This is a genomic window from Duganella sp. SG902 (assembly GCF_013376005.1).
GTDB lineage: Bacteria > Pseudomonadota > Gammaproteobacteria > Burkholderiales > Burkholderiaceae_D > Rugamonas.
Genome location: NZ_JABMJK010000002.1, coordinates 397869 through 455367 on the forward strand (window position 1 = coordinate 397869; position 57499 = coordinate 455367).

General features: G+C 63.7%; 49 protein-coding genes and 1 other RNA gene (2 of these 50 only partly in view). 27 read left to right on the forward strand and 23 right to left on the reverse strand.

Annotation, left to right across the window (positions count from 1 at the left end; translation table 11 throughout):
- The 6 genes from FHW83_RS05260 to dgoD all read right to left on the reverse strand — a co-directional run.
- Positions 1 to 102 carry the beginning of a VOC family protein gene (locus FHW83_RS05260; protein ID WP_176645302.1) on the reverse strand. The gene continues 327 nt to the left of window position 1, outside the view, so only the first 102 of its 429 coding nucleotides appear in the window; the start codon lies at positions 100 to 102; its stop codon lies beyond the left edge, outside the window.
- A gap of 35 nt (positions 103 to 137) precedes the next feature.
- Positions 138 to 1295: an MFS transporter gene (locus tag FHW83_RS05265; RefSeq protein WP_176645303.1), complete on the reverse strand. Its 1158-nt coding sequence runs from the start codon at positions 1293 to 1295 to the stop codon at positions 138 to 140.
- A gap of 84 nt (positions 1296 to 1379) precedes the next feature.
- Positions 1380 to 3029, reverse strand: a complete 1650-nt coding sequence (gene groL, locus FHW83_RS05270) for a chaperonin GroEL (RefSeq protein WP_176645304.1) — start codon at positions 3027 to 3029, stop codon at positions 1380 to 1382.
- A gap of 44 nt (positions 3030 to 3073) precedes the next feature.
- Positions 3074 to 3364 (reverse strand): co-chaperone GroES, encoded by a 291-nt coding sequence (groES, locus tag FHW83_RS05275; RefSeq protein WP_176645305.1) that lies wholly within the window; start codon positions 3362 to 3364, stop codon positions 3074 to 3076.
- 350 nt (positions 3365 to 3714) lie between these two features.
- Entirely contained in the window at positions 3715 to 5790 is a 2076-nt protein-coding gene (locus FHW83_RS05280) for a beta-galactosidase (protein ID WP_176645306.1), read from the reverse strand.
- A gap of 4 nt (positions 5791 to 5794) precedes the next feature.
- On the reverse strand, positions 5795 to 6943 hold the full coding sequence (gene dgoD / locus FHW83_RS05285; protein WP_176645307.1) for a galactonate dehydratase: 1149 nt from the start codon (positions 6941 to 6943) through the stop codon (positions 5795 to 5797).
- Positions 6944 to 7205: 262 nt separating this feature from the next.
- Between dgoD and FHW83_RS05290 the strand changes: the two genes are divergently transcribed.
- From FHW83_RS05290 to FHW83_RS05325, 8 genes are all read left to right on the forward strand, one after another.
- On the forward strand, positions 7206 to 8081 hold the full coding sequence (locus FHW83_RS05290) for an SMP-30/gluconolactonase/LRE family protein (RefSeq protein ID WP_176645578.1): 876 nt from the start codon (positions 7206 to 7208) through the stop codon (positions 8079 to 8081).
- Positions 8082 to 8139: 58 nt separating this feature from the next.
- Entirely contained in the window at positions 8140 to 9102 is a 963-nt protein-coding gene (locus FHW83_RS05295; RefSeq protein ID WP_176645308.1) for a LysR substrate-binding domain-containing protein, read from the forward strand.
- Positions 9103 to 9245: 143 nt separating this feature from the next.
- Complete coding sequence (locus FHW83_RS05300; protein ID WP_176645309.1) at positions 9246 to 11855, forward strand: TonB-dependent receptor; 2610 nt, start codon at positions 9246 to 9248, stop codon at positions 11853 to 11855.
- Between the two features lie 83 nt (positions 11856 to 11938).
- Positions 11939 to 14758 (forward strand): beta-galactosidase GalA, encoded by a 2820-nt coding sequence (galA, locus tag FHW83_RS05305; RefSeq protein WP_229224029.1) that lies wholly within the window; start codon positions 11939 to 11941, stop codon positions 14756 to 14758.
- Between the two features lie 74 nt (positions 14759 to 14832).
- Positions 14833 to 15075 carry a hypothetical protein gene (locus tag FHW83_RS05310; protein WP_176645310.1) on the forward strand — a complete coding sequence of 81 codons (243 nt, stop codon included), beginning with the start codon at positions 14833 to 14835 and terminating at the stop codon, positions 15073 to 15075.
- Complete coding sequence (locus FHW83_RS05315) at positions 15072 to 15383, forward strand: cell division protein ZapA (RefSeq protein ID WP_176645311.1); 312 nt, start codon at positions 15072 to 15074, stop codon at positions 15381 to 15383. The genes FHW83_RS05310 and FHW83_RS05315 overlap by 4 nt, the downstream gene beginning before the upstream one ends.
- A gap of 56 nt (positions 15384 to 15439) precedes the next feature.
- Positions 15440 to 15620, forward strand: a non-coding RNA gene (gene ssrS / locus FHW83_RS05320) — 6S RNA.
- Between the two features lie 61 nt (positions 15621 to 15681).
- Positions 15682 to 16140 carry an EVE domain-containing protein gene (locus FHW83_RS05325; RefSeq protein WP_176645312.1) on the forward strand — a complete coding sequence of 153 codons (459 nt, stop codon included), beginning with the start codon at positions 15682 to 15684 and terminating at the stop codon, positions 16138 to 16140.
- Here FHW83_RS05325 and FHW83_RS05330 read toward each other — a convergent pair.
- Positions 16124 to 17086, reverse strand: a complete 963-nt coding sequence (locus tag FHW83_RS05330) for a LacI family DNA-binding transcriptional regulator (RefSeq protein WP_229224059.1) — start codon at positions 17084 to 17086, stop codon at positions 16124 to 16126. The genes FHW83_RS05325 and FHW83_RS05330 overlap by 17 nt on opposite strands.
- A gap of 236 nt (positions 17087 to 17322) precedes the next feature.
- Here FHW83_RS05330 and FHW83_RS05335 point away from each other — a divergent pair, with 236 nt between their 5' ends.
- From FHW83_RS05335 to FHW83_RS05365, 7 genes are read left to right on the forward strand one after another with little or no spacing between them, the layout of a single operon-like run.
- Positions 17323 to 19833, forward strand: a complete 2511-nt coding sequence (locus FHW83_RS05335; protein WP_176645314.1) for a TonB-dependent receptor — start codon at positions 17323 to 17325, stop codon at positions 19831 to 19833.
- A 59-nt stretch (positions 19834 to 19892) separates the two neighbouring features.
- Entirely contained in the window at positions 19893 to 21914 is a 2022-nt protein-coding gene (locus FHW83_RS05340; RefSeq protein WP_176645315.1) for a glycoside hydrolase family 65 protein, read from the forward strand.
- Positions 21915 to 21959: 45 nt separating this feature from the next.
- Positions 21960 to 23939, forward strand: coding sequence for a hypothetical protein (locus FHW83_RS05345; protein ID WP_176645316.1), 1980 nt, complete (start codon positions 21960 to 21962; stop codon positions 23937 to 23939).
- An 18-nt stretch (positions 23940 to 23957) separates the two neighbouring features.
- Positions 23958 to 25199 (forward strand): extracellular solute-binding protein, encoded by a 1242-nt coding sequence (locus FHW83_RS05350; RefSeq protein WP_176645317.1) that lies wholly within the window; start codon positions 23958 to 23960, stop codon positions 25197 to 25199.
- Entirely contained in the window at positions 25196 to 26089 is an 894-nt protein-coding gene (locus FHW83_RS05355; RefSeq protein ID WP_176645318.1) for a carbohydrate ABC transporter permease, read from the forward strand. The genes FHW83_RS05350 and FHW83_RS05355 overlap by 4 nt, the downstream gene beginning before the upstream one ends.
- Positions 26086 to 26910, forward strand: a complete 825-nt coding sequence (locus tag FHW83_RS05360; protein WP_176645319.1) for a carbohydrate ABC transporter permease — start codon at positions 26086 to 26088, stop codon at positions 26908 to 26910. The genes FHW83_RS05355 and FHW83_RS05360 overlap by 4 nt, the downstream gene beginning before the upstream one ends.
- A gap of 12 nt (positions 26911 to 26922) precedes the next feature.
- A complete protein-coding gene (locus tag FHW83_RS05365; protein ID WP_176645320.1) occupies positions 26923 to 28041 on the forward strand; it encodes an ABC transporter ATP-binding protein in 1119 nt (372 codons plus the stop codon).
- Here the strand turns inward: FHW83_RS05365 and lgt are convergent.
- Together lgt and FHW83_RS05375 are read right to left on the reverse strand one after the other, a co-directional pair.
- Positions 28025 to 28885 carry a prolipoprotein diacylglyceryl transferase gene (gene lgt, locus FHW83_RS05370; RefSeq protein ID WP_176645321.1) on the reverse strand — a complete coding sequence of 287 codons (861 nt, stop codon included), beginning with the start codon at positions 28883 to 28885 and terminating at the stop codon, positions 28025 to 28027. The two genes, FHW83_RS05365 and lgt, sit on opposite strands and share 17 nt — an antisense overlap.
- Positions 28879 to 29775, reverse strand: coding sequence for a LysR family transcriptional regulator (locus FHW83_RS05375; RefSeq protein ID WP_176645322.1), 897 nt, complete (start codon positions 29773 to 29775; stop codon positions 28879 to 28881). The genes lgt and FHW83_RS05375 overlap by 7 nt, the downstream gene beginning before the upstream one ends.
- Positions 29776 to 29901: 126 nt before the next feature.
- Here FHW83_RS05375 and ilvD point away from each other — a divergent pair, with 126 nt between their 5' ends.
- Positions 29902 to 31764: a dihydroxy-acid dehydratase gene (gene ilvD / locus FHW83_RS05380; RefSeq protein WP_176645323.1), complete on the forward strand. Its 1863-nt coding sequence runs from the start codon at positions 29902 to 29904 to the stop codon at positions 31762 to 31764.
- Positions 31765 to 31849: 85 nt separating this feature from the next.
- Here ilvD and FHW83_RS05385 read toward each other — a convergent pair whose 3' ends face one another.
- Positions 31850 to 32071 (reverse strand): TIGR04438 family Trp-rich protein, encoded by a 222-nt coding sequence (locus FHW83_RS05385; RefSeq protein ID WP_176645324.1) that lies wholly within the window; start codon positions 32069 to 32071, stop codon positions 31850 to 31852.
- Positions 32072 to 32210: 139 nt separating this feature from the next.
- Here FHW83_RS05385 and FHW83_RS05390 point away from each other — a divergent pair, with 139 nt between their 5' ends.
- Positions 32211 to 32531, forward strand: coding sequence for a c-type cytochrome (locus FHW83_RS05390; RefSeq protein WP_176645325.1), 321 nt, complete (start codon positions 32211 to 32213; stop codon positions 32529 to 32531).
- A gap of 81 nt (positions 32532 to 32612) precedes the next feature.
- Here the strand turns inward: FHW83_RS05390 and FHW83_RS05395 are convergent, their stop codons facing one another.
- The 5 genes from FHW83_RS05395 to folD all read right to left on the reverse strand — a co-directional run bounded on the left by FHW83_RS05395 (position 32613) and on the right by folD (position 37841).
- Complete coding sequence (locus tag FHW83_RS05395) at positions 32613 to 33746, reverse strand: branched-chain amino acid ABC transporter substrate-binding protein (RefSeq protein WP_176645326.1); 1134 nt, start codon at positions 33744 to 33746, stop codon at positions 32613 to 32615.
- A gap of 175 nt (positions 33747 to 33921) precedes the next feature.
- Positions 33922 to 34308 carry a hypothetical protein gene (locus FHW83_RS05400; protein WP_176645327.1) on the reverse strand — a complete coding sequence of 129 codons (387 nt, stop codon included), beginning with the start codon at positions 34306 to 34308 and terminating at the stop codon, positions 33922 to 33924.
- The gene (locus FHW83_RS05405; protein WP_176645328.1) at positions 34305 to 34736 is read right to left on the reverse strand and encodes a DNA polymerase III subunit chi; all 432 of its coding nucleotides are present in this window, start codon (positions 34734 to 34736) and stop codon (positions 34305 to 34307) included. Before FHW83_RS05405 ends, FHW83_RS05400 begins: the two co-directional genes overlap by 4 nt.
- An 89-nt stretch (positions 34737 to 34825) precedes the next feature.
- Positions 34826 to 36901: a M3 family metallopeptidase gene (locus FHW83_RS05410; RefSeq protein ID WP_176645329.1), complete on the reverse strand. Its 2076-nt coding sequence runs from the start codon at positions 36899 to 36901 to the stop codon at positions 34826 to 34828.
- Between the two features lie 94 nt (positions 36902 to 36995).
- Entirely contained in the window at positions 36996 to 37841 is an 846-nt protein-coding gene (folD, locus tag FHW83_RS05415; protein ID WP_176645330.1) for a bifunctional methylenetetrahydrofolate dehydrogenase/methenyltetrahydrofolate cyclohydrolase FolD, read from the reverse strand.
- Between the two features lie 232 nt (positions 37842 to 38073).
- On the opposite strand from folD, the gene aceE reads away from it, so the two are divergent.
- From aceE to lpdA, 3 genes are read left to right on the forward strand one after another with little or no spacing between them, the layout of a single operon-like run.
- Complete coding sequence (aceE, locus tag FHW83_RS05420) at positions 38074 to 40764, forward strand: pyruvate dehydrogenase (acetyl-transferring), homodimeric type (RefSeq protein ID WP_176645331.1); 2691 nt, start codon at positions 38074 to 38076, stop codon at positions 40762 to 40764.
- A gap of 19 nt (positions 40765 to 40783) precedes the next feature.
- Entirely contained in the window at positions 40784 to 42457 is a 1674-nt protein-coding gene (aceF, locus tag FHW83_RS05425) for a dihydrolipoyllysine-residue acetyltransferase (RefSeq protein WP_176645332.1), read from the forward strand.
- A 9-nt stretch (positions 42458 to 42466) separates the two neighbouring features.
- Positions 42467 to 44245 carry a dihydrolipoyl dehydrogenase gene (lpdA, locus tag FHW83_RS05430; protein ID WP_176645333.1) on the forward strand — a complete coding sequence of 593 codons (1779 nt, stop codon included), beginning with the start codon at positions 42467 to 42469 and terminating at the stop codon, positions 44243 to 44245.
- Between the two features lie 299 nt (positions 44246 to 44544).
- On the opposite strand, the gene FHW83_RS05435 is transcribed toward lpdA, so the two are convergent.
- Positions 44545 to 44916 (reverse strand): hypothetical protein, encoded by a 372-nt coding sequence (locus FHW83_RS05435; RefSeq protein WP_176645334.1) that lies wholly within the window; start codon positions 44914 to 44916, stop codon positions 44545 to 44547.
- 181 nt (positions 44917 to 45097) lie between these two features.
- Positions 45098 to 45385, reverse strand: coding sequence for a hypothetical protein (locus tag FHW83_RS05440; protein WP_176645335.1), 288 nt, complete (start codon positions 45383 to 45385; stop codon positions 45098 to 45100).
- Between the two features lie 147 nt (positions 45386 to 45532).
- On the opposite strand from FHW83_RS05440, the gene FHW83_RS05445 reads away from it, so the two are divergent.
- The gene (locus FHW83_RS05445) at positions 45533 to 45856 is read left to right on the forward strand and encodes a TfoX/Sxy family protein (protein WP_176645336.1); all 324 of its coding nucleotides are present in this window, start codon (positions 45533 to 45535) and stop codon (positions 45854 to 45856) included.
- Between the two features lie 171 nt (positions 45857 to 46027).
- Here the strand turns inward: FHW83_RS05445 and FHW83_RS05450 are convergent, their stop codons facing one another.
- Positions 46028 to 47326 (reverse strand): M20/M25/M40 family metallo-hydrolase, encoded by a 1299-nt coding sequence (locus FHW83_RS05450; RefSeq protein ID WP_176645337.1) that lies wholly within the window; start codon positions 47324 to 47326, stop codon positions 46028 to 46030.
- A 39-nt stretch (positions 47327 to 47365) separates the two neighbouring features.
- On the reverse strand, positions 47366 to 47788 hold the full coding sequence (locus tag FHW83_RS05455; RefSeq protein WP_176645338.1) for a PACE efflux transporter: 423 nt from the start codon (positions 47786 to 47788) through the stop codon (positions 47366 to 47368).
- Between the two features lie 99 nt (positions 47789 to 47887).
- Here FHW83_RS05455 and FHW83_RS05460 point away from each other — a divergent pair, with 99 nt between their 5' ends.
- On the forward strand, positions 47888 to 48799 hold the full coding sequence (locus FHW83_RS05460) for a LysR family transcriptional regulator (protein ID WP_176645339.1): 912 nt from the start codon (positions 47888 to 47890) through the stop codon (positions 48797 to 48799).
- Between the two features lie 35 nt (positions 48800 to 48834).
- A complete protein-coding gene (locus FHW83_RS05465; RefSeq protein WP_176645340.1) occupies positions 48835 to 49494 on the forward strand; it encodes a thiol:disulfide interchange protein DsbA/DsbL in 660 nt (219 codons plus the stop codon).
- Positions 49495 to 49500: 6 nt separating this feature from the next.
- Here FHW83_RS05465 and FHW83_RS05470 read toward each other — a convergent pair whose 3' ends face one another.
- From FHW83_RS05470 to FHW83_RS05485, 4 genes are read right to left on the reverse strand one after another with little or no spacing between them, the layout of a single operon-like run.
- On the reverse strand, positions 49501 to 50013 hold the full coding sequence (locus tag FHW83_RS05470; protein ID WP_176645341.1) for a GNAT family N-acetyltransferase: 513 nt from the start codon (positions 50011 to 50013) through the stop codon (positions 49501 to 49503).
- The gene (locus FHW83_RS05475; protein WP_176645342.1) at positions 50010 to 50948 is read right to left on the reverse strand and encodes an alpha/beta fold hydrolase; all 939 of its coding nucleotides are present in this window, start codon (positions 50946 to 50948) and stop codon (positions 50010 to 50012) included. The genes FHW83_RS05470 and FHW83_RS05475 overlap by 4 nt, the downstream gene beginning before the upstream one ends.
- A gap of 2 nt (positions 50949 to 50950) precedes the next feature.
- On the reverse strand, positions 50951 to 51133 hold the full coding sequence (locus FHW83_RS05480; RefSeq protein ID WP_176644982.1) for a hypothetical protein: 183 nt from the start codon (positions 51131 to 51133) through the stop codon (positions 50951 to 50953).
- Between the two features lie 57 nt (positions 51134 to 51190).
- Positions 51191 to 51898, reverse strand: a complete 708-nt coding sequence (locus FHW83_RS05485; RefSeq protein ID WP_176645343.1) for a TetR/AcrR family transcriptional regulator — start codon at positions 51896 to 51898, stop codon at positions 51191 to 51193.
- Between the two features lie 131 nt (positions 51899 to 52029).
- Between FHW83_RS05485 and FHW83_RS05490 the strand changes: the two genes are divergently transcribed.
- From FHW83_RS05490 to FHW83_RS05505, 4 genes are all read left to right on the forward strand, one after another.
- Entirely contained in the window at positions 52030 to 53154 is a 1125-nt protein-coding gene (locus tag FHW83_RS05490) for an HlyD family secretion protein (RefSeq protein WP_176645344.1), read from the forward strand.
- 14 nt (positions 53155 to 53168) lie between these two features.
- Complete coding sequence (locus tag FHW83_RS05495; protein WP_176645345.1) at positions 53169 to 54752, forward strand: DHA2 family efflux MFS transporter permease subunit; 1584 nt, start codon at positions 53169 to 53171, stop codon at positions 54750 to 54752.
- Positions 54753 to 54819: 67 nt separating this feature from the next.
- On the forward strand, positions 54820 to 56295 hold the full coding sequence (locus FHW83_RS05500; RefSeq protein ID WP_176645346.1) for an efflux transporter outer membrane subunit: 1476 nt from the start codon (positions 54820 to 54822) through the stop codon (positions 56293 to 56295).
- 138 nt (positions 56296 to 56433) lie between these two features.
- A protein-coding gene (locus FHW83_RS05505; protein ID WP_229224030.1) for a methyl-accepting chemotaxis protein crosses the window boundary here: on the forward strand, positions 56434 to 57499 show its 5' portion. 842 nt of this gene lie beyond the right edge of the window; 1066 of the gene's 1908 nt are visible here — the first part of the coding sequence; its start codon is at positions 56434 to 56436; its stop codon lies beyond the right edge, outside the window.

Here is a 57499-nt window from a genome sequence, read left to right on the forward strand (position 1 = left end):
TTCGAAAATCGCGCTATAGAATTTTTGCGAGGCGGGCAGGTCGCGCACGACCAGCTGGATGTGATCGATCAGGCGGCCACGGTGCAGTTCTTGAGTTTCCATGCTGTACTCCTCAGATAGGGAGCGCCCATTCTAGCTCAGAGAGATTTTTGGACGCGCCACGATAGGGGCAGCGTCAGCAACAGGAGCGCCGCCAGCGACAGCAAGGCCACCGGCACGCCCATCACGTCGCCGACGCGGCCGAACAGCACCGGCGACAAGGCGCCGGCGCCGATGGTGCCGGTGTAGAACAAGGCAAACGCCTGCTCGCGCTTGCCCGGCGCGGCCAGTTCGGGCACGGCGCCGTACAGCACCGAGGAGGTGCCGTTCAGGGCCAGCCCCAGCAGGGGCAGCATCACCATCACGCCGGCCAGCGGCAGAAACACCGCCGCCACGATGCACAGCGAGGTCGCGGACTCGGTCGCCCACACGGTCTTCATCATGCCGATGCGGGCGCCCAGGTAGCCGCACAGCAGCTTGCCGAACGCGCCGCCCACGAACAGCAGCGACATGGCCACGCCGATGCCGGCCGTGCCCGCGCCTTTGCTCTTCAGGAGAAATGGCAGGAAGGTCAGGAAGCCCATGCGCACCGTGCTGTCCAGCGTGCCGGTGGCGAGCAGCGCGCGCAGACCGCCCACCGAGCCGGCGCGGCCGGCGTGGGCCTTGGCGGCCTTGACCGCGCCGCCGGCATGGGCCGGCTGCGACGAGGGAATCAGCCACCACAGCAGCAAGGCCGCCGCCAGTCCGAGCAGGCCGATCAAGGTGACGCTGGTCTGCCAGCTGACTACCACCAGCAACAAGCCGACCGCGCCGGGTATCAGGGTCTTGCCGATGTCGCCGGCGAAGTTGTACTGCGACAGCGCCTCCTTGACGCCGCCGCCAGGCTCGTACGCATCGGTCACCAGCGACGACGCCAGCGGATGCTGGGTGCTGGCGCCCAGCCCGCCCAGCATCAGGGCGACCAGCAGCGTGGCGAGGCCGCCGGCCTGGCCGGCGATCAGGTAGGCCACGCCGGCCAGCGCGGTGCCGCCGATCAGCATACGCTCGCGGCCCCAGCGCTTCGCCAGGCGGCTGGCCAGCAATTGGAAGCTCGCCATCACGCCCGAATACGAGGCGCGCAGCAAGCCGATCATGGCGTAGCTGATGGCGAACTGGGCCTGCCAGATCGGCAGTAAAACGTAAATCAGATCGGTGAGGCCGTCGTGCACGGCGTGGGCGCCGCTGGCGGCGAGGAGGGAGCGTTTGCGGGAGGACATTCCATAAGTGTAACAAAAAAGCCCGCGCGGCCGAGGCCTGCGCGGGCTTTGCGATTGGCTGGCTGGAGAAGCCGGCCGGCAGAATTACATCATGCCGTCCATGCCGCCCATGCCACCCATACCGCCCATGCCACCCATACCGCCGGCTGGCTTGTCTTCCACCACTTCAGCGATCATGCAGTCGGTGGTCAGCATCAGGCCAGCGATCGAGGCGGCGTTTTGCAGCGCCGAACGGGTCACTTTGGCTGGGTCCAGCACGCCCATTTCCACCATGTCGCCGTAGGTGCCGTTCGACGCGTTGTAGCCGAAGTTGCCTTCGCCTGCCAGCACGGCGTTCACCACCACCGACGATTCTTCGCCGGCGTTCTGCACGATCATGCGCAGTGGCTCTTCCATGGCGCGCAGCACGATCTTGATGCCTGCGTCCTGGTCGGCGTTGTCGCCTTTCAGGTCCTTGATCTTGGCGCGGGCGCGCAGCAGGGCCACGCCGCCGCCTGGCACGATGCCTTCTTCCACAGCAGCGCGGGTAGCGTGCAGGGCGTCTTCAACGCGTGCTTTCTTCTCTTTCATTTCGACTTCGGTGGCAGCGCCAACCTTGATCACGGCAACGCCGCCGGCCAGCTTGGCCACGCGCTCTTGCAGTTTTTCACGGTCGTAGTCCGAGGTCGCTTCTTCGATCTGCACGCGGATTTGCTTGACGCGCGCTTCGATGGCGGCAGCCTGGCCGGCGCCGTCGATGACGATGGTGTTTTCCTTGCCGACTTCGATACGCTTGGCTTGGCCCAGTTCTTCCAGGGTCACTTTTTCCAGGGTCAGGCCGACTTCTTCAGCCACCACCTGACCGCCGGTCAGGATGGCGATGTCTTCCAGCATGGCTTTGCGACGGTCGCCGAAGCCTGGGGCTTTCACGGCAACGGTTTTCAGGATGCCGCGGATGTTGTTCACCACCAGGGTGGCCAGCGCTTCGCCTTCGATGTCTTCAGCGATGATCAGCAGTGGACGGCCCGACTTGGCGATCTGTTCCAGGATCGGCAGCAGGTCGCGGATGTTCGAGATTTTCTTGTCGCACAGCAGAACGAATGGGTTGTCCAGTGCGGCAACTTGCTTGTCCTGGTTGTTGATGAAGTATGGCGACAGGTAGCCGCGGTCGAACTGCATACCTTCAACGATGTCCAGCTCGTCGTTCAGCGACTTGCCGTCTTCGACGGTGATCACGCCTTCCTTGCCGACTTTTTCCATCGCTTCAGCGATGCGCTCGCCGATCGACGAATCCGAGTTGGCCGAGATCGCGCCAACTTGGGCGATTTCTTTCGAGGTGGTGGTTGGCTTGGCGATTTTCTTCAGCTCTTCCACCGAAGCGGCGACGGCCTTGTCGATGCCGCGCTTCAGGTCCATCGGGTTCATGCCGGCGGCAACGAACTTCATGCCTTCGCGTACCAGGGCTTGTGCCAGCACGGTCGCGGTGGTGGTGCCGTCACCGGCGTTGTCCGAGGTTTTGGAAGCGACTTCCTTGACCATCTGGGCGCCCATGTTCTGCAGCTTGTCTTTCAGCTCGACTTCTTTCGCGACCGACACGCCGTCCTTGGTCACGGTTGGGGCGCCGAACGAGCGCTCCAGCACCACGTTGCGGCCTTTCGGGCCCAGGGTGACTTTCACTGCGTTAGCCAGAATGTTAACGCCTTCAACCATTTTGGCGCGCGCTGCGTCGCCGAAGATTACTTCTTTAGCTGCCATGTTAATTTACTCCTGTGAGGTATTAGGTGGGACCGGCTGACCAATTACTTGGTGACGATCGCCATGATGTCTTCTTCGCGCATGACCAGCAGTTCCTGGCCGTCGATCTTGACGGTCTGGCCGGCGTATTTGCCGAACAGGACGCGGTCGCCTACTTTGACATCCAGCGGACGCACTTTGCCGTCGTCCAGGATCTTGCCATTGCCAACGGCCAGGACTTCGCCTTGGTCCGGTTTCTCAGCAGCCGCATCAGGGATGATCAGGCCGGACGCAGTTTTGGTCTCTTGGTCCAGACGTTTGACGATGACGCGATCGTTCAAAGGGCGAAGGTTCATACAAAACTCCTTAATTTTTTAGCAATGGTACAGAATGTTGGTAGTTGGGCGTGTTGTTAGCACTCTTCCCTAACGAGTGCCAATTATAGGGACGACCTCTGGCTATTTCAAGGCAAACACTTTGAGGAAAGGCAAAAAAGGCACGCGGGGAGGCGAAAAAGACAACTTCGGGGGCAGGTCCGCCATTTCCAATGCTTGACTAATGCCCCGTCATTCCCGCGAAAGCGGGAATCCATGCTGAACTTATGACCACGCGTCCTATGGATTCCCGCCTGCGCGGGAATGACGGCTCATCAGTTTGCGGTCGAAAAAGCCTTAACTTAGCGACATTAGGACCTGACCCCGGAGTTTTAAGGCGTGATGCGCAGGCGATAGACCGGGATGACGCTGACGCCGCGCACAGTGGCGATCTGCCTCTCGCCGCCGAAGTCGGGCCGCGCTTCCTTGGGCAGGTAGACCGGGGCGTCGGCGCGCAATGGCAGCACGGAGACGGTCAGCGGCTGGTCGAGCAAGGCGGCTTGCTGGCGCAGGCCGATCTGCCATTGGTAGCCGCTGTAGTACCAATCGTCCAGCAGGCGCGTGCCGGAGTACAGGCGGCCTATGTGGCGCTGGCCGGCCAGCTGCACCACGCTCAGTTGCTGCGATTGTTCCGGCGTCAGCACGACGATGGTCAGCTGGCGCTTGCCGTCGCGCCGCACGGTGACGGCGGCGCCGGCGCCTGGCTGCACGCCGGTGACCAGCGTGTGGCCAGCCGCTGTGGCGATCTGCGCGCCCGGCGCCACGATCTTCGCGCCGGCGTCGAACGACAGCTCGACCGGCACGGCGGCGCTGGCCGCGAACACCGCCACCACGCCGGCCTTGCCCTGATCGAGCAGCGTCAGCGGCTGCGCGGTGGCGTAGCGCAGGTTGGTGCCGTCGAGATCCAGGTTCAGCGGCCAGATGAAGTAGGCGCCATCGGCGATGTCCACCGGCTTGCTTGGCAGCGTCACGCTCTGGCCCGGCAGCTTGACCGCGAACTGGGTGGCCTTCTGCGCCGCCATCGGATATTGGCGCACGTGGTTGTTGACGAACAGGAAGCCGCGATCACCCTCGCTGCGCACCGCGAAGCGCGCGGTCGACAGGTCGTCCGGCTTGGCCGGCGAGACATCCGGCTTGCGCACCGTCATCGGGGCGAGGCGCGCGCCGAAATCGTGCAGGAACAGGTGGAATGGACGCAGCTTCTCCAGCACCTTGCGCTGCTGGCCGTCCGGCCCCAGCGGCGCCTGGAAGTCGTAGCTAATCATGGTGGTGTCGTTGTAGCCGCCGCTGAGCGTGCTTTCTTCCATGCCCGTCCCGCCCAGGCTGAGCGGATTGCGGCCGCCATGGAACATGTAGTAGCCCATCAGGTTCACGCCCGAGCCCAGCTTCACCGGCAGCATGGAGGCGATGTCGTCGGCCGACACCACGGTGCGGCGGCGGTACATGAACGGCAGGCCGGCGCCATATTCGGCGCCGAGGAAGGGCGTGACGTCCTTGTCGGTTTCGGCGGTGCCCGGCGCGTGGGCGGCGGTCTGCGCGCCGAGGTCGCCGCTGACGCGGGTGTCGAAGCGGAAGGCGTAGGTCTCCTTCGGCGGCAGCTCTTTGGTGCTCACGCCCCACGGCTCGTCGGGATAGCCGCCGAACACCGGCGTCACCTCGCCGCTCGGATAGATGGTGCCGTCCCAGCCGGTGACGGTGTAGTAGGGCACGTCCATGCCCGCCTTCAGCGCCAGCTTTTTCAGCGCGGCGATGTGGGCCACGCCCTTGCCGGGACCGTCGATGTTGTATTCATTTTCCAGCTGCACGCCGATCACGCGGCCGCCGTCCTTCCACAGCTGGCCCTTGATCTGCTGGCCGATCTGCTGGTACAGGCGCTCGACGAACACCATGTATTGCGGATCGTTGGCGCGGGTCGGCATGGCGTTGACCACCCAGTCCGGAATGCCGCCGTAGCGCACTTCCGCGTGCGCCCACGGGCCGACGCGCACCACCACGTCCAGCCCGGCCTTGGCGGCCAGCTGCACGAAGCGGCGCAGGTCGCGGTTGCCGGACCAGTCGAACTTGCCTTCCAGTTCCTCGTGGTGGTTCCACATGACGTAGCTGGCCACGATGTCGATGCCGGCCGCCTTCATCTTGCGCAGCTCGGCCTCCCATTGCGCGGCGGGCGTGCGGCTGTAGTGGAATTCGCCCATCACGGGCAGCCAGGGGGCGCCGTTGCGGGTCAGGTAGCGCGCGTTGGCGCCCAGGGTGTCGCCGTTGGGGGCGGTGGCGCTGCCGAGGCGCAGCGCAGCTTTCAGGGGAGGGGGATTGGGGGCGCTGGCATCGATGGCGAGCGTGTCGGCGCCAGCGACGCCAGCCGCCAGCACACCCGCAACCAAAACCGCGCAGGTGCGCAGGCGGAAGATCATCGATTTACCATTCCGCGACGCTGCCGTCCTCGTGGCGCCAAACCGGATTGCGCCAGTCGGGGGCGTTCTTGCTGGCCTCGATGACGCGTTCCTCGTCCACCTCCACGCCCAGGCCCGGCTTGGTCAGCGGATTGCAGTAGCCGTCGACGATCTTGAAGTCATCCTTGTTGATGACGTAGTCCAGCAGCTCGCCGCCCTTGTTGTAGTGGATGCCCATGCTTTGTTCCTGCAGCACGGCGTTGTACGACACGAAGTCCACGTGCAGGCAGGAGGCCAGCGCCACAGGGCCCAGCGGGCAGTGCGGCGCCAGCGTGATGTCGTAGGCCTCGGCCATGGCGGCGATCTTCACGCATTCGGTGATGCCGCCGGCGTGCGACAGGTCCGGCTGCACGATGGACAGGCCGCCGGCCGCGAACACGTGCTTGAATTCGAAGCGCGAGTACATGCGCTCGCCGGCCGCCAGCGGGATCGAGGTCTGCTCGGCCAGGCGCGGGTAGTACTCGGCCTGCTCGGCCAGCACCGGCTCCTCCACGAACAGCGGACGGTATGGTTCCAGTTCGCGCAGCAGCACCTTGGCCATCGGCGCGGCCACGCGGCCGTGGAAGTCCAGGCCGAACTCGATGGTGGTGCCGAACGCCTCGCGGATCTCGGCCACGCGGCGCACCGCCTCGTCGACCTTGGCCGAGGTGTCCAGCATGCCCAGCTCCTCGGTGGCGTTCATCTTGAAAGTGTTGAAGCCGCCTTTTTGCAGCGTGCGCATCTGCTCGATGATGTCGGACGGGCGGTCGCCGCCGACCCAGCTGTACATCTTCATGCGGTCGCGCACCAGGCCGCCCAGCAGCTCGTACACCGGCTTGCCCAGCACCTTGCCCTTGATGTCCCACAGCGCCTGGTCGATGCCGGCGATGGCGCTCATGAAGATGGCGCCGCCGCGGTAGAAGCCGGCGCGGTACATGGTTTGCCACAGGTCGTTGATGCGCGCCGGGTCCTGGCCGATCAAATACGGTTCCATTTCCTGGACCGCCGTCTCCACGGAGCGGGCGCGGCCTTCGATGACCGGTTCGCCCCAGCCAACCACGCCTTCATCGGTTTCGATTTTGAGCAGCATCCAGCGCGGAGGAACACGGTAGGTCGTCAGTTTGATGATTTTCATAGGATCAGGTCAGGGTGGTGGTTCAGGGAACAGCGCTCAGTCTAAAGCGGGTGGCTAGACTGGAAATATGATTAATTCGCAACGACCCATATCATTATCGGATAGCAGCCGCCTGCCGCCCAGCTATCCGATATCCGCATGGCTGGAAGCGGTTAATTCATAGCAGCGGTGGCGGGCGCTCGCTTAGACTGGACGCTGTCAAAATTTCATCAGGAGCCGTATGAATTCCGCCAGTGCGACCGTCACCGCCACGCCCGGTATCATGCTCGTCCGGGTGGGACAGGCCGGTTGCGCGCTGCGGTGGGACGTTCAGCGGCAATGCTGGCGGTGGCCGGACCCGGTAGGTAGCCAACTATACGCCTGGCCCGCGCCGCCGGCGATGCCCAGCGGCGTGCGTATGTTAGAAACCGCACGCGTGGTCGCATGTTGCAGTTCCGGCCGCGTGCTGCTGGGGCTGGGCAAGCGGCTGGGCTTGCTGGAATTGCCGCAGCCGGGCCAGCCCAGCCGTCCGCTGCCGGCCCAACTGCTGGTCACCGTCGACGCCGCCGAGCCGCGCACCAGCATCAGCGACGGCTGCACCGACCGCCACGGCAACTTCGTGTTCGGCACCGCCAACACCGCCCAGGACCGGCGCCCGATCGGCAGCTTCTACCAGTATTCCCAGCGCCACGGCCTGCGCCGGCTGGCCTTGCCGGCGGTGGTCAGCGCCACCGCCATCGCCTTCAGCGCCGACGGCCGCCGCATGGTGTTCGCCGACGCCGCGCGGGGCGACCTCATGCAATGCGACTACGATCCCGAGCGCGCCAAGGTGGGTGATGTGAAATCGTTTTCAGCATTGCTGGAGCCGGGCGCCGGCGCCGCCATCTTCGATAGCGAGGACCATCTCTGGAGCGTGCAAGGGGGGGCGCTGGTGCAGTACGACCGCGCGGGCGTGGTGCGGCGGCGGGTGGTGCTGGCGCGCGAGCCGGCCGCCAGCGTGGCGTTTGGCGGCGCGGCGCTGGACCAGTTGCTGGTGCTGGGCGCGCAGGGCGGTTTGTACGGCTTGCCGCCCGATTTGCTCAAGGGCCTGGCGCCCGGTGTGGCCGATAGCTTGTTTATTGATAGCGGGAGCGCTTCCAGCGCGGCTTCCGGCGTGTAACCACGATTGACGATGGTCGAGCCCGCATTTATGATGGGCAATCAACCCCGATGCTCATATGAATGATTCCCGTTCGGATCGCTTTGTTCGTTCCCACCTGAAAACCCGTCACCTCGTCTTGCTGGTTGAACTCGGCCGGCATGGCTCCATCGCCCACGCGGCGCAAGCCGCCAACCTGACGCAGCCGGGCGCCTCCAAGCTGTTGGGCGAGCTGGAGCATGCGCTCGGCGTGCAATTGTTCGAGCGCCTGTCGCGCGGCGTGTCGCCGACCTGGTACGGCAAGGTGCTGATCCGCCGCGCCGGCGCGGCGCTGGCCGAGATGGACGCGGCGCACCAGGAGGTGATGGAACTGCTGTCCGGCCTGCGCGGGCGGGTGGGCATCGGCACCGTGCTGGCGCCGGCCACCGGGCTGGTGCCGAAGGCCATCAACCTGCTCAAGGGGCGCCACGCGCGCGTGCACGTGGCGGTGACCATGTCGACCAGCAAGGTGCTGGTGGAGCGCCTGCGCAGCGGCGAGCTGGACCTGGTGGTCGGCCGCATCCTCGACACCGAGGCCGCCGACGAGCTGAACTTCGAACCGCTGACCGACGAGCCGCATTTGCTGATCGCGCGCGCCAGCCATCCGCTGATGGAGCGCAGCGCCCTGAAGCTGGAGGATCTGATGGCGCAGTGCTGGATCCTGCCGCCGGCCGGCTCCATCCTGCGCGACCGCCTGACCGCGCTGTTCCTGTCGCACGGCCTCGAGCAGCCATCGGAAACGGTGGAGACGCTGGACATGCCGGTGGTGGCCAGCCTGCTGCTGAACAACGACATGATCGTGGCGCTGCCGGCGGAGGCGGTGCAGCCGTATCTGGACGCCGGCCTGCTGAAGGTGCTGCCGTTCGAGCTCGGCGTCAGCATGGACTCGTTCGGCATTGTGACGCGCAAGCGACATCAGCTCTCGCCGGGCGCCGACGCCATGCTGATCGCGCTGCGCGACGCCGCGGCCGGCATCTATCCGCATTACCGCGCGCCTGTCTGAAGCGCAACCTTGTTTGATATACGAACTTGGTATGGCCGAAACTAAATTATCTATTGGTTAGTAATTTCGTGTTTCGTTAGCATCCCGTTATCCGTCCACATCTTCACCAGAGACGGAACACATACAAACACTGGAGATGCACAATGAAGCACAAGAAGTTGAGCTGGCTGATCGCCACGCTCTTTACCGCCCCGCTGCTGGTCCAAGAAGCCTTCGCCCAGGAGGCTGCCGCGGCAGGCGATATTCAACAAGTGAACGTGACCGGCATCCGCGCCTCGGTACGCAATGCGCTGGCGGCCAAGGACGCCTCCAACAGCATCGTCGAGGTGATCGCGTCGGAAGACATCGGCAAGCTGCCGGATACCACCATCGCTGAATCGCTGGCGCGCCTGCCGGGCCTGTCGTCCGGCCTCGATCGCGGCAACGCTTCGCAGATCGTGGCGCGCGGCATGGGCCCGCGCTTCATCGGCGCCACCCTCAACGGCCGCGAGCTGGCCTCGTCGGAGCCCAACCGCGCCGTGCGTTTCGAGCAGTTCCCGTCGGAGTCGCTGAGCGGCGCCACCGTGTACAAAACGCAGGCGGCGGAGGTGGTGGAAGGCGGCATCGCCACCACGATCGATTTGCAAACGGTTTCGCCGCTGAAGACCAACGGCCGCCAGGTGGTGCTGCGCGCCGACGCGCTGTACTACCCGCTGGCCAGGGACATCCAGGGCGCCGACAAGACCGCGCCGCGCGTGGGTGGCGTCTTCATCGACCAGTTCGCCAACAAGACGCTGGGCGCGGCGCTGGCGTTCAGCTACCAGGACCAGCCTTCGGTGCAGAAGAACAAGCGCCACTGGGGCTTCAACGAGACCAACTCGGTCGACGTCACCGGCGACGGCAAGGTCGACAAGCTGCCATGGGGCTTCCAGGACGAGGCGCGCCAGGGCAAGGACAAGCGCGGCAGTGTGCTGGGCAAGGTCGAGTGGAAACCGAACAACGACGTGCAGATCACCGCCGACACCTATTATGCGGAAGCGAAGATCAAGGAACGCGGCCTGCAGCACTGGGTGGACGGCGTCGGCAACTGGGACGGCTACAACTCGGCCAACTACAGCAAGCTCGATGTGCGCGACGGCTACGTGGTCGGCGGCACCATCAGCAACGCCACCCTGCTCAACAACGACTTCATCTATGTGCAGGACACCAGCGTGGCCGCCAGCGGCCTGAACGGCAAGTTCAACGCCGGCGAGTGGAAGATCGACGCCGACCTGTCGACCTCGCACGCGCGCCGCGCCAGCGCCTGGCGCGACCTGCGCCAGAGCGCCTTCAACGTGCCGGTCACCTGGTCGTTCCCGGGCGACGAGGTGCAGAACTACAGCTTCGGCATCGACAGCGCCAACGTCGCCAACTTCGGCGCGCCGTCGCTGTACATCGATACCGACGGCCATGTGAAGGACAAGCTGAACGCCGCGGCCCTGAGCGCCTCGCGCGCCATCGACAGCAGCGTCATCAGCCGCATCAAGGTGGGCGTGCGCGCCACCGACCGCGAGAAGAGCTACCACCAGACCACCTGGACCCTGCAGCCAAAATCGGCGATTCCGGCATCCGCGTACGAGACCATCAACGTCGACGGCTATCCGGCCTTCTTCGGCCTGAAGGACTGGGACGGCACCATCGCCTCGGCCTTCGGCCCGAACGCGTTCAACCCGAATGGCCAGACGCAGGAAGGCTGGCAGACCCAGAACGACGCGCTGGCCGGCTGGAAGGTCAAGGAGCGCAGCACCTCGGCCTTCGTGCAGGGCGAGCTGGATGGCGAAGCGCTGGGCAAGACCTACCGCGGCAACGTCGGCGTGCGCCTGGTGCACACCAAGCAGACCGGCTATGGCATGCAGTCGGTCAACGGCGCGGCGCCAACGCCGACCGAGGGCGGCACCTCGTACACCGAGATCCTGCCTAGCCTGAACCTGGTGTTCAACCTGGACCAGGCGCAGGAGCGCCAGCTGCGTTTCAGCGTGGCCCGGGCCATGTCGCGCGCGCCGCTGGATGAAATGCGCGCCTCGCGCAACCTGAGTCTGAGCACCACCGACACCAGCCAGCCGGTCACCGGCAGCGCCGGCAATCCGGAACTGAAGCCGATGATGGCCAATCAGGTCGACCTGTCCTACCAGTGGTACTTCGGCAAAGGTTCGCTGCTGTCGGCCGGTGGCTTCTACAAGAAGGTGCAGCGCTACATCGCCATCGAAAGCGACACCACCACCATCAATGGCCGCCCCGCGACCATCACCCGTTCGGTGAACGGCGAGGGTGGCGACATCCGCGGTCTGGAGCTGGTGTACCAGCAGGCCTTCACGTCGCTGCCGGCGCCGTGGGATGGCCTGGGTATCTTCAGCAGCTACTCCTACACCACCAGCAACATCAAGGAGCAGACCCCGGCGGTGAATCCGTATCCGATCGAAGGCCTGATGAAGTCCAACGGCGGCGTGACCCTGTGGTACGAGAAGGCGGGCTACGAAGCGCGCCTGTCGGCCAACTACCACAGCAAGTTCGCCCGCAACCCGACCTGGGGCGCCGGCCAGCTGATCATGAACGAAGCCGAGACTTACCTGACGCTGAACCTGTCGAAGCAACTGACGCCTAACCTGCAACTGCGCTTCGGCATCGACAACCTGACCAACCAGAAAGCGGTGTACACCAGCGCCAACAATCCTGGACAGCAGGAAGTCACGGAGTTCGGCCGCCGCTTCAACCTGGGTCTGACCTACAAGCTGTAAGCACACGTTCATCCTTTTTATCGTGGTTTTGCGGAGCGGTGCGTGATGGCGCTGCTCCGTTTTTTTTCATAGGGAGCCCGATTTTGAAAACAAGACTGATAGCAGCCATGCTGCTGATGCTGGCCTGCGCGGCCGTCAATGCCGCGCCGCGCGAGCGCCTGTCGCTGGACCGCGGCTGGCTGTTCCACCAGGGCGACCTGGTCGAGCCGCCCATCGTCGGCCACGAAGAATCCTATAGCAACGCCAAAGCCGGCAACGCCGCCGGCGCCGCCGGCAACGAGTACGACGACTCCGACTGGCGCCGCCTCAACCTGCCGCACGACTGGGCGGTGGAAGGGCCGTTCGATCCGAAGGCCAATGTCTCGCAGGGCTACCGCCCGCGCGGCATCGGCTGGTACCGGCGCTACTTGAAAGTCGATCCGTCGGATCGCGGCAAGCATTTTGAGTTGCAGTTCGACGCCATCGCCACCCACGCCACGGTGTGGGTGAACGGTAATGTGGTCAACCGCAACTGGTCCGGCTACAACGCCAGCTACATCGACATCACGCCGTTCCTGCGTTATGGGGATGTGATGAACACCATCGCCATCCGCGTCGACGCGGAAGCGATGGAGGGCTGGTGGTATGAGGGTGCGGGCATGTACCGCCACAGCTGGCTGGTCAAGCGCAATCCGGTGCACGTGGTGACGGACGGCGTGCACGCCACGCCGCGCCTGGTCAAGGACAAGCAGTGGAGCATTCCGGTCGAGGTCACGCTGAACAACAGCGGCAAGGCAGCCAGCGACGTGATCGTGGAAGTGACGGTGTACGACCCGTCCGGCAAGCAGGTGGCGCAGCGCACCGCGCCGGCCCGCGTGGGCGTGCTGGCCACCAGCGCCGTGCAACTGCCGCTCACCATCAACAACCCGGCCCTGTGGTCGATCGAGAAAACCAATCTGTATCGCGTGACCACGCGCGTGCTGCAAGCTGGTAAAACGGTGGATGAAACCTCGCTCAACACCGGCTTCCGCACCATCCGCTTCGACGCCGCGCAAGGCTTCTTCCTGAACGGCGTGCACGTCAAGCTGCAGGGCGTGTGCATCCACCAGGACCACGCCGGCGTTGGTGTGGCGGTGCCGGACTCGGTGTGGGAATATCGCCTGCGCCGCTTGAAGGAGATGGGCGTGAACGCGATCCGTTTCTCGCACAACGCGCCGGCGGCCGAAGTGCTGGACATGGTGGACCGCATGGGCTTCGTGGTAATGGACGAGAACCGCAACTTCAATCCATCGCCGGACTACATGAAGCAGCTGGAATGGATGGTCAAGCGCGACCGTCATCACCCGGGCATCATCCTGTGGTCGGTGTTTAACGAGGAGCCGGTGCAGGCCACCGAAGTCGGTTACGAAATGGTGCGCCGCATGTCGGCCGCAGTGAAGGCGCTGGACGATACGCGTCCTGTCACCGCCGCCATGAACGGCGGCTTCCTGACCGAGCTGAATGTGTCGCATGCCGTGGACGTGGTGGGCTCCAACTACCAGGTGCCGGACTACGACCGATTCCACAAGGCGCGTCCTGACAAGCCGTTCACCAGTTCCGAAGACACCTCGGCCTTCATGACGCGCGGCGAATACAAAACGGTGAAAGAGAAGAACCTGATCGCCAGCTATGACGACGACGCTGCGCCATGGGGCAACACCCACCGCGACGCATGGCAGGCTATCGACACGCGTCCTTACGTGGCGGGCGGTTTCGTGTGGACCGGCTTCGACTACCGCGGCGAACCGACGCCGAACGAGTGGCCGTCGGTCAGCTCGGTGTTCGGCATCATGGACCTGAACGGCTTCCCCAAGACGGCCTACTACATCCACCAGGTGCAGTGGATCAAGGACAAGCCGCTGATCCACATCGCGCCGCACTGGAACTGGAAGCAGGGCGAGAACGTGCGCGTGATGGTGATGGCCAACGTCGAGCGCGTCAAGCTGCTGCTGAATGGCCGCGAACTGGGCGAGCAGAAGGCCGACCCTTACCGCATGAATTACTTCAACGTCGCCTATGAACCGGGCAAGCTTGAAGCCATCGGCTACAAGGGCGGCAAGGAAGTGGTGCGCACCGCCGTGGAAACCACCGGCACGCCGGTCAAGCTGGAACTGATCCCCGACCGCGCTGGCCTGAACGGCGATGGCTACGACGCCATGCCGCTCACCGTGCGCGCGCTGGACGCGCAAGGCCGCGCGGTGCCGCTGGCGGATAATGAGGTGACCTTCGCCGTCACCGGCGGCGGCCGCTCCATCGGCCACGGCAACGGCGATCCGAACTCGCACGAGGATGAGAAGGGCCCGACCCGCCGCCTGTTCAACGGCCTGGCGCAGTTGATCGTGCAGACCAACTACAACAGCAAGGACGCCATCACCGTGACCGCCACCGCGCAAGGCCTGCAAGCCGCGAGCGTGACGATACCGGTGAAGCAGGTCGCCACCGTGCCGTATGTCGAGCTGGCCGACGCGCCGCTGAGCTTCGTGCGCAGCTGGCGCATCGCGCCGGACGGCGATGCGCGCCCGGACCCGAACCAGCAGCTGGCCGGCTTCGACATGAACACCTGGGGCTGGGGTTCGCCGCCGATGCGCGCCGCCGCTGGCAAGAAGTATCACCTGTACCGCGCCAGCTTCACCCCGCGCAAGAACCTGGCTGACGGCACCGGCCGCCTGCGTTTTGCCGCCCTGGTCGGCAAGGCGGAGATCTGGCTGGACGGCAAACTGATCGGCAAGAAGGATAGCTACGCCAGCGCGCCGCTGGACGTCACCCTGCCGGCCGGTTCCGGCAAGCGCGAGCTCAATGTGCTGATCGAGGCGGAGCCGGGACAGGGCAGCGGCATCGAAGGCCATGTCACCATCGAGCCGGGATTGATTGTTGGTAAGCAGTAAATAAATCGCGTGCTTGTTGGTTGCAAATACGCGATTCGGTTGACGGCATCCCGCGCGCTGCCTATAGTGGCGGGATGATTTCAGAATTCCAAGAACTCTCCGATAAAATCGACCAACTGGCCGAGATGACGCAAACGCTGCGCCGGGAAAACGCCCAGCTGCGCCAAGCCAATGCTGCCCTCGTGGCGGAGAACATCGGCTATCAGCGCCGCCTGGGCGAAGCCTCCGGCCGCCTCGAAGCTTTGCTGGGTAAAATTCCAGGGCTGGACAGCGCCGACACCGACGACACGCTGCCTGAAAACGAGGAAGCACGATGATCCAACTGGATGTGACCATCATGGGCCAGGTCTACAAGCTGGCTTGCAAGGAAGACGAAGAGGCGGCGCTGCGCAAGGCGGCCGCTTTCGTCGACCGTAAAATGAGCGCGATCCGCGACGCCGGCAAGGTCAAGGGCACCGACCGTATCGCCGTCATGGCGGCACTGAGCATGGCCGGCGAATTCCTGTCGGTGAAGGCGCCGCAGGGACCGTTGTCTGACATGTCCATGCTGGAGGTGCAGACCAAGATCGCGGCCATGAACAAGGTGCTGGACGCCGCGTTGACGCCGCAGGAAGCGCTGTTTTAATCGATTTTTAATTTGTGCAGCCCTTCCTTTGCGGCGCACAAGAGAGTAAACTCCGTTTCACCCTGCAGTGTTCGAGACTTGCCATATATTCCTTGAACCATTCTTTTGCACCGGTTACGGAAATTTGTTCGATGGGCGAGAGCGTCGCTAGTCCGATGAACCCGAAATTGAACTAACTGTGACCACCTGAGCCATTTTGGTTCGGGATGCCGGCAAGACGGCACAGGCGGGGCCTTATATCCAAAAGCGGTTGTTAGCATGTGAATGCGCAGCCGCTTTTTTTCGTCTGGAGAATCCGATGCAATACTGGTTGATGAAGTCCGAGCCGGATGAAGTGAGCATTGATGACGTGATGGCGTCGCCCGGGCAGACCACCGCGTGGTTCGGCGTGCGCAACTACCAGGCGCGTAATTTCATGCGCGATCAGATGCAGGTGGGGGATGGGGTGCTGTTCTACCACTCCAGCTGCCCGGAGCCCGGCGTGGCGGGGCTGGCGGAGATAGTGAGCACTCCTTACCCGGACGAATCGCAGTTCGACAGCGAGAGCAAGTACTACGATCCGAAAGCGACGCGGGAAACGCCGCGCTGGGTTTCGATTGATGTCAAGGGCACGCGGAAAACGCGCCTGCTGTCGCTGGCCGAGATGCGTGCCATTCCCGCGCTGGAGGATATGGTGGTGCTGCAGAAGGGCAGCCGCCTGTCCATCACGCCGGTGACGGCGGCGCAGTGGAAGGCCATCGTCAAGTTACTGACGTAGCTCCGCAAGGCGCCGTGGTGGCGCCGGCACGCAGCGTCACCGGCACCACGATCGCGCGCAGTGGCCCGCCATCGATCAACGCTTCCGCAAGTGTGATGGCTTCTACCGCGATGCGTTCGATATCCTGCACGATGGTGGTCAACTCGTATGGCATGCCCGGCAGGCCGTCGAAGCCGACCACCGAAACCTGTTGCGGCACTTGCAGTCCCAAATCCTCCAGCGCGCCGATGGCGCCAATGGCCATTTCATCGCTGGCGCAAAACAGTGCCGTGAAACGCAAACCGTTTTCCCACGCGCGGCGCACGGCGCGATAGCCGCCCAGGACCGAGAACTGGCCGTCCAGTTCAAGCTCTGGGCGCAAACCGATGCCCGCCTCGGTGAGGGCGTCGCGATAGCCGTGGCGGCGGTCGATGTCAGACTGCTGCGCGGTGGGCATGCCGACGAAGCCGATGACACGATGTCCCAGATCCAGCAGATAGCGCGTGGCCGCCGCGGCGCCGCCGGCGTCGTCCGGCACGACAAAAGCCGCATCCGGCTGGTGTCCCAGCACCACGGCGGGCACCTGGCGCTGCTTGAGCAGCGCCAGGCGCTCGTGCACTTCATCGGTGTTATGCAGCAGCACCGCGTCCGGCAGACGGGCGTAACTGTCGAGCGGCGCGCTCATTTCGACAAAGCGTGTGCCGCGCTCGCCGGTCACCTGGACCAGCGCGCGCCAGAACAAGGTGAAGTAGGGGCCGAATCCACCCTTGCTCAGCGAGATGCCGACGCTGTGGCGCGAGCGCAGGCTCAGTTCGCGCGCGGTGCGGTCGGGCGTGTAGCCGGACGCGTTCATCGCCGCCAGTATCCGCTGGCGGGTCTCCTCCGCCATGCGGCCCTTGCCATTTAACGCACGGCTGACCGTGCCTTTCGACAGGCCGAGATTCAGCGCAAGTTGGTCCAGCGTCATCTTCACTAAGGCTCTCCCGACCCCGGCGGGCCATCCAAAAACGGCATGATACCGTCATTGCACCGGATGCGACAGTTCCGCGTCGTGTTGCATCGCCACGCAAGAATAAATTGCAAATAAATTTTTAACGCTGCATAATTCAATCGTTGCGCAACCGGTTGCGCAACAAAGAGAAACCGGTTGTTCAGCGCGAAGCTCGCGCGCCACGCATAAAAAGACAATAATTGGAGACTAGAATGAAGACTCGCAAACGCTTTTTGCTGTCCACCATCGCCCTGGCGGTGTGGACGCTCACGCAGCAGGTGCAGGCGCAGCAGGCGCCGGCCCCTGGCGCTGCCGCCGATACCAGTGACGCCGCCGCCGACCCGGCGTCGGCCGACGACAAACTCAACCAGGTGGTGGTCACCGGCAGCACCTCGCTCAAGCGCACCGTGCGCGAGAGCTCGGTGGCGGTCACCAGCGCCGACCGCGCTGAGCTTGACCGCAAGGCGCCGCGCAGCACCGCCAGCGCGCTGGAGCTGATTCCCGGCATGATGGTGGAGGATTCGGGCGGCGAGGTGTCCAACAACTACACGGTGCGCGGCCTGGCCGGCGGCGGCCAGAATTTTGTCCAGCTGTCCGAGGACGGACTGCCGGTGTTCTACCATCCCGGTCTGGCCGACACCATCCTCAAGCAGGAGTTGTCGATCGACCGCATGGAGGCGGTGCGCGGCGGCACCTCGGGCATCCTGACCGTCAACGGCGCCGGCGCCACGGTCAACTTCATCACGGTGCGTTCGAAGGATGAGCCGGAAGGGGCGTTGCGCCTGACCGGCTCCGACTACGGCACCCGGCGCATCGACCTGCGCTACGGCGGCGCGATCGGCAATGGCTGGTATGCCGGCTTCGGCGGCTTTTACCGCAGTTCCGATTCGGTGCGCGACGTCGGCTTCACCGCCGACCACGGCGGCCTGATGCGCGCCTACCTGGGCCGCAAATGGAGCGACGGGGAATTCAGCGTCAACGTCAAACTGGTCAACGACCACAACACCTTCCTGCTGCCGACGCCGTTCCAGAATCCGTCCCACCCGGAACCGGTGCCCGGCTTCGACGGCAACTACGGCACCTTGCTGAGCCCGGACAACGCGGTGCAGGCAGGCCGCAATTCCAATGGTGTGCAGACCAACGACCTGACCGATGGCGTCGCCACCAAGTCCACCTCGATCGGCTATACCTTTGAAAAGCGCCTGAATGACGCGTTCACGCTGCGCTCCAAAGGCCGCTACACCGACTTCAAGAACGACTTCAACGCCGTCTTCACCTTCGACAACAACAGCCTGCGCAGCGCCGCCGACCGCCTGGATCCGGCCGCCAACAGCGACATCCGCGCCATGCTGGCGCGCTTTCCCGGCACCACCCCGGCCATCCGCGGCGTCGCCAGCGGCACCATCTATTCCGGCGCCGGCCTGGCCAATGTCAGCGGCAATGGTCTGCTGACGGACAATATCTCGGCCAAGAACCGCGCCTACCGGCAGAACTTCGTCAACGACGTGAGCCTGACCTGGACCACGCCCGGCAACAGCCTGACGGCCGGCCTGTTGACCATCGATCAGGACGAGCAGGGCAGCAACGATGGCAACACGCGTTTCCTGGGCGAGGTCAGGAACAATCCCGCCCGCCTCGACATTGTCGCCATCGATGGGGCCGGCAAGGTGGTCGGCCAGCTGACCGACAAGGGCGTGCTGGAATACAATCCATGGGGCGTGGGCGTCGGCCGCTCGTCGCTGACGTCGCAGAACCTTTACCTGAACGACGAATACCAGTTCAATGACCGTCTGCGGCTGGATGCCGGCGTGCGGCTGGAACACTTCCGCTACCGCGCGTGGCGTCCGCAGGGTTCTACGGTGACCATCCCCGGCTCGACCAAGCCGGACGGCAGCGACGCCGACAACATCATGGTCAACAACACCATGCCGGCCTTTAACGGCCAGTACGACTACGTGGACAACGGCTCGACCAACAACAGCTCGCTGACGGCCGGCGGCAATTATCTGATCAACGACAATCTGGCCGCCTACGCACGCTATTCGAAAAGCTACCAGGCCAACAACGAGAACCCTGTGACGCGCCTGAGCTTTGGCGAACTGGGCATGCGCTATCAGCGGCGCGGCTTCTCCGCCTCGCTGACGGCGTTCCGCACCAACTTCAAGGACTATCAGTTCAGCCGCCTGCTGGAGGGGGATTCGCTGGAGACCCGTATCGGTGGCGACATCGTCGTCAACGGCCTGGAATACGATCTGCAATGGCGGCCGGTGCGCTATGCCCGCATCAACCTGACCGGCGTGGTGCAGCACTCGTCGATGAGCATCAAGAGCGTCAGCGGACCGTCGGCGGCCACCGTCAACACCGCCAACCTAGGCTCGCATCCGGAGCGCTCGCCCGACCAGAACTACACCATCACGCCGACGCTGCTGCTGCCGGATAACAAGGGCGAGGTTTACCTGTCCTACCACCAGGTCGGCAAGCGCTACGCCGACGCCGCCAATTCCTTCGTGCTGCCGGCATACCACACGGTGAACGTGGGCGCCAACTACCAGCTGTCGCCGACGCTGGCGCTGAATTTCAGCGTGCAGAACCTGACCAACGCCATTGGCCTGACCGAGGGTAATCCGCGCGCAGGCTTCACCGAAGTCGCCAGCGGCAATTACTTCTTCGCGCGCTCCATTCTTGGCCGCAATATGCAGCTGAGCCTGACGGCGTCGTTCTGATTGTCGTGTCCTTTCGCCGGTTGGCGCGCGCGTCGACCGGCATTTTTTTAAGACTCTCCATGAAAAAATACCTTTGCATCACGCTGCTTCTGGCCTGCGCCGCGCTCAGGGCCGGCGCCCAGGACGACTGGCGCATCGTGGCCACCGGCATCGATCCGGCGCGCTACCAAGGGGTCACGCTGGCCAATGGCATGATCGGCCTGGTGTCCTCGCCGGAGCCGATGAAGATCGGCGAGGTGGTCCTGAACGGCGCCTTCGACAATTACGGCCGCGGTCGGGTCGACAATATCCTCAAGGGCTTCAGTTTCATGAACCTCAGCCTGGATGTGGACGGCCAGCGCGTCGACGCCGCCCACGCCGCCAATTTGCGGCAGACGCTGGACATGCGGCGCGCCTTGCTGATCACCGAGTTCGACGTCGGCGACAAGCTGCACGTGCGGCACAGCATCGCGGCGCTGCGCCAGCTGCCCTACACGGCGCTGGCCACGGTGGAGATCACGGCGCGGCGCGACATCGCCGTCACGCCATCGGCCGCCATCGTCTCGCCCGATATCCTGCGTGAGGTCAGGAACCTGTACGCCCAGATAGACCGCCCGCACGCGCGCATTCCGCTGATGACCTCGGTGGGTAAGAGTCCGACCGGACGCCACAGCGTCGCCGCCGCCGTCAGCTTCATCTTTGAGCCGGGCGCCCAGCCCGAGCTGGTGCATGAGGATGTCGACTACAACAGCCACTTGACCAAGTTCAGCCAGAAGCTCAAGGCCGGCGCCAGCTTGCGCTTCTCGGTGGTCGGTTCGATGCTCAGCTCGGCCCACCTGGCGGACCCGCACAACGAGGCCGAACGCCTGACCATCTACGCCGCGCTGGAAGGGCGCGAGCGCCTGATGGCGGCCCACCTCAAGGCCTGGGAGGCGCTCTGGAGCGGCGACGTGATCATCGACGGCGACCCGCAAACCCAGCGCGACATGCGGCTGGCGCTGTACCACTTGTATTCGTTCGCGCGCGAGGGCACGGCGTTCAGCCTGTCGCCAATGGGCTTGTCGGGACTGGGCTATAACGGTCACGTGTTCTGGGACGCCGAACTGTGGATGCTGCCGCCGCTGCTGGCGCTGCATCCCGAAATGGCCAAATCGATGCTGGAGTACCGTTTTCAGCGCCTCGGCGCGGCGCGGGAGAACGCCCGCAACCACGGCTACAAGGGCGCCATGTTCCCGTGGGAGTCCGCCAGCGAGGGGCATGAGGTGACGCCGGTGTGGGCGCTGACCGGGCCGTTCCAGCAGCACGTCACCGGTTGCGTCGGCTGGGCTTTCTGGAAATACTACCAGGTCACGCATGATCAGCAATGGCTGCGCGAGCGCGGCTATCCGATGTTGAAGGAAGTGGCCGACTTCTGGGTCAGCCGGGTTGAGCGCAAGGGACCGGGCCGCTACGAAATCAACAATGTGATCGGCGCCAACGAATGGCAGGAGAACATCGACAACAACGCCTTCACCAACGGCATGGCCATCACCGTGCTGCGCTACGCCAGCCAGGCGGCGCGCGAACTCGGCATGACGCCGGACCCGGATTGGGAGCACGTCGCCGCCAACATCCCCATCCTGCAGTTCGCTGATGGCACCACGCGCGAGAACGCCAGCTATGACGGCGTGCCGATCAAACAGGCCGATGTGAACCTGCTGGCCTATCCGCTCGACATCGTCAGCGATCCGGCGCGCGTCGCCCGGGACCTGGCCTATTACGCGCCGCGCCTGGCGCCGGAGGGCCCGGCCATGGGGCAGTCCATCGTCGCCACCTTGCATGCGCGCGCCGGCCAGGCCGAGCAGGCATACGCCAGTTTCCAGCACAGCTACCAGGGATTGCGGGTGGCGCCATTTGGCGTGCTGGAGGAAGCGCCCGGCAGCCGCAACCCGTACTTCGCGACCGGCGCGGGCGGCACCTTGCAGGCTTTGCTGTTCGGGTTTGGCGGCTTGTATATTGACGACAGCGGCATCCATCAGCGCAAGACGCCATTGCCCAAGCGTTGGAGGAAGCTGGAAATCCGTGGCGTCGGCATCCGGCGCGCCACCCTGACGCTGCCTTAGGCCTCGCGCCGGACTGTTTTTATCACCCGACTTTGGAACCCATCAATGGAACAGATTCACCCGCTGCCCAGCACCGACGAACCAGTCCTGCGCTTTTCCCTGCCGGAAGGCCAGGTCGCCAATGAATTCTTGCGGGAAGGGCCGGTGGCGGCGCACTTGCTGCTGACCTCGGGTATGGAGCCGCGTTTGCTGGCCGCCTTCCCGGCCGGGAACAGCGCCACCGGACTGTGGTTCAAGCCGGATGCGGCGCCGCTGTCGTGGAGTGGCGCCGGGCAGCTGCAGGCGGTGCAAAGCCGCGACGGTCAGGGCCGGCCTTTGTACGGCGTCGGCGCCGACCTCGGCGCCGACCGCAACCGCCTGACGGTCAGCGCGGCGGTGCTGAGTTCCGCGCGCGTGCTGCGCGACTATCAGCACGATGGGCGGCTGCCGCTCGGCATGCACAACGCGGTGCACTTCAGCGCCGACAGCGTGCGCTGGTCGCGCGACCGGATCGATGGCTCGGTCGGCTACGCGATCGTGCTGCAAGTGCTGAACGGCAGCGTCAGCACCGACGCCCACGGCTGCATCATGCTGTGCGCGGCACCCGGTCAAACCCTGCGGCTGCGCCTGACCGCGCTGACCGGCGAGACGGCGTTGCGGCCGTTGCCGGCCGACCAACTGCTGCGCGCGCCCGAGGCCGGCGCCTGGCGGGCGCGCCAGAGCCTGGCCTTCCTCAGCTATCGCGACAAGCTGTTGGCGGGGTCTTGGCGCTTCAACACCTACTTCGGGCGCGATACGCTGATGTCGCTGTTGCTGCTGATGCCGGCGCTGACGCCGCAGGCCATCGAGGCCGGGCTGTTGTCGGTGCTGGGACGGCTCGATCCACAAGGCGCGGTGGCGCACGAGGAGGACATTGGCGAGTGGGCGCTCTTGCACGGTAGCGGCGGCGCGCCGGTGTACGACTACAAGATGGTCGACGACGATTTCATGCTGGCGCCGGCCGCCATGGCCTACCTGCTCGAGCACGCAGGCGCGCCGGAGGCCGCGCGGTGGCTGGCCGAACCCGGCGCGCTTGGCGAGCCGCACGGCGCCGCGCTGGCGCGCAACTTCCGCCGCGTGCGGCGGCTGGCCAGCGCCTATGCGCGGCAACCCGATGTGGCCAACCTGATTCACCTGAGGCCCGGCCAGCTGACCGGCGACTGGCGCGACAGCGCCGACGGTCTCGGCGGCGGTGTGGTGTCCTACAACGTCAACGCCATCCTGGTGCCGGCCGCGTTGCGTGCCATCGCCGCGCTGCAGGCCAGCGGCTTGTTGGCGCCGTATCTGGAGCCGGATGCGGCCGTGGGCACTCTGGCGCAACTGTGGGAGACCCGGGTGCCGGCGTATTTCGCGGTCCGGCGCGACGCCGCGGCGGTGCGCGACAACGTGCGCCGTTGCGCCGGGGAGCTGGGTGTCGATCCGGCGCCGGCGCTGGCCAGCCTGGACGACGAGGAACTGTGCTTCAGCGCCATCGCGCTGGACGCGCAACACCTGCCGGTGCCGGTGTTGCATTCCGACCTGGGCTTCGCCTTGCTGTTGCAGCAGCCGCCGGCGGATCTGATCGAGCGCGAACTGCGCGCCATCATGCGGCCGTTCCCGGCCGGCTTGATGACCGGGGTCGGCCTGGTGGTGGCCAATGGCGCCCACGCCGACGCGGCGCTGCGCGCCTTGTTCGGGCCGGACCGCTACCATGGCGCGGTGGTGTGGTCGTGGCAGCAGGCGCTGCTGGCGGCCGGGCTGGCGCGGCAACTGGCGCGCACCGATCTGCCGGCCGCCACCCGCGCTTTGCTGGCGGCCGCGCAGGACACCTTGTGGGCGGCGATCCAGGCGACGCAGGCGCAAAGCAACTCGGAACTGTGGTCGTGGACCTGGGAGGATGGCGAATACCGCATGCGGCCGTTCGGCCCCGGCGCCGCCACCGCCGACGAGGCCAACGCGGTGCAGTTGTGGAGCACCGTCTATCTGGCGGTTCAGCCGCCCGCGGCCGCTAGTACAATGTCCGCGTGATCCATCGGGAGACGAACCATGAACCAACCAGGCCAGCGCCCGCGCAACGCCGCGCGGCGCATCCTGCTGTGCGCCGCGCTGGCGGCGGCCTTGCCGACCTGGGCCGCCGAGCCGGTCACGGTGGCGGTGTGGGGCTCCTCGCCAGCCGAGGTCGCCGCTTTCGATCAAGCCGCCGCCGCCTTCACCGCCAGCACCGGCATCGCGGTACGCAAGCAGGTCATCGAAGACAAATACCAGGATGTGCTGAAATCGCGCTTCGCTGCCAGCAATCCGCCCGACGTGTTTTATCTGGACGCGTCCGAGGCGCCGGTGCTAATTGAAAGCGGCGTGCTGGAGCCGCTGGAACTGAGCGCGCCGGACCAGGCGGATTTCTATCCGCAGTTCCTGCAGGCCTTCCGCGGGCGCGACGGCAAGCTGTACGGCCTGCCCAAGGATTATTCGACCCTCGCGCTGTACCTGAACCCGCGCCTGCTCAAGCAGGCCGGCTATCGCCCCGACGACGTGCCACGCGACTTCAATGGCCTGATGCGCTTCGCCCAGGCCCTGCAGACCCGGCTGCCGCGCGGGGTGGCGGCGATGATTATCGACAAGGACTTGGCGCGCCATCTGGCGGCGCTGGAAACCTCGGGCCAGCCGCTGATCGGCGCCGATGGGCGCGCGCGCTTTACCGGCAATCCCGCGGCCTACGCCTACCTGAACCAACTGGTCAGCGGCCATGCGCTGAAATACCTCTTCTCGCCCAAGGATGACCTGGGCGCCGACTGGCCGGGGGCGGCTTTCGGCACCCAGCGCACCGTCATGATGATGGAGGGGAACTGGGTACAGCCCTCACTCAAGCATGACTATGGTGACGTGCCGTTCATCACGCGCGAGATGCCGACCGTGAACCAGCGTAAGCAAACCATGGCCTTCGTGGTCGGCTATGCGGTGCCGCGCGGCGCCAAGAACAAAGCCGCCGGACTGCGCTTCGCGCGCTACATGACCGGCCCTGGCATGCGGCTGTGGGCCAGCGCCTCCGGCACGCTGCCGACACGCCATAGCGTGGAGGCGGCGATGCGGATGCGCAGCGAGGCCGGACTGGCGGCCCACGTGAGTGGCGCCGTCTACGCCACGGTATGGTCGCGCGGCATCGAGCTGCCGATACTGAACACCAATTTCGGCAACCAGTTTCTGGCCGCGTTCAACGGCAGCAAATCGCTGCGGCAGGCGCTGGAAAAAGCCGAAGCCGTGTCCAACCGCGAAATCGAGCGTCAGCGATGAAGCGCGTCCGCTTGCCGCGCGGCGCGGCCATCAGCGCGTACGCCTTCCTGCTGCCGGCGCTGCTGGTGGTCGGCCTGTTCACGCTGGCGCCGATCGCGTATGCGTTGTTCGTCTCGGTGCAGAAGATGGATCTGGTGTCGGGCCGGCACACCTTTGTCGGCTTGCGCAATCTGGCGTATCTGGTCGAGGACGACAAGTTCTGGGCCGCCTGCCACAACACACTGGTCTACGTGGCGGTGGTGGTGCCGCTGCAAACGGTGCTGGCCATGGCGTTGGCTTGCGCCATCAACGGCAGGATCCGTTTCAAACGCAGCTACGTCACGCTGCTGTTCCTGCCGACGCTGACCTCATCGGCGGCGATGACCATGATCTTCATGTGGCTGTTCAATAACAACGGGGTGGTGGTGCTGTTCCTGCGGGAGCACTTTGGCATTGGCATCAATTTCCTTGGCGATCCGCATTGGGCCTTGGGCATCATCATGTTGATGAACGTGTTCTCGACGATTCCGCATTTCATGGTGGTGTTCCTGGCCGGCCTGCAGGAAATTCCAGGATCGCTCTACGAGGCCGCGTTGCTGGATGGCGCCGGCCCGTTCAGCCGGCACTGGGAAATCAGCGTGCCGCAGCTAATGCCGATCACCTGCTACGTGCTGACCATGGGGCTGATAGGCTGCTTTCAGGTGTTTGACCAAGCCTTCATTCTGTCCGGCGGCGAGGGCGGGCCGGAGAACGCCACGTTGACCTTCACTCTGCTGATTTACCACTTCGCCTTCAAGAACTACAACACCATGGGCCTGGCCTGCGCGCTGGCGATGGTGCTGACCATTATCATTTTCTGCGCGACGCTGATCCTGAACCGCTTTGTGCGCCCGGATGGGGTGAACCGATGAGGCGGCGTTCCTACGCCAACGGCGCGCTGTATCTTGTGTTGAGCGCCTATAGCCTGCTGACGCTGGCGCCGTTCATCTGGGCCGTCCTGACCTCGCTCAAGAGCGCGCGCGAGATCGCCGACGCCGACAGCATCTGGCCACAGGCGCCAACGCTGGCCGCCTACGAGACGATCCTGCATGGGCCGTTTTATCAATGGTTGTGGAATTCGTTCATGGTGGCGACGGCGGTGACGCTGCTCAACGTCCTGTTCAATACCATGGCGGGCTATGCGCTGGCGCGCTTCCGTTTTCGCGGACGCGGCCTGCTGTTCCAGACCCTGATGCTGCTGGTCATGGTGCCCAGCCAGGTGACCATGATCCCGGCGTACATGATCGTCGCGCGCATGGGGCTGGTCGACACCCATTTGTCGGTGATCCTGACCTCGGCGGTGTCGATCGCCTACATTTTCATGATGCGGCAGTTCTTCATCAACTTCCCGGTGGAGATCGAGGAGGCGGCGACGCTGGACGGCTCCGGGCCGCTGCATCGGTTCTTCCGCATCGTGCTGCCGATGGCCAAGCCGGCGCTGGCCACGCAGGCCATCTTTGTCTTCATGGGCATCTGGAACGAGTTCATGAAGCCCTTGCTGTTCATTTCCAGTGTCGACAATTATCTGCTGACGCAGGGGCTGAACGCGGTGGCCAAGCAGTATGCCAAGTCCTCGTCGTGGCACCTGATCATGGCCGGCTCGGTCATCTCGATCCTGCCGATCCTGATCATGTACGTTGCACTGAACCGGCGCTTCCTCAACATCAACGACCAGTCCAGCGGCATCAAGTAAAACGGAAACCCCATGACGCAAGTGAGCCTCCACCATATCGCGCTGGCCTACAACGGCCAGCACGTCCTGAACGACGTCAACCTGGACATCGCGCCGGGCGAGTTCTGCGTCTTCATCGGACCGTCCGGCTGCGGAAAGTCCAGCCTGCTGCGATTGATCGCGGGACTGGAGCCGGTCAGCGCCGGCACGCTGGCCATCGATGGCCAGACCATCAACGAGGTGCCGCCCGCCGAGCGCAACATCGCCATGGTGTTCCAGAGTTATGCGCTCTATCCGCACATGACGGTGTACGACAACATGGCGTTTGGCCTGACCCGGCAAAAGCTGCCGCGCGCGGAGATCGAACGCCGCGTGATGGATGCGGCGAGCATCCTGCAACTGGAACCGTTGTTGGCGCGCAAACCGGGCGCCTTGTCGGGCGGCCAGCGTCAGCGGGTTGCGATCGGCCGCGCCATCGTCAAAAAGCCCAAGGTATTCCTGTTTGACGAGCCGCTCTCCAATCTGGACGCGTCGCTGCGGGCACAGACGCGGCTGGAAATCGCCCGCCTGCACCGCGAACTCAATTCGGCCAGCATGATCTACGTCACGCACGACCAGGTGGAGGCGATGACACTGGCGGACAAGATCGTGCTGTTGCGTCCCGCCGCCGAGGCGCCGGGACAGTCCAACGTGGCGCAGATCGGCACGCCGCTGGCGCTGTATCACCAGCCGGCCAATCTGTTCGCGGCACGCTTTATCGGTACGCCGGCGATGAACTTTCTGGACGCCCGGCTGGCGGCGATCACCCCCGATGGCATCGACGTCATGTTGCAAGGGCGGGTCTGTGCGGTGGCTGTGGATGGCGACCAGTTGGCGCCCGATGCCGCGTTGACATTAGGCATCCGTCCCGAGCATATGGTGCTGGGGCAGGATGGGTGGCAAGGCCGGATTGTGCACATCGAGGCCCTGGGTGAGCATAGCTATGTGCATCTGGCGTGGGCCGACGGACAGCCCACCTTGATCGCCAAGACGCAGGAAGAGGGATTGCGGGTGGGCGATACGCTGGCGTTCTCGCTACCGGCCGCCGCGCTGCACGCGTTCCGCAGCGACGGCGTGGCCTTGCGGCGCTTGCAGTTCAGACCTTCGGCTTGAGGATGGGCGCGCGGCCTTTTTGCCGGGCTTGATAGGCCCATCCCAGCATGATGATGGCGCCAACGATCATCGGCAGCGACAAGACCTGGCCGGAGGTGATCGGCAAGCCCAGCACGGTGGTCTCCCAGTCCGGGGTCCGGAAGTATTCGGTGAAGAATCGCGCGCAGCCGTACAGCAAGGTGTAGAAGGCGCCCACCGCCAGCCGTGGCCGTTCCTTGCGAGCATACAGCCACAAAATCACGAACACGATCAGGCCATCCACAATCAGCTGGTACAGCGGCGACGGATGGCGCAGGCCTTGCAGGAACACCGGGTCTGGATGCAGCGGGTAGCGGATATCCGGCCACAGCATCGCCCACGGCAGCGATTGATCGCTGGCCACGCGTCCCGGCAGCTCGGCGTTGATGAAGTTACCCAGGCGGCCGGCCGCATAACCCAGCGGCACCAGCGGCGCGATGAAGTCGTACACGTCCAGCAGGTTGCGGCCCGCCTTGCGCGCCCAGATCGACATCGCCACCAGCACGCCGATAAAGCCGCCGTGGAAGGACATGCCGCCGTGCCAGACCTTGAAGATCTCGATCGGGTCGCTAAAGTATTTCGCCGGCTCGTAGAACAGCACTTCGCCCAGGCGGCCGCCGATGATCACGCCCATCATGCCGTAGAACAGCATGTCGTCCAGATCCTCCTTCTTCCACTGCTGCGCGGCGATGTGCGGCTGCTTGATGCGCACGCGGCCCAGCGCGATGAACATGGCAAACGCCAGCACGTACATCAGACCATACCAATGAATCGCGACTGGCCCCAGTTGCAGGGCGATGGGATCGGGCATCGGGTGTATCAGCATAGGGTGTTCTTTCGTAGGAGTTCCAAAAAGCCGTGCAGCACCGGCGAGCTGTTATCGCGCCGCCATGCGAGGCCGGTTTCGACCAGCGGCGTGGCGTTGCAAGGCGCCCGGTATTCTACCCCGGTCCGCATCAGGTTGGAGACGGACTGCGGCACCAGCGCCATGCCGATGCCGGCCGAGACCAGGCTGACGATGGTTTGCATCTGGATCGCCTCCTGCCCGATCTGCGGCGTGATGCCGGCCTCGCGGAATACGGACAGTATGGCGTCATGCAGCGCCGGCGCAATCGCACGCGGGAAGATGATCAGCGGCAGCGGCGGCAGGGCTGAGAGTTTCAGCTTGCCTTTCTTCTTTAGCGCCGGCAGGCCGGAGGGCAGGGCCAGCACCAGCGGCTCGTTCAGCACCGGCAGATAGTCGAGTTCCTGCCTGGCCTTGTCGGGCAGGGGCGGGATCAGCAGGCCGGCATCGATTCGGTTGTGCAGCAGGTCGTCCAGTTGCAGATCGGAGGTGGCTTCTTGCAGCGTGATCTGGACCTGCGGATAGGCGGCGCGGTAGGCGCGCAGGAAGGGCGGCAGCACGCTGTAATCGGCCGAGGAGACGAAGGCCAGCGTCAGCCGGCCCACTTCGCCGGCGGCGGCGCGCTGCACCAGTTGCGGCAGTTCCTGCGCCTGCGCCAGCAGCCGGCGCGCTTCCGGCAGCAGGGCCAGGCCAGCGGGCGTCAGGGCGACGCCGCGCCGGTTGCGCTCGAACAGGGCGGCGCCCAGTTCCTCTTCCAGCGCCTGGATGGTCTGCGACAGGGGGGGCTGAGTCATGTGCAGGCGCAGCGCGGCCTTGCCGAAGTGGAGTTCTTCGGCCACGGTGACGAAGTAGCGGAGCTGGCGCAGTTCCATATGGCTAACTATGTAATTTGAGTGCTGTGATATTTTATACGACTCACAGCAGCGGAAATCATATATTTGACACGCTGGCAGGGTAGTCGCACACTCTTAGGCTAGCCTTACCATTGGAGAAACATCATGCCGCAATACCGTTCCCGTACCACCACCCATGGCCGCAACATGGCCGGCGCCCGCGCCCTCTGGCGCGCCACCGGCATGAAGGATGGCGACTTCGATAAACCGATCGTCGCCGTGGTCAACTCGTTCACCCAGTTCGTGCCGGGCCACGTGCACCTGAAGGACCTGGGCCAGCTGGTGGCGCGCGAGATTGAAAAAGCGGGCGGCGTGGCGAAAGAATTCAACACCATCGCGGTCGATGACGGCATCGCCATGGGCCACGGCGGCATGCTGTACTCGCTGCCGTCGCGCGACCTGATCGCCGACTCGGTCGAGTACATGGTCAACGCGCACTGCGCCGACGCCATGGTGTGCATCTCCAACTGCGACAAGATCACGCCGGGCATGCTGATGGCTGCCATGCGCCTGAACATCCCGGTGGTGTTCGTGTCGGGCGGCCCGATGGAGGCGGGCAAGGTGGTCAAGGTGGTCAACGGCGGCCAGAAAGTCATCAAGCTGGATCTGGTGGACGCCATGATCAAGGCCGGCGACACCACCGTCAGCGACGCCGACGTGGCCGAGATCGAGCGCTCCGCCTGCCCGACCTGCGGTTCGTGCTCCGGCATGTTCACCGCCAACTCGATGAACTGCCTGACCGAGGCGCTGGGCCTGTCGCTGCCGGGTAACGGCACCATCGTGGCGACGCATTCGGACCGCGAACAGCTGTTCCTGCGCGCCGGCCGCCTGATCGTGGAACTGGCCAAGCGCCACTACGAGCAGGACGACTACACCATCCTGCCGCGCTCCATCGCCACCAAGGCCACCTGGGAAAACGCCATGGCGCTGGACGTGTCCATGGGCGGCTCGACCAACACCGTGCTGCACTTGCTGGCCGCGGCGCAGGAAGCAGGCGTGGACTTCACCATGGCCGATATCGACCGCATCTCGCGCAAGGTGCCATGCCTGTGCAAGGTGGCGCCGATGACGGACAAGTTCCACATCGAGGACGTGCACCGCGCCGGCGGCATCATCGCGATTCTGGGCGAACTGGCGCGCGCCGGTCTGCTGGATACGTCGCGCCCAACCATTCATGCGCCGACCCTGGCTGAAGCCATTGAGCGCAACGACATCAAGCGCAGCGACGATCCCGCTGTGCACCAGCTGTTCCGCGCGGCGCCGGGTGGCGTGCCGACGCAGGTGGCGTTCTCGCAATCGGAGCGCTACGAGGCGCTGGATCTGGACCGCAGCGCCGGCTGCATCCGCGACCTGGAGCACGCGTATTCCAAGGACGGAGGCCTGGCGGTCTTGTACGGCAACCTGGCGGAGAAGGGCTGCATTGTTAAAACCGCCGGCGTGGATGAGAGCATCCTGAAGTTCAGCGGCAAGGCGCGTGTGTTTGAGTCGCAGGACGCGGCGGTTGAAGCCATCCTTGGCGATACCGTGCATGCTGGCGATGTGGTCATCATTCGCTACGAAGGTCCGAAAGGCGGTCCGGGCATGCAGGAGATGCTGTATCCAACTTCGTACATCAAATCCAAGGGCCTGGGCAAGGCGTGCGCGCTGTTCACGGATGGCCGTTTCTCGGGCGGTTCGTCAGGCCTGGTGATTGGTCATGCTTCGCCGGAAGCGGCGGAAGGCGGCGCCATCGGCCTGGTGGAAGAGGGCGATATGATCGATATCGATATTCCGAACCGTACCATCGGCCTGCGCATCAGCGACGAGGAACTGGCGGCGCGTCGCGCGGCCATGGAAGCCAAGGGCGCCGATGCATGGAAGCCGGTGAACCGTGATCGTTATGTGTCGCAGGCGCTGCAGGCTTATGCGGCGCTGACCACCTCCGCCGACCGCGGCGCGGTGCGCGACCTGTCGCAGCTGCGGAAGTAACCCGCGTCGTCCCGGCGAAAGCCGGGACCCATACTGAGCATGCGCGCATACGTTCTATGGATTCCGGCTTTCGCCGGAATGACAATCATTTTTTGTCGAAGGTCTTGTTGACGCGTTCCTTGCGGCGCTTCTCGTCTTCATTGTGGGCTTTGCGCTTGTCAAAGCCCAGCATCGGCTCCAGGAACTCAAACCACAGGAATGCAATCACCATCAGGGCGCCAATGGCCCACCAGGATAGTTCGGCAAACTTCCACACTTCAAAGTAGCGCAACGCAACCAGAGCGACGATCAATAGGATCAGTGGCATGATTTCCTCCTCTACCCTCCATCTTACAAGCAATAATCCAGTTTAAGTCAACGTTTACTTGCCTTAAGCGTTAAATGCATCAAGGCAAAACGCGGTAGAATGGCCAGCGGAATTTAGTAGCAATCACCTGGAGAACACAATGAAACGACATTTGATGATGGTTGGAGTAGTACTGGCGTCGGCCTTCGCTTCGCAGGCCGCCATGGCGGATGCTGGCCTGGACCTGGCCAAGGCCAAGAATTGCATGGCCTGCCACGCGGTTGCCACCAAGCTGGTCGGCCCTGCTTACAAGGACGTTGCCGCTAAATACGCCGGCCAGAAGGACGCGGAAGCCAAACTGGTCACCAAAGTGATCAAGGGCGGTTCCGGCACCTGGGGCGCGATCCCGATGCCGGCCAATCCGCAGGTGAACGAGGCGGAAGCCAAGACCCTGGTGAAATGGGTCCTGTCCCAGAAATGATGATGTAAAAAAGCCCATCCGCACTGAGCGCGATCTTGAGCGCGTTCAGGCTGATGGGCGCTTCCCCGTAGGGGAATCTTCTTAGTGAATCACTTCGATCTTGGTTTTCTTGCCATCAGTGTAAGTGAACAAGGTCAGCGCGCCATCCTTGATGTCGCCCTTGTCATCGAACGTAATCAGGCCGGTCACGCCCTGATATTTGATCTTCTGCAGGAACGGCAGGTACTTGGCCGGCTGCGCCGAGTTGGCTTGCTGCATGGCGGTGGCCATGGTCATGACCGCGTCGTACACATACGGCGAATAGATCTGCACGTCGGCGTTGTACTTCTTCTTGTAGCGCGCCACGAAATCATCCATGCCTTTTTGCTGCTCGGCCGTGACGCCGCCGGCTTCCGCGCAGGTGACCACGCCATTGGCCGCCGCAGCGCCAGCCAGCTTCGGCAGCGATTCGGTGCAGATGCCGTCACCGCCCATGTACTTGGCGTTGATGCCCAGCGCCTTCATCTGGCGCAGCAGCGGGCCGCCAACCGAGTCCATGCCGCCGAAGAACACCAGGTCAGGATTCTTGGCCTTGATCTTGGTCAGGATGGCGTTGAAGTCGGTGGCCTTGTCGTTGGTGAATTCCTTGGTGAACTCGACGTTGGGACCGGCTTTCTTGGCGGCCTTGATGAACTCATCGGCCACGCCCTGGCCGTAGGCGGTGCGGTCGTCGATCACGGCGATCTTTTTCGCGCCCAGCTTGGTGATGGCGTAGTTGCCCAGCGAGCCGCCCAGCTTGGCGTCATTGGCCACTACGCGGAAGGCCGACTTGAAGCCTTGCTGGGTGTATTTGGTCTGGGTGGTGGCCGGCGAGATTTGCGGGATGCCGGCGTCGTGGTAAATCTTGGAGGCGGGGATGGAAGTGCCGGAGTTCAGGTGGCCGATCACGCCGTTGACCTTGGCGTCGACCAGCTTCTGCGCGACCGCCGTGCCCTGTTTGGGATCGCTGCCGTCGTCTTCCAGCTGCAGCACGAACTTGACGGGTTTGCCGTCGATCTTGATGCCTTTGGCGTTCAAGTCCTCGACCGCCATCTTGGCGCCGTTTTCATTGTCCTTGCCGAGGTGGGCGGATGGACCGGAGACTGGACCGACGTGACCGATCTTGATCACTTCTTGCGCGCCCGCGCTGCCGGCGAAAGCCAGGGCGATGGCGAGAGGAATGAATTTGAACTGCATGTGCAATCTCCAAAGTTGTATGCAAGGCCACAAGGTACAACAAATTTTTCGCGGCGCAAAGCGTTCAACGGGAGGTTTTGACCTTTTTTGGAGCGCTTCCCTGATTTGATGCAAGGATGCTTCGGGGAGGTGCGGTCCGTGCACCACAGTGGATGCGCGGACCGGTGGGACGGGCTTACTTTTTCTGCGCTTGCAGATGGGTCAGTTCCTGCGCGACGGCGCGCGAGACGATCTTCTCGATGGTGTCGTGCAGGCCGATGCGGATCTCGTTGGTCAGGTCATGCAAGGCGTGGCTGAGCACCTCGGCCATGCTGTCCTTGATGCGCTGCTCCAGCACGAAATCCACGCGCGACTGCAGCTGGTGCATGATGCGCACCGACAGGCGATGTTCCATCATCGCCCATTCGGCCTCGGTCCAGCCGTCAATCGCGGCGGCTTCCAGTTGCGCGGCGGCCGAGGGCGGCTGCGGCGCGGCGGGGGCTGCCGAATCGTCGCTCAGCGGCTCCGCTTTCAGTACTTCCGTCAATACAGGGATACTTGCGTCAAACGATGCTTGGCTCATGATTTTCCTGCGACAAAGTGGGTAAGTGGATAGTCTTGCTGCTTGTATGCGACATAACGCTTGCGGCCGGCGGCCGCATCCTCCTCTTGCGAGGAAATCACTTCGATCATGCGCGCGAACCGCGTCACATTGCGTGGCGCGCGGCGCGACAAATTGACCAATAATTCTTTGTGCGTGTGTGGTAATTCCGCCTCATCGTTGTCCGTCAACAGGATCGGCGTGTGCGCGGCCAGCGCATCGTCCGCCAATACGTGCGGCAGGAAGTCGGTGGCGGAAAATGTCCACATCGCCGCGTTAAGTTCCGCCAGCTGCACCGCATCGTCGGTCATCAGCACCACGCGGTTGTTGGCGGCCCAGGCCTTGCGCACGAGGCGGCAGGCGTAGGCTACTTTGTCCGGCACATTGGTGTGGAAGTCGATGCGTGTCATGGTAAATCCAGTGTATGCGAAATCGCCGCAAGCCGCTGGCACCGAGTTTGCTACCGTGCGGCTTGCGTGATGGGGAAGATTGTTAATCGTTACGCGGCCATGCCGCTGTGACGTAACAGTGCGTCGATGCTCGGCTCGCGGCCGCGGAAGGCGGTGAACGATTCCAGCGCCGGGCGCGAACCGCCGACCGACAGGATTTCGGCCAGATAGCGCTTGCCGGTCTCCGACACGGCGGCCGGGCCCAGCTTCTGCGCTTCCTCGAACGCGGCGTAGGCGTCGGCGGACAAGACTTCCGCCCACTTGTAGCTGTAGTAGCCGGCCGCGTAGCCGCCGGCGAAGATGTGGCCGAAGGAGTTCTGGAAGCGGTTGAACGCCGGCGGTATCACCAGAGCGAACTTGCTGCGCACCTCGTCGATCACCTGCTGCACGGTCTTGCCGGTGCTGGCGTCGTAGTCGTAGTGCAGGTGCATGTCCAACAGCGAGAACTCGACCTGGCGCAGCGTTTGCAGGCCGGACTGGAAGTTCTTGGCGGCCAGCATCTTGTCGTACAGCGCGCGCGGCAGCGGCTCGCCGGTGACGGCGTGCGCGGTCATGTGTTCCAGCACTTCCCATTCCCAGCAGAAGTTTTCCATGAACTGCGATGGCAGTTCCACCGCATCCCACTCTACGCCGGAGATGCCGGACACGCCCAGCTCGTCCACCTGCGTCAGCATGTGGTGCAGGCCGTGGCCGAATTCGTGGAACAGCGTGATCACCTCATCGTGGGTGAACAGCGATGGCTTGGTGACGCCGTCTTCCACCGCCGGCTCGGTGAAGTTGCAGGTGAGGTAGGCGACCGGCGTTTGCACCTTGGTGGCGTCGGCGCGGCGGCCGCGGGCATCGTCCATCCAGGCGCCGCCGGACTTGCCGGCGCGCGCGTACAGGTCGAGGTAGAACTGGCCGATCAGCTTGCCGTCGCGTTCGATGCGGAAGAAGCGCACGTCCTTGTGCCACACCGGCGCCTGGTCCGGCTTGATCTCGACATTGAACAGGTTCTGGATCTGGCGGAACAGGCCGTCGATCACTTTGTGTTCAGGGAAGTACTGCTTCACTTCCTGCGCCGAGAAGGCGTAGCGCGCTTCCTGCAGCTTCTCGGAAGCGTAGGGGATGTCCCAGGCCTTGAGGTCGTCGATGCCGAGCTCTTCCTTGGCGAACTGCTTCAGTTCGGCCAGGTCTTTTTCCGCGAACGGACGGGCGCGCTTGGCGAGGTCCTCCAGGAAGGCGATCACCTCGTCCGGCGACTTGGCCATCTTCGGCACCAGCGAGACTTCGGCGAAGTTCTTGTAGCCCAGCAGGTGCGCCTCTTCCTCGCGCAGCTTCAGCAGGGTGACGATGTTCTGGGTGTTGTCCCACTCATCCTTCTTGCTGAAGACCTCGCCTTGCTCGGACGCCTTGGTGGCGTTGGCGCGGTAGATCGTCTCGCGCAGTTCGCGTTTGTCGGCAAATTGCAGGATGGGGTAGTAGGACGGGAAATGCAGCGAGAATTCCCAGCCTTGTTTCCCGGATTTCTCGGCGGCGGCGCGGGCGGCGGCCTTGACGTCCTCCGGCAGGCCGGCCAGGTCGGCTTCGTCGGTCACCAGCAGCTTGTAGTCGTTGGTGGCGTCCAGCACGTTTTCGGAGAAGCGGGTCGAGGTTTTGGTGTGCTCTTCCTGGATCTCGGCGAAGCGGGCCTTTTTATCTTCCGGCAGTTCGGCGCCGCCCATGCGGAAATCGCGGATGGCGTTTTCAATGATGCGCTTGCGGGCTGGGCTCAGCGTGGCGAACTCGGGCGAGGCGCGCAGCGCTTTGTATTTTGCGAACAGGGCTTCGTTCTGGCCCAGCTCGGTCCAGAATTCGGTCACTTTCGGTTGGTTCTCGTTGTAGACGGCGCGCAGCTCCGGCGTGTCCACCACGTTGTTGAGATGACTGACGATGCCCCAGGCGCGGCCCAGCAGTTCGGTGGCGTTTTCCAGCGGGGTGACGAAGCTGTCCCAGCTCACCGTATCCGAAGGCGCTTGCAGCTGCTCGACCACGGCGCGGCTCTTGGCCAGCAGCTCGTCGATGGCAGGGGTGACGTGCTCCGGTTTGATGGCGTCAAAACGCGGCAGGCCGCTGAAGTCGAGCAGGGGATTTTGGTTGTCAGTCATATTCGTTCCAATAAATTCAGCGTCGTCCCGGCGAACGCCGGGACCCATGCTGAGCATGCGTTCTATGGGCACCGGCCTTCGCCGGTGCGACGGATTACACGCGTTCGGCCGCTTCCACCGTGTTCATCAGCAGCATGGTGATGGTCATCGGACCCACACCACCCGGCACAGGCGTGATGTGCGATGCCACTTCCTTGATGCCGTCGAAATCGACGTCGCCGCACAGCTTGCCCTCATCATTACGGTTGATGCCGACGTCGATCACGATCGCGCCCGGCTTCACCATATCAGCAGTCAGCGTGTTGCGGCGGCCGGTTGCGGCCACGACCACGTCGGCCTGGCGCGTGTACACGCCAATATCCGGGGTCGCGCTATGGCAGATGGTGACGGTGGCGTTGGCTTGCAAGAGCAACAGCGCCATCGGCTTGCCGACCGTGTTGGAACGGCCGATCACCACCGCATGCTTGCCGCGCAGATCCACGCCGGTGCTTTCGATCAGCTTCATGCAGCCGTACGGGGTGCATGGGCGGAAGCCTTCCAGGCCAGTCATCAGTTCGCCGGCGCTCAGCACGGCGTAGCCGTCCACGTCCTTCTTGACCGAAATCGCTTCAATCACTTTGTGGGCATTGATGTGCTTGGGCAGCGGCATCTGCACCAGAATGCCGTGGATCTTCGGATCGGCGTTCAGCGCGGCGATGCGGTCCAACAGGGCGGCCTCGCTCAGGTCGGCCGGGTATTCTTCTTTCAGCGAGTAGAAGCCCGCGTCCTCGCAAGCCTTGACCTTGTTGCGCACGTAGACGTGGCTGGCCGGGTCGTCGCCGACAATGATCACCGCCAGGCCGGGCTGTTTGCCCTGGGCGGCGAGGGTTGCGGCACGTGCAGCAATTTCCGCACGCAGTTTTTTGGAGAGGGCGACGCCGTCGATCAGTTGAGCAGTCATGATTTACACATGGTGGTAGAGGGAAAGCAGGATTATAAGGCCGCAGGGCGCATCCCGCCTCGTTTTTGACGGCTGGCGCATGCTGCACCGCACAAGGTTTTCATAGGGAAATTTCATAATATAAAATGGCTTATCGTAATTTGAAAAAGCCCAAAATGACTGCTAGAATCCCCACACGTCATTGAAGTATTAGTAAATAATCAGCGAACTCTCAACTCTGGAGACTTAATACATGTCAGCTCAACTTGACCAGGTAACGGCAAACACCGACCCTGATTCGCAAGAAACCAAAGAATGGTTGGATTCCCTGGCCGCAGTGCTGGAACAAGAGGGCCCTGACCGTGCTCACTACCTGTTGGAGCGTTTGATTGATCTGGCGCGCCAGAGCGGTTCCGATATTCCGTTCTCCGCCAATACCGCATACGTCAATACCATTCCTGCCGACCAGGAGCAACGCTGCCCTGGCAATCTGGAATACGAAGAAAAACTGCGTTCGTGGATGCGCTGGAACGCCATGGCGATGGTCGTCAAGGCCAACCGCTTCGACGGCGACCTCGGTGGCCACCTGTCCTCGTTCGCCTCGCTGGCCAACATGCTGGGCATCGGCTTCAACCACTTCTGGAAAGCGCCGAGCGAAAACCACGGCGGCGACCTGCTGTACATCCAGGGCCACTCGTCGCCCGGCGTGTACGCGCGCGCCTTCCTGGAAGGCCGCCTGACCGAAGACCAACTGCTGCACTTCCGCCGCGAAGTGGACGGCAAGGGTCTGTCGTCGTACCCGCACCCGAAACTGATGCCGAACTTCTGGCAGTTCCCGACCGTGTCCATGGGCCTGGGCCCGCTGATGGCCATTTATCAGGCACGCTTCCTGAAGTACCTGCACGCGCGCTCGATCGCCGACACCACCGACCGTAAAGTCTGGGCCTTCTGCGGCGACGGCGAGATGGACGAGCCGGAATCGCTGGGCGCGATCGGCATGGCCGCGCGCGAAAAGCTGGACAACCTGGTCATCGTGGTCAACTGCAACCTGCAGCGCCTGGACGGCCCTGTGCGCGGCAACGGCAAGATCATCCAGGAACTGGAAGGCGAATTCCGTGGTGCTGGCTGGAACGTGGTCAAAGTCATCTGGGGCCCGGGCTGGGACGCCCTGCTGAAGAAGGACAAGGACGGCATCCTGCGCAAAGTAATGATGGAAACCGTCGACGGCGAATACCAGAACTACAAGGCCAAAGACGGCGCCTACGTGCGCAAGCACTTCTTCGGCAAGCATCCAAAGCTGCTGGAGATGGTCGCCAACATGACCGACGACGACATCTGGCGCCTGACCCGCGGCGGCCACGATCCGCACAAGATCTACGCCGCCTTCAAGGTCGCGCAGGAACACAAGGGCCAACCGACCGTCCTGCTGGTGAAAACCATCAAGGGCTTCGGCATGGGCAAGCACGGCGAAGCACGCAACACCGCGCACAACACCAAGAAGCTGACCGACGAAGCCGTGCGCGAAATGCGCGACCGCTACTCGATCCCTATCCCGGACGACAAGCTGGCCGACATCCCGTTCTACAAGCCAGCCGATGACGCGCCTGAAATCAAGTACCTGCACGAGCGCCGCGCCGCGCTGGGCGGCTACCTGCCGGCCCGCCGTCAGCAAGCCGACGAAAAACTGACCGTGCCGCCACTGTCGGCATTCCAGAACGTGCTGGAAGCGACCGCCGAAGGCCGCGAAGTGTCGTCGACCCAGGCTTACGTGCGTATCCTGACCACGCTGCTGAAAGACCCTAGCGTCGGTCCTCGCATCGTGCCGGTGCTGGTGGATGAATCGCGTACCTTTGGTATGGAAGGCCTGTTCCGTCAGGTGGGCATCTTCAACCAGCAAGGCCAGTTGTACGAGCCGGTCGACAAGGACCAGGTGATGTACTACCGCGAAGACAAAGCGGGCCAGATCCTGCAAGAGGGTATCAACGAAGCCGGCGGCATGAGCTCGTGGATCGCCGCGGCGACCTCGTACTCGACCAACAACCGCGTGATGGTGCCGTTCTACACCTACTACTCGATGTTCGGCATGCAGCGTATCGGTGACCTGGTCTGGGCCGCCGCCGACATGCGCGCCCGTGGCTTCCTGATGGGCGGCACCGCCGGCCGTACCACGCTGAACGGCGAAGGCCTGCAGCACGAAGACGGTCATAGCCACCTGTTCGCCGCCGCTGTGCCGAACTGCATGCCGTACGACCCGACCTTCGGCTACGAGCTGGCTGTGATCATCCAGGACGGCATGCGCCGCATGGTGGAAGAACAGGAAGACGTGTTCTACTACATCACCATCATGAACGAGAACTACTCCCACCCAGGCATCAAGCCGGGCCAGGAAGAGGGCATCCTGAAGGGCATGTACCTGCTGCAGGAGGGCGACAAGAAAGCCAAGCAGCGCGTGCAGCTGATCGGTTCGGGCACCATCCTGCGCGAGTCGATCTTCGCTCAGGAACTGCTGCTGAACGACTGGGGCATCGCTGCCGACGTGTGGTCCGCTCCGTCGCTGACCCTGGTGGCGCGCGACGGTCAGGACGCCGAGCGTTGGAACCTGGTCAATCCTACCCAGCCACAGCGCGTGCCTTACGTCGCTCAGCTGCTGAATGATACCCAGGGCCCGATCGTGGCGACCACCGACTACATGCGTGCGTTTGCTGAACAGATCCGCGCCTTCATTCCGAAGGACCGCACCTACCGCGTGCTGGGCACCGATGGTTTCGGCCGCTCGGACAGCCGCGCCAAGCTGCGTGAGTTCTTCGAAGTGAACCGCTACTACATCACCGTCGCCGCGCTGAAATCGCTGGCCGAAGAAGGCAAGATCGACGTGAAAGTGGTTGAGCAGGCCGTGGTCAAGTACAACCTCGATCCGAACAAACCAAATCCGGTGACCCAATAATTAGAACGGAGCAAACGCTATGAGCATTGTGGAAGTTAAAGTCCCGGATATCGGTGATTTCAAGGAAGTTGAAATCATCGAGCTGATGGTAAAAGTTGGCGATACGATCAAAGTAGACCAGTCCCTGATTACCGTTGAATCGGACAAGGCGTCGATGGAGATTCCATCGTCGGCCGCTGGTGTGGTGAAAGAGATCAAAGTGAAGGTCGGCGACAAGGTGGCCGAAGGTTCGCTGGTGCTGCTGCTGGAAGCCGATGGCGCCGCCGCGGCGCCCGCACCTGCCGCGGCTCCTGCCGCCGCTGCCCCTGCGCCTGCCGCTGCGGCCGCGCCGGCTCCGGCTCCGGCCGCGGCGCCTGCCGCAGCCGCTGGTCCGGTCGACGTCAAAGTGCCGGACATCGGCGACTTCAAGGAAGTGGAAGTCATCGAAGTCATGGTCAAGGTTGGCGACACCATCAAGGTCGATCAGTCGCTGATCACCGTTGAATCGGACAAGGCTTCGATGGAGATTCCATCGTCGCACGCCGGTGTGGTGAAAGAACTGAAGGTCAAGGTGGGCGACAAGGTTGCCATGGGCTCGATCGTGCTGGTGGTGGAAGGCTCGGCGCATGCGCCGAGCGGCGGCTCGGCGCCTGCCGCCGCCCCGGCGGCCGCTGCTCCGGCGCCAGCCGCCGCAGCGCCTGCACCAACCGCAGCCCCGGCACCAGCTGCCGCGCCAGCCGCTGCCGCTCCGGCATCGCAAGGCTCCGTGCAGACCGGCAAACTGGCGCACGCATCGCCATCGATCCGCAAGTTCGCCCGCGAACTGGGCGTGGATCTGGGCAAAGTGCCGGGCTCTGGTCCGAAAGGCCGCATCACCCAGCAGGACGTGCAGAACTACGTCAAGGGCGTGATCGCCGGTACCGTTGCATCGCCGGCTGCCGCTGGCGGCGCGGTGGGTGGCGGCGGCAACTTCAGCGTGCTGCCATGGCCGTCCCTGGACTTCAGCAAATTCGGTGAAACCGAACTGCTGCCGCTGTCGCGCATCAAGAAGATCTCCGGTCCTAACCTGCACCGCAACTGGGTGCAGATCCCGCACGTCACGCAATTCGACGACGCCGATATCACCGACCTGGAAGCCTTCCGCGTTGAATCGAACAACGCCAATGCCAAGAACAAGGACGCCACCAAGCTGACCATGCTGGCGTTCGTGATCAAGGCATCCGTGGCCGCGCTGAAGAAATTCCCGACCTTTAACTCGTCGCTGGACGAAAAGGGCGAGAACCTGATCCTGAAGAAGTACTACAACATCGGCTTCGCTGCCGACACGCCGAATGGCCTGGTAGTCCCTGTGATCAAGAACGCCGACCAGAAATCGGTGACGCAGATCGCCAAGGAGATGACCGAACTGTCGGCGCAAGCGCGCGAAGGCAAGCTGAAACCGACCGACATGCAAGGCGCGACCTTCACCATCTCGTCGCTGGGCGGCATCGGCGGCACGCACTTCACGCCGATCGTGAACGCGCCGGAAGTGGCGATCCTGGGCCTGTCCAAGGCATCGACCAAGCCGGTATGGGATGGCAAGCAGTTCCAGCCACGCCTGATGATGGGCACCTCGCTGTCCTACGATCACCGCGTGATCGACGGCGCGATGGGCGCGCGCTTCTCCGTGTACCTGAGCGAAGTGCTCGGCGACATGCGTAAAATTCTGCTGTAAGGAGCCCCTATGAGCACCGAAGTAAAAGTGCCGAATATCGGCGACTTCAGCGAAGTGGAAGTGATTGAAGTGATGGTGAAGGTTGGCGACACGATCAAGGCTGATCAATCGCTGATCACCGTGGAGTCGGACAAGGCCAGCATGGAAATCCCATCGTCGCACAGCGGCGTGGTGAAGGAACTGCGCGTCAAGGTTGGCGACAAGGTCAAGGAAGGCGTGACGCTGCTGGTGGTTGAGGAAGCCGCAGGCGCCGCGTCGGTGGCTCCTGCGCCAGCGCCGGCACCTGCGGCCGCTGCACCGGCGCCTGCGCCAGCTCCGGCCGCACCGGCCGTCGCGCCGATCGGCGGCAGCTACACCGGCCAGGTCGACGTCGACTGCGACATGATGGTGCTGGGCGGCGGTCCTGGCGGCTACTCGGCCGCCTTCCGCGCCGCCGACCTGGGCATGAACACCGTCATCGTCGAGCGTTACGACACTCTGGGCGGCGTGTGCCTGAACGTGGGTTGCATCCCATCGAAGGCACTGCTGCACGTGGCGTCTGTGATCGACGAAACCGCGCACATGTCCAACACCGGCGTCACCTTCGCCAAGCCGAGCATCGACATCGACCAGGTACGCAAGTACAAGGAAGGCGTCATCAAGAACATGACCGGCGGCCTGGCCGGCATGGCCAAGGCGCGCAAGACCCAGATCGTGCAAGGCGTGGGCCAGTTCCTGAGCGCCAACCACATCGAAGTCACCGCCAAGGATGGCTCGAAAAAAGTGGTGCAGTTCAAGCAGGCCATCATTGCCGCCGGTTCGTCGGTGGTGAAGCTGCCGTTCGTGCCGGAAGATCCACGCATCGTCGACTCGACCGGCGCGCTGGAACTGCGTCAGATCCCCAAGCGCATGCTGGTGATCGGCGGCGGCATCATCGGCCTGGAAATGGCCACCGTGTACTCGACCTTCGGCGCGCGCATCGACGTGGTCGAAATGATGGACGGCTTGATGCAGGGCGCCGACCGTGATGCGGTCAAAGTCTGGCAGAAGTACAACGAAGCGCGCTTCGACAACATCATGACCAAGACCAAAACCGTCGGCGTTGAGGCGCTGCCGGAAGGGATCAAGGTCACGTTCGAAGCGGCGGAAGCCGGCGCGCCAGCGCCTGCGCCGCAGGTGTACGACCTGGTGCTGGTGGCCGTGGGCCGCAGCCCGAACGGCAAGAAGATCGCTGCCGAGAAGGCCGGCGTCGTGGTGACCGATCGCGGCTTCATCCCGGTCGACAGCCAGATGCGCACCAACGTGCCGAACATCTTCGCCATCGGCGACCTGGTGGGCCAGCCGATGCTGGCGCACAAGGCTGTGCACGAAGGCCACGTGGCGGCGGAAGCGGCGGCGGGGCAGAAGTCGCACTTCGACGTGAAGGTGATTCCATCGGTGGCCTACACCGATCCGGAAGTGGCATGGGCCGGCATCACCGAAGACGAGGCGAAAGTCAAGGGCATCAAGGTCGAGAAGGGCCACTTCCCTTGGGCGGCGAGTGGCCGCGCCGTGGCCAACGGCCGCGCCGAAGGCTTCACCAAGCTGCTGTTCGACGCCGAGACCCACCGCATCATCGGTGGCACCATCGTCGGCACGCACGCGGGCGACATGATTGGCGAAATCGCGCTGGCGATCGAAATGGGCTGCGATGGCACCGACATCGGCAAGACCATTCACCCGCACCCAACGCTGGGCGAATCGATTGGCATGGCGGCGGAAGTCTACGAAGGCGTCTGCACCGACCTGCCTCCACCGCGCAAGCGCTAAGCAAGCGCGCGGCAGACAAAAAAACCGGGACTTGTTCCCGGTTTTTTTTATGCGTCATTGAAAAGTAGAGCTGAACAGACCTCGCGAGAACGGCTACGCTCGCAAAAAAGACCTTGGATGTTGACTCAGTGCGAACTTCCACACCCACCCCGTTGCCGTCATTCCGGCGCAGGCCGGAATCCATAGAACGTGTCTTTGGATGCTGAACATGGGGAGAACGCGAAGTCTCGGCGACGTCTTCTGCAAAAGGAACGCGCCCATCATTACTAATCCTCCAAATCGCCTTTGCGAGGTGACGATCAGATACACTTTCCTCGCACTTTGGCGACAGCTATAACAGGCAGCGCTAGATACCCTGTGAGGAGAAATGTAGGTTGGCGCTTTAGTCCGTCCGAATGGAGACAATCCGGCACCTTCGCTTCAATAAAAGCTGCGGTCATAATATCCGTATTGGCTGAGCTGAATGTTACGGCGCTTTGATAATACGGCCGTGATGGTTCTTCGTTTTTTAAAGCCTCTGCGACTGCTTTACTCGTCGATGCATCGACTTGGCCCAGCATGGCCTTCCACTGTACTTCGGATGTGACGGAATCGTTCAATGGGGCCTTCACGTCCTCGGCGGAGATGGCCGCTGTAGAAAAGATCCAAATGCCTAGAAAGAGTAGTTTCACAACTCGCTTCCTTCTCGAATAATTGCTGTCAGACCGTAAGCCGTATTGAACCATGTCGAAAGGTCCGGTTCTGGACAGTCTCTATCACAACCATGGCAGTAATTCTATGTGGGCTGTTCCCTCCTGATGCCGCCATGGCGGAAGCGGATAGGGAGATCGGGGAACGACATGCATAAAAAGGCTAATTTTTTGATGAAGGAGGGCTCGAGTGAGGCAAGTCCGCTTGCGGTTGCCCGATGACTCTTTTGCGTGAGAAAACCTGCCAGCAAAAAAATAGAGCCAGTGCCAGAGAGATGACCGACAACCCGGTCACCAGATAGTCGGGTAGAAGACCTGGAAATACCTTGTCGAATATGGTGTAGCTTAGGGAGAAGGCGAAGAACAACGACGGCAGCCACTGCTTTTGCCAGGCAAACGCAGCCAGCGCCATGGCCGAACCCACAATACTTATCATTGTGCCGATTTGCATCTAGACCCCCACAATTTTCGGCCGAATTCGGCCGGTAAGCATGGAGAGTAACATTTTGCTTGTCGCCAAAGTACGCGAAATATCACAGCCTTGGATGTGCCTGTGCTTGTATCATGAGAGTCTGTCTTTTCTCATCGGGAGCCCCGGATGGCCGCGAATGCGGAGTTTGTCAGTTATATTGAAGAACAGCTTGCGCCGCTGGGCTTCTTGAGTGTCGGACGGTTTTTCGGGGGGCGCGCCATCAGTTGTCATGGTCAGCAGTTCGCGTGGATCATCGATAGTACGCTTTATTTGCGCGTCAGCGATGCCACCCGCGCGGAGTTTGAGGCGCACGGCGCGCAGCCGTTCAAATACATGACCAGGAAGGGCGAAGTCACCGTCCGCAAATTCTACACCGCCCCCGAGTTCCTGCTTGACGATCCCGAACAACTCTTAAACTGGTGTCGCCGCGCAATTCGGGGTCAGCTCTGACATTCGGACACGCACGCATCCTCTTTGAGGATTATCAATACGGTCGCCCACATATGCGCTACCGCAAATGCGCGATTTCTGCTGAATCAAACTAGCATTATCTATGGCGTATTTTGATCTACATCAAAAGTGTGAACTGCTTGTCCGAATGTCAGAGCTGACCCCGAATGGTTAGCGCGTCAAGCGGTACAGCAGGATCGCGGTGCGGATGGTGGCGCGTTCGATGGAGGCGATCTCCAGATCCTCGTCCGGCGAATGCGCGCCGTTACCGGTGGCGCCCAGGCCGTCCAGGCTGTCGAGCAGCGGCGCGACGAATTGCACGTCGCCGGCGCCACGCTGGCCCGGCGGCAGGGCTGGGATATCGCCCAGTCCGGCATCCTTGCTGGCCTGCGAGTAGGCCTTCAGCACCGCCAGGTTGCCGGGCGTGGGCGACATCGGCGGGTAGGCATCATGGAAGGTGATGCTGGCACTGGTGCCCGGTAGGTTCTGCGCGACGATGGCTTTCATCTTGGCGTGCGCGCGGTCGCGCTGTTCGTAGCTCAGGTAGCGCAGGTCGCCTTCCACCGTGGCGGTCCGCGAAATGACATTGCTCTTGCCGGCCGCCTGACCCACCGTCCCCAGCGCATTGGTGCTGGCCTCCGTGCCGCCCACAATCAAGCCGGGGCTGAAGGTCAGGTCCGGCTCCATCACTTGCTGGCGGAAGCTGTCGACTATGCGCGCCGCTTCGTAGATCGCGCCATAGCCGGCATTCTCCGTGAAGATGCCGCTGGAGTGGCCCTGTTTGCCGCTGACCTTCAGCTCCCACGATGACGAGGCGCGGCGGCCGATGGTGCCGGTGTCCTTGCCGTCCTTGTTGCGCACCGTGGCCTCGAAGGCGAGGGCGATGTCGCTGCGCTTGGCGGCGTTGATCATGTCGGCGCGCGAGATGTCGATCGGGTCACCGGCGTTTTCCTCGTCGCCGCTGAACACCACGGTGATCGTGGTGTTATCCAGCGCGCCCACGCGGTGTAGCGCGCGCAGCGCTTCGATGATGATGACGTCACCACCTTTCATGTCGTTGACGCCCTGGCCCCTCACGCGGTCGCCGTTGCGCTGCCACAGCTGCACCGGGCTGTCTTTTTCAAACACGGTGTCGAGATGGCCGATCAGCAGCAGGCGCTTGCCTTGCTTGCCTTCGCGCGTGGCGATCAAATGGCCGGCGCGCTGCATCGCGGGCGGCATGTCGGACCAGCGGGTGGTGAAGCCGAGCGCCGCGAACTGCTCGCCAAACAGCTTGCCTACCGCGCGCACGCCTTCGTGGTTCATGGTGCCGCTGTTGATGTTGACCGAGCGTTCCAGCAGTTCCAGTCCCTGCGCCGAATGCGCCTTAACTTCCGCGACGATCTTCTGCTCGGTGGCCGACAGGCCCTCGGCGCGCGCCGCGCCTAACATCAAGGCCAGCACCGCAAACGCGAACGGTTTCAACTTCATGCGACATTCCTCCATGGATGGTATGCCGACGATTGTAGCTCAGCCCTGCGCCGATGCGGGCAGGCCGAATACGTGATCGAAGGCCAGGCTGAAGATGTAGGTGTAGATCATGAAGAAGATCAGTAGACCGATGTCCAGCACCAGCGCTTCCCACAGTGAGATGTTGAGCCACCACGCGAACAACGGCACCAGCACCAGCAGCAGTCCGCCCTCGAAGCCGATGGCGTGGGCGGCGCGGCGTTTCCAGTCGCGGCCGCGCTTGGCTTGGCGCGCTTCCCATGCCTCAAACATGGTGTTGAACGCGAAGTTCCACACGATGGCGATCAGCGAGGAGGCGACGGCGGCGGTGCCCGCGTGGCCCGCGTCGTGTCCGCCCATGAGCATCAGGCCAGTGCTGGTGAGGCCGATGGCGATGGTTTCAAACAGGGAGACGTAGACGACTTTGCGTTTCAGGCCTTGCATGCGGGGATTTCCTCTTTGGTGACAACGATGCGCATCATATGCAAGGATTCTTGATCGATAAAGTCAGCTGCTTTCAGTTTTTCTGATAGCATGGGCCACATGGCTTTCTCATCCGATAACATTGCGGTCTTTCTTGCGGTGCTGGACCACGGCTCCTTCTCGGCCGCCGCGCGCGCGTTGGGACGGGTGCCGTCGGCGGTCAGCATGGCGATCGCGCAGCTGGAGGCGGAGCTCGATCTCACGCTGTTCGAGCGCAGTTCGCGCGAGGTGCGGCCGACCGAATCGGCGCGCGCGCTGGAGGCGGAGGCGCGCCAGATGGCGGGCCAGTTGCGCCGCCTGCAGGCGCACGCGCTGTCGCTGCACCAAGGCCTTGAGCGCCGCCTGACGCTGGCGATCGCGCCGCAGTTGTTGTCGGCAGCTTGGAGTGAGCCGCTGGCGCGGCTGGCGGAGGAATTCCCTTCGCTGGAGGTGGAGGTGCTGTCGGCGCCGCAGGAGGACGCGCTGCGCATGCTGCACGAGGGCGCGGCGCAGCTGGCGCTGATCTACGAGCGGCCCGGCGTGGACGAGCACGAGAGTTTTCAGGAGCTGGGCAGCGAGGTGCTGGTGCCGGTGATATCGCCGCGCCATCCGCTGGCGCTGGAACGCAAGGGCGGTGTGCGGCTGGAGGATTTGCTCGACGTGCGGCAGATCGCCATCGCCAGCCGCGACATGGCGGATGCCGACCAGCGCGTGCTCATTTCGCGCAAGCTGTGGCGCACCGACAGCCACCTGGCCACGCTGAGCCTGGTGCGCGCCGGCGTGGGCTGGGCCTATCTGCCGCTGCGCCAGGTGGCGCCGTTGCTGGAGCGCGGCGAGTTGCTGCACATCGGCTTCGCGCACATGAGCAATGAGCTGCGGTTGTGGGTGGACGTGGTGTGGCGTAACGACCAGCCGCTGGGCCTGGGCGCCAAGCGCCTGATCGCGCTGATGCAGGATATCGCCGGTTTGGAGGCGCGACAGCCGCAGAAGTGATACCCTGCTGTCTTTGCCCTGTTAGAGGAAGATTTATGCGTTTGCTGAAGATTGCCCTGGTAGTGGCTGGCCTGTGCGCCGCCACCGCGTTTGCTTCGCCTACCGCGCCGCGCAATGGCGCCGAGTACACCACCCTGAAGAACCCGCAGCCGGTGCAGGCGCAGGGCAAGAAGGTGGAGGTGATCGAGTTCTTCATGTATCACTGCCCGGCGTGCTACGCGCTGGAACCAGCCATGCTGGAGTGGGTGAAGAAGCAGGGTGACAACATCAGCTTCCGCCGCATCCACCTGCCGCTGACCGGCGAGAACGATCCGGAAGCGCATATGTTCCTGACGCTGGAGGCGATGAAGCTGGAAGAGCAGCTGCATGCCAAGATCCTCACCACCTGGCACGTCGAGCGCAAGCGCTTGAAGAGCGATGCGGACAATATCGACTGGGCCGTGAAGAATGGCATCGACAAGGAGAAGTTCACCGCCACCTACAATTCGTTCGCGGTGATGACGCGCCTGAAAGGCGCCGGCCGCGTGGCGGCGGCGTATGAGGTGAACAGCACGCCGACCATGGTGGTGGCGGGCCGCTATCTCACCAACCCGACCATGGTGGACGCCAGCAACCCTGGCATCCCGCGCGCGCAACTGGGCGCGGCCACGCTGCAGGTCCTGGATGCGCTGGTCGCGCAGGCGCGCGGCAAGTAAGTTTATCTACAGGTGACATTGGTACAGGTGGGAGGCGTGTTCCTCGCCGTTCACCTGCACCACGTGCGGCGCGGCCAGCGCGTCGCGCGTGAAGCCATACTTCTCCAGGATGCGCCGCGAACCCAGGTTCCGCGGCGAGATCCATGCACTCAGCACGCGCAGCCCGTACTGCGCGCGCGCCAATTCCACCAGATGTTCCAACGCCAGGCTGCCCAGCCCCTTGCGCGCTTCGCTGTGCGCGATGCGATAACCCACCTCGCCGGTGCCGGCCGCGCGATCGATGTGGCGCAGATTGGCGCGGCCGACGATGACGGCGCCGTCGTCGCTGGTCAGCACGCACGGGTGCATGGCGCCGGCGTTGTGGCTGTCGAGGTAGTCGGCGATGTGCGCGCCCACGCCGGCCCGCGAGTAGAACGCCGGACTGCGCGCCTCAACGTGCTGTTCGAACCACGCGCGGTTGGCCAGCTCGAACGCCAGCAGGCGCTCGACGTCATCCACCTGCAGCGTGCGGATCTTCATGGATGGGCGGCGAGGTAGGCCAGCATGTGCTGGTTGAACAGCGCCGCCTGTTCCATCTGCGGCAGGTGGCCCGACTGGTCGATCTCGGTATAGGTCAGCGACGGTATGGCCTTGCGGATGCGCGCCGCCTGCGCCACCGGGATCACCGGGTCCTGCTTGCCCCAGATCAGATGCACCGGCGTGCCGGCCTTGGCGATGCTGGCGTAGATGGCGTCGAAGTTTTCACGCGACAGGCTTAAACGCGAACGGTACAGCGCGCGGCCGAAGCCATGGAACTCCATCTGCGGCCGATAGCGCTCGGCCCAGCCGGGGAATTGTTCGGGATGCAGGAAGTCGCTGCTCTGGTTGTCCGCCATGGTGGGCACGGCGGTGGTCTGGAACAGGTAGGGGCCGAGCCATGGCGCCGCCATGTGCCACGGGATGGTCGGCGCGCTGTTCGACGGATCGACCAGATTCAAGGTGCGCACGCGCTGCGGATGGGTGGCTGTGTAGTGGGCCGTCACGTAGCCGCCGAACGACAGCCCGAACAAATCGATCTTGCCGTCCACCTTGAGCGCCTTGAGCAGCTCGTCCAGCTGGCGATCGTAGAAGGCGCCGTCGTAGGCGGCATCCGGCCGGTCGGACATGCCGCGGCCGAACAGGTCGTAGCGGATCACGCGGTAGCCGGCGTCGCGCAAGGCGGCGAAGGTCGGGTCCCAGATGTAGGACGGGACCGAGAACCCGTGCACCAGCACGGCCACGCGGCCATCATCCGGCCCGGCGGCTTCGTAGTGGGTGACGCCGTCGCTGAGGGTGACGTAGGCGCCAGGCGTGCCGTCGTGCTCACGGACGGCGGCGGTGAGCGCGCGCCGCTCCGGATTGCGGTCGTGGTGATAGCCTGCGAGGCCGGCGGCGGCCAGCACCACCGCCAGCAAGACCCAGCGCAGCCGGTTCATTTTCAGTTGACGGTGAAGCGGGCGGGAATCTCGATGCCGCCGTTGCGCGCCGCTTCGGCGTACGCCCGCAGTTCGGCGATGACGGCGTCCAGTTGCTCCTGGCCGGGATTGGCCTGGAAGTGTTTGATGCGCTCGTTCATGAGCGTGATTTGCTTGCTCCAGTCCAGACGATTCGTTTTGCTCATGTGTACTCCGGTTTGTAAAAAATCAGTATAGAGCAAATGGCAAAATTGTGGCGTGGTTTAGCGTTTTACGCCACGCAGGAATAGGTCCAGTCCCTCGGCGGCGCGGGCGCGCAGCTCGTCCATGGTCGGCGTTTGCTCGGCTGGGAACAGCATCCGGGTGATCGGGTCGCCCATGATGCAGTTGGTCAGGAATACCGGCAGCAGCTCCGGCCGGACGTCGCTGCGCAGCTGGGCGCGGATGTCGGGACGGGCGAAGAAACGGCCCAGTTGTTCGCGCGTGCGCTGCGGGCCGGCCTTGTAGAAGGTCTCGGCCAGCTCCGGCGTGGTGCGCGCCTCGGCCACCACCATCCGGTGCAGGCTGCAGAAGGTGGGCAGGGAGATCAGTTCCAGGAAGCGCAGCGCGAAATCGTGGAGGATCTCCTCCATCGGGCGCGGATCGGTTTCCATGCTCTCCATGCCGCCGAAGAAGCGCGCGCGGCCGTCGGTGATCACGGCGTTCAGCAACCCGGCCTTGCCGCCGAATTTGACGTAGATGGTGCGCACCGCCACGTGGGCTTCGCGCGCGATCATTTCCAGGCTGACCTTGCTGTAGCCTTTTTCCAGGAACAGCTGGCCGGCCGTGTGCAGCAGGGCGGCGCGGCGGGCGGCCTTGTCGGCCGCGCGGGGGCGGCCCGCCGCCTTGCCGAAGCAGGGCGAGTCGGGAGCGTAGTTGCCGTCGGGGCAATCTTGCTCGTCCGGCACGTCAGTGAGGTCAGTGATAGTCATGGCGCGTGAATGATAGCGAATGCCGTCATGCTAGTCCAAAAAAAAATGAAATGCAATCGTTTCATTTCTTGACTTTGGTTGGAAACTGGCGATAATGCTCCTATCTCATTTCATTTTCCCGGAGCTTCCTCATGTCCACCCAAGAACAAAAACTCAGTGCCGTGCCTCCCGCTCCAGCCGCGCCAGCCGCCGCTCCGGACACGCAGACCAAGCAACCGAACCGCCGCGTGCTGGTGGTGGCAGCCATCATCGCGCTGGCCGCGTTGGCCGCCGGTGGCCGCATGTGGTATCGCAGCCATTTCTATGTCGAGACCGAGAATGCCTACGTGGCCGGCCACGTGCACCCGGTGTCGACCCGTATCGCCGGCGTGGTGACCAAGGTGCTGATCGACGATAACCAGCTGGTCAAGGAAGGCGATGTGATCGCCGAGCTGGATCCGTTCGACCAGGGCGTGAAAGTGGAGCAGATCCAGGCGCAGATCGCCTCGGCCCAGCAGCAGGTCACGCAGGCTGACGCGCAGATCGCGCAGGTGCAGGCCCAGGCCAGCGCCGCCGCCGCCCAAGTGGCGCAGTCGGAAGCGCAACTGGTGCGCGCCAAGCAGGATGCCGAGCGTTTCGGCCAACTGTATAACAGCCAGATGAAGGCCGTGTCGAAGGCCGAGCTGGATGCCGCCATCGCCGCGCGCGCCAGCGCCACCGCCGACGTCGCCGCGCGCAAGGACAGCGCCGCCGCCGCCAAGGCGCAAATCGCCTCGGCCAAGTCGGCGCGCGAAGTGCTGAACGCGCAGATCGCCGTGCTGCAAGTGCAGTTGAAGGACGCCCAGCAGCAACTGGCCTACAACAAGATCCTGGCGCCGGTGTCGGGCCGCATCGGCAAGCGCACCATCGAGGTGGGCCAGCGCGTGCAGCCGGGCCAGCAACTGACCGCCATCGTGCAGGAGAACGTTTGGCTGACCGCCAACTTCAAGGAAACCCAGCTGGCGGACATGAAGGTCGGCCAGGAAGTCAAAGTGACCATCGACGCGATCCCGGGCAAGGAACTGATCGGCAAGGTGGACAGCTTCTCGCCAGCGTCGGGCGCGCAGTTCGCGCTGCTGCCGGCCGATAACGCCACCGGCAACTTCACCAAGATCGTGCAGCGCGTGCCGGTCAAGATCACCTTCAAGCCGGAAGACGTGAAAGCCCTGAGCGGCCGCCTGGTGCCGGGCATGTCGGCGATCGCTGAAGTGGCGATCAACCAGAAAGAAGCTCACTAATCAGGGAGCCTCTCATGGCTAGTACTACTTTTGTCCCGCCGATGCCTGGCGAGAAGGTCTCCGCACGCACCTGGATGGCGGTGGCCGCCGGTATGCTGGGCGCCTTCATGGCGGTGCTGGATATCCAGATCACCAACTCGTCGCTGAAGGACATCCTCGGCACGCTGTCGGCCACGCAGGAAGAGGGCTCGTGGATCGCCACCGCCTACCTGGTGGCGGAGATCATCGTGATTCCGATGACCGGCCTGTTCGTGCGCGTGTTCGGCATGCGCGGCTACATGATGGGTACCACGGCGCTATTCCTGCTGTTCTCCACGCTGTGCGGCTTCGCCTGGAACCTGCAAAGCATGATCGCCTTCCGCATGCTGCAGGGCTTTACCGGCGGCGCGCTGATCCCGATGGCGATGACGCTGGTGATGGCCAAGCTGCCGCCGTCGAAACGCGCGACCGGCATGGCGATCTTCGGTTTGACCGCCACGCTGGCGCCGTCGATGGGCCCGACGCTGGGCGGCTACCTGAGCGAGTTGTATGGCTGGCCTTCGATCTTCTACATCAACTGGGTGCCGGGCCTGCTGCTGATCGGCGGCATCGCGCTCGGGCTGGACGAGGAAAAGCCGAACCTGTCCCTGTTGTTGAACGCGGACTGGCTGGGCATCTTCTTCATGGCGCTGGGGCTGGGCAGCCTGACCATCTTCCTGGAAGAGGGCAACAGCAAGGACTGGTTCGACTCGGCCTTCATCAACACCTTCGCCGCGCTGGCCATCGTCGGCCTGCTGGGCTGGGCGGTGAACAGCACCATGCGCAAGCAGCCGTTCGTGAACCTCGGCTTGTACGGCCAGCGTAACTTCGCCGCCGCCACCGCGCTGTCGATGGCTATGGGCATGGGCCTGTATGGTTCGGCCTTCATCCTGCCGCTGTTCCTGGCGCAGATTCCCGGCTACTCGCCGATGCAGATCGGCGAGGTGATCATGTGGGCCGGCTTGCCCCAGCTGTTCATCATGCCGTTCGTGGCCAAGCTGTCGTCCAAGATCGACAACCGCATCCTGTGCAGCTTTGGCTTGCTGCTGTTCGGCGGCTCGTGCCTGATGAACGCGTACATGGACGCCACCACCGGTTACGACCAGTTGCTGCTGTCGCAGATCGTGCGGGCGCTGGGCCAGCCGTTCGTGATGCTGACGCTGTCGAACTTCGCGATGAACGGCATCCAGCCGAAAGACATGCCATCGGCTTCGAGCCTGATCAACATGACCCGCAACCTGGGCGGTTCGATCGGCATCGCGCTGCTGGCGACCGCGTTGACCAACCGCGAGCATTTTCATTCGGCGCGCATCGGTGAATCGGTGAGCAACTATGCGCTGGCGACGCAGGAGCGCTTAAGCGCTTTGACCTCGTCGTTTATCGCCAAGGGCTTCGATAGCGCCACGGCGGCGGACATGGCCTTGAAGGCGGTCGATGGCGTGGTGCGCCGCGAATCGTTCGTGATGGCCTATAACGACGGCTTCTTCCTGGTGGCGATGGTGCTGTTCGCGTGCATCGGCGTGCTGTGGTTCTCGGACAAAGTCAAAGCCCCTTCGGGTGGCGGTGGCGGCGCCCACTAAAGAGTGCAAGCTGTCATTCCGGCCTGCGCCGGAATGACGCGGATAACGTTTTAATTGAGAGGTAATCATGTTGAATTCAGCTTTGAAGCGCCTGACGCTCGCTGTTTCTGTCACCCTGGCCGTCACCGGCTGTGCCACCGTCGGCACGGACTTCAAGGCGCCGGCCAATGTGGCCGACGCGTCGTTCCGTCATGTGCCGCAGGCCGGCGCCAGCGAAGCACACCTGCCGGCGCAATGGTGGACCGTGTTTAACGACGCCACCCTGAACCGCCTGGAAGAGACCGCGCTGCGCGACAACCCGAGCGTGAAAGCCGCCGCCCAACGCCTGGTGCAGGCGCTGGAACAGGCCGGCGTGGCGCGCGCCAACGAGCAGCCGCAGTTGAGCGTCAACGCCGGCATCTCGAACTCGCGCACCTCGGCCGAGACCTCGCAAGGCCTGGCGCTGGGCCATCGTTCGATCAAGGGCAACAACTACTCGGTCGGCTCCAGCTTCTCGTATGAAGTGGACCTGCTGGGCCGCGTGCGCCGTCTGGTGGAGGCCTCCGACGCGCAAGCGCTGGCGGCGGAAGCCGATCGTGACGGCGTGCTGCTGATGCTGTCGTCGCAACTGGCCACCACCTACTGGCAGCTGCGCGGCCTGGATGCCGAAATCGCCATCCTGAAAGGCGCGCTGGATACCCGCCGCGAGACCGAGGAGCTGGTGACAGCGCGCTTCGACGCCGGCCTGTCGAATGAACTGGACGTGTCGCGCGCCCGCATCGAACGCGCCAACGCGCAGGCCGACCTGCACGAGGTGCAGCGCCAGCGCAACCTGCTGGAACACAGCCTGGCCACGCTGGTCGGCGCCTCGCCGTCGGCGATGCTCACCGCGGCCAACGCGGATGCCGCCGTGCTGCCGCAGCCGCCGGCGATTCCGGTCGGCCTGCCGGCCAGCCTGCTGGCGCAGCGTCCGGACCTGGCCGGCAGCGTGGCGACCCTGCGCGCGACCAATGCGCAGATCGGCGTGGCGGAAGGGGCGTTCTATCCTTCGTTCTCGCTGACCGGTAATTTCGGTTTCGCATCCGAGAGCCTGAGCAACCTGGCCAAGGGCGACGCGCGCCAGTTCAGCGTTGGCCCTCTGGCGCTGTCGCTGCCGATCTTCGACGGCGGCCGTAACAAGGCCAATCTGGCGATCGCCAAGGCGCGTTACGAAGAGGCGCTGGCCAACCACCAGACCAAGCTGCTGACCGCGCTGCGCGAAGTGGAGGACGCGCTGTCGGACGTGCAGCAACGCCAGATGCAGGGCGAAGCACAGCAAGCGTCGCAAGTGGCGGCGGCACGCGGCTACCTGGTGGCGCGGGCGCGCTATGAGCGCGGCGTGTCGACCTATCTCGACGTGACCGACGCCCAGCGCAGCGCGCTGGCGGCCGATCGCGCGGCGGTGCAGATCAACACCCAGCGCCTGCTGGCCGCCGTGTCGGTGGCGCGCGCGCTGGGCGCCGGCTGGCAGCCGTCGGCGCAACTGGCGCAAGTGGCGCAGAACGGCACCATCAAGGCACAGTAAGTCACTCTCATTTAAGTACCCATCTCTCCGCTACAACAGCCGGGATGTCCCGCTTGCGTTGACGAACTTACGCGTGGCATGATGTTTCGACTGCATCCGCCTTGCTTCTTCCGTCGGCATTGTTCTACCGGAGAGATTATGTTCACGAACATGAGAGTGGCGACCCGCCTGGGTCTGGGTTTCGGGATCGTGGTTCTGCTGCTGCTGATACTGTCGGCTGTCAGCATCAGCAGGCTGGCCTCCATCAACGACGCCATGCAGCTGATCATGGAGGACCGCTATCCGAAAATTGTCCTGGGCAACGAGGCGATCAAGCTCACCATCGACAATGGACGCCAACTGCGTAGCATGTTGCTCGCCACTAGCGACGCCGAACGCGATAAATTCCGCAACAACGTCGAGGCGAACCGCCACAAGGTGGCCGAGGCGCTGGCGCGCATGGATAAACTGATCAGCACTGAACGCGGGCGTGAACTGTTCAAGGAAATAACGGCCAAAGGCGAGGTGCTGAATCCCAAATATGAACAGGTCTACGAACTGCTGCGCACCGACAGCAAGCGCGCGGCCGATTTCCTACGCAACGATTTCGCCTCGGCCAATAACGCTTACTGGGCTTCCCTCGAGGCGCTGTCCAAGCTGCAGAGCGGTTTGATGGACCAGAGTGCCAAGGATGCGCACGAGACCTACCAGTCCACGCGCAACGTGGTGATCATGCTGGCGCTGGTCGCGGTGCTGTTGTCGATCGCGATAGCGGTGCTGATTACGCGTAACCTGATGCGCAGCCTGGGGGGCGAGCCCTCGTATGCGGCGGAGATCATGCAGCGCATCAGCGACGGCGATTTGAGCGGCGAGGTGGTCACGCGCAACGGCGATCACACCAGCATGCTGTTCGCGGTGAAAACCATGATCGGCAAATTGCGGCAGGTGATCGACGGTCAGCGCCAGGTGGTGGCGGCCGCCAACCGCGGCAACTTCGATGCGCGGGTGGACCTGAACGGCCTGCAGGGATTCCAGCGCGAGATGGGCGAGGGCTTGAATCAATTGGCGATCACCACGGGCGCCAGCATCGGCGACGTGGTGCGCGTGATGGGGGCGATGTCCGAGGGCGATCTCACGCAAAGCATCGACAAGGATTACGAGGGCGCCTTCGCCGAGTTGAAGTCCTATGCCAACAACACCATGGTGCGGCTGGCGAACGTGGTCA

Excerpts from the sequence above, each read along its gene's own strand:
- groES (WP_176645305.1), bottom strand. The coding sequence starts at position 3,364 with ATGAACCTTCGCCCTTTGAACGATCGCGTCATCGTCAAACGTCTGGAC.
- FHW83_RS05440 (WP_176645335.1), bottom strand. The coding sequence starts at position 45,385 with ATGCAAATCGGCACAATGATAAGTATTGTGGGTTCGGCCATGGCGCTG.
- FHW83_RS05290 (WP_176645578.1), top strand. The coding sequence starts at position 7,206 with ATGCTCGTCCGGGTGGGACAGGCCGGTTGCGCGCTGCGGTGGGACGTT.
- FHW83_RS05490 (WP_176645344.1), top strand. The coding sequence starts at position 52,030 with ATGTCCACCCAAGAACAAAAACTCAGTGCCGTGCCTCCCGCTCCAGCC.
- FHW83_RS05395 (WP_176645326.1), bottom strand. The coding sequence starts at position 33,746 with ATGCAGTTCAAATTCATTCCTCTCGCCATCGCCCTGGCTTTCGCCGGC.
- FHW83_RS05460 (WP_176645339.1), top strand. The coding sequence starts at position 47,888 with ATGGCTTTCTCATCCGATAACATTGCGGTCTTTCTTGCGGTGCTGGAC.
- FHW83_RS05340 (WP_176645315.1), top strand. The coding sequence starts at position 19,893 with ATGAAAAAATACCTTTGCATCACGCTGCTTCTGGCCTGCGCCGCGCTC.
- FHW83_RS05445 (WP_176645336.1), top strand. The coding sequence starts at position 45,533 with ATGGCCGCGAATGCGGAGTTTGTCAGTTATATTGAAGAACAGCTTGCG.
- FHW83_RS05455 (WP_176645338.1), bottom strand. The coding sequence starts at position 47,788 with ATGCAAGGCCTGAAACGCAAAGTCGTCTACGTCTCCCTGTTTGAAACC.
- FHW83_RS05410 (WP_176645329.1), bottom strand. The coding sequence starts at position 36,901 with ATGACTGACAACCAAAATCCCCTGCTCGACTTCAGCGGCCTGCCGCGT.
- aceE (WP_176645331.1), top strand. The coding sequence starts at position 38,074 with ATGTCAGCTCAACTTGACCAGGTAACGGCAAACACCGACCCTGATTCG.
- FHW83_RS05400 (WP_176645327.1), bottom strand. The coding sequence starts at position 34,308 with ATGAGCCAAGCATCGTTTGACGCAAGTATCCCTGTATTGACGGAAGTA.
- FHW83_RS05405 (WP_176645328.1), bottom strand. The coding sequence starts at position 34,736 with ATGACACGCATCGACTTCCACACCAATGTGCCGGACAAAGTAGCCTAC.
- FHW83_RS05350 (WP_176645317.1), top strand. The coding sequence starts at position 23,958 with ATGAACCAACCAGGCCAGCGCCCGCGCAACGCCGCGCGGCGCATCCTG.
- FHW83_RS05450 (WP_176645337.1), bottom strand. The coding sequence starts at position 47,326 with ATGAAGTTGAAACCGTTCGCGTTTGCGGTGCTGGCCTTGATGTTAGGC.
- FHW83_RS05325 (WP_176645312.1), top strand. The coding sequence starts at position 15,682 with ATGCAATACTGGTTGATGAAGTCCGAGCCGGATGAAGTGAGCATTGAT.
- FHW83_RS05330 (WP_229224059.1), bottom strand. The coding sequence starts at position 17,086 with ATGACGCTGGACCAACTTGCGCTGAATCTCGGCCTGTCGAAAGGCACG.
- FHW83_RS05365 (WP_176645320.1), top strand. The coding sequence starts at position 26,923 with ATGACGCAAGTGAGCCTCCACCATATCGCGCTGGCCTACAACGGCCAG.
- FHW83_RS05500 (WP_176645346.1), top strand. The coding sequence starts at position 54,820 with ATGTTGAATTCAGCTTTGAAGCGCCTGACGCTCGCTGTTTCTGTCACC.
- FHW83_RS05355 (WP_176645318.1), top strand. The coding sequence starts at position 25,196 with ATGAAGCGCGTCCGCTTGCCGCGCGGCGCGGCCATCAGCGCGTACGCC.
- FHW83_RS05485 (WP_176645343.1), bottom strand. The coding sequence starts at position 51,898 with ATGACTATCACTGACCTCACTGACGTGCCGGACGAGCAAGATTGCCCC.
- aceF (WP_176645332.1), top strand. The coding sequence starts at position 40,784 with ATGAGCATTGTGGAAGTTAAAGTCCCGGATATCGGTGATTTCAAGGAA.
- FHW83_RS05495 (WP_176645345.1), top strand. The coding sequence starts at position 53,169 with ATGGCTAGTACTACTTTTGTCCCGCCGATGCCTGGCGAGAAGGTCTCC.
- FHW83_RS05480 (WP_176644982.1), bottom strand. The coding sequence starts at position 51,133 with ATGAGCAAAACGAATCGTCTGGACTGGAGCAAGCAAATCACGCTCATG.
- FHW83_RS05315 (WP_176645311.1), top strand. The coding sequence starts at position 15,072 with ATGATCCAACTGGATGTGACCATCATGGGCCAGGTCTACAAGCTGGCT.
- FHW83_RS05360 (WP_176645319.1), top strand. The coding sequence starts at position 26,086 with ATGAGGCGGCGTTCCTACGCCAACGGCGCGCTGTATCTTGTGTTGAGC.
- FHW83_RS05390 (WP_176645325.1), top strand. The coding sequence starts at position 32,211 with ATGAAACGACATTTGATGATGGTTGGAGTAGTACTGGCGTCGGCCTTC.
- FHW83_RS05295 (WP_176645308.1), top strand. The coding sequence starts at position 8,140 with ATGAATGATTCCCGTTCGGATCGCTTTGTTCGTTCCCACCTGAAAACC.
- folD (WP_176645330.1), bottom strand. The coding sequence starts at position 37,841 with ATGACTGCTCAACTGATCGACGGCGTCGCCCTCTCCAAAAAACTGCGT.
- FHW83_RS05280 (WP_176645306.1), bottom strand. The coding sequence starts at position 5,790 with ATGATCTTCCGCCTGCGCACCTGCGCGGTTTTGGTTGCGGGTGTGCTG.
- FHW83_RS05345 (WP_176645316.1), top strand. The coding sequence starts at position 21,960 with ATGGAACAGATTCACCCGCTGCCCAGCACCGACGAACCAGTCCTGCGC.
- FHW83_RS05465 (WP_176645340.1), top strand. The coding sequence starts at position 48,835 with ATGCGTTTGCTGAAGATTGCCCTGGTAGTGGCTGGCCTGTGCGCCGCC.
- dgoD (WP_176645307.1), bottom strand. The coding sequence starts at position 6,943 with ATGAAAATCATCAAACTGACGACCTACCGTGTTCCTCCGCGCTGGATG.
- ilvD (WP_176645323.1), top strand. The coding sequence starts at position 29,902 with ATGCCGCAATACCGTTCCCGTACCACCACCCATGGCCGCAACATGGCC.
- FHW83_RS05375 (WP_176645322.1), bottom strand. The coding sequence starts at position 29,775 with ATGGAACTGCGCCAGCTCCGCTACTTCGTCACCGTGGCCGAAGAACTC.
- FHW83_RS05335 (WP_176645314.1), top strand. The coding sequence starts at position 17,323 with ATGAAGACTCGCAAACGCTTTTTGCTGTCCACCATCGCCCTGGCGGTG.
- FHW83_RS05265 (WP_176645303.1), bottom strand. The coding sequence starts at position 1,295 with ATGTCCTCCCGCAAACGCTCCCTCCTCGCCGCCAGCGGCGCCCACGCC.
- FHW83_RS05310 (WP_176645310.1), top strand. The coding sequence starts at position 14,833 with ATGATTTCAGAATTCCAAGAACTCTCCGATAAAATCGACCAACTGGCC.
- lpdA (WP_176645333.1), top strand. The coding sequence starts at position 42,467 with ATGAGCACCGAAGTAAAAGTGCCGAATATCGGCGACTTCAGCGAAGTG.
- FHW83_RS05300 (WP_176645309.1), top strand. The coding sequence starts at position 9,246 with ATGAAGCACAAGAAGTTGAGCTGGCTGATCGCCACGCTCTTTACCGCC.
- lgt (WP_176645321.1), bottom strand. The coding sequence starts at position 28,885 with ATGCTGATACACCCGATGCCCGATCCCATCGCCCTGCAACTGGGGCCA.
- FHW83_RS05470 (WP_176645341.1), bottom strand. The coding sequence starts at position 50,013 with ATGAAGATCCGCACGCTGCAGGTGGATGACGTCGAGCGCCTGCTGGCG.
- FHW83_RS05385 (WP_176645324.1), bottom strand. The coding sequence starts at position 32,071 with ATGCCACTGATCCTATTGATCGTCGCTCTGGTTGCGTTGCGCTACTTT.
- groL (WP_176645304.1), bottom strand. The coding sequence starts at position 3,029 with ATGGCAGCTAAAGAAGTAATCTTCGGCGACGCAGCGCGCGCCAAAATG.
- FHW83_RS05475 (WP_176645342.1), bottom strand. The coding sequence starts at position 50,948 with ATGAACCGGCTGCGCTGGGTCTTGCTGGCGGTGGTGCTGGCCGCCGCC.